The 57,671-nt window shown below is 71.1% G+C and carries 46 protein-coding genes and 2 pseudogenes (1 of these 48 running past the window's edge); 27 read left to right on the top strand and 21 right to left on the bottom strand.

Going from position 1 to position 57,671, the window contains the following annotated elements; all coding sequences use genetic code 11:
- Positions 1–1,602: the 5' portion of a serine/threonine-protein kinase gene (locus tag ACFVVO_RS26370; protein WP_390058070.1), read on the bottom strand. The gene continues 417 nt to the left of window position 1, outside the view; 1,602 of the gene's 2,019 nt are visible here — the first part of the coding sequence; it begins with the start codon at positions 1,600–1,602; its stop codon lies beyond the left edge, outside the window.
- A 324-nt stretch (positions 1,603–1,926) separates the two neighbouring features.
- Here ACFVVO_RS26370 and ACFVVO_RS26365 point away from each other — a divergent pair, with 324 nt between their 5' ends.
- The 3 genes from ACFVVO_RS26365 to ACFVVO_RS26355 all read left to right on the top strand — a co-directional run bounded on the left by ACFVVO_RS26365 (position 1,927) and on the right by ACFVVO_RS26355 (position 7,293).
- Positions 1,927–3,501 (top strand): hypothetical protein, encoded by a 1,575-nt coding sequence (locus ACFVVO_RS26365; protein ID WP_390058069.1) that lies wholly within the window; start codon positions 1,927–1,929, stop codon positions 3,499–3,501.
- A gap of 502 nt (positions 3,502–4,003) precedes the next feature.
- Positions 4,004–6,061 carry an elongation factor G gene (fusA, locus tag ACFVVO_RS26360; RefSeq protein WP_390058068.1) on the top strand — a complete coding sequence of 686 codons (2,058 nt, stop codon included), beginning with the start codon at positions 4,004–4,006 and terminating at the stop codon, positions 6,059–6,061.
- Positions 6,062–6,459: 398 nt separating this feature from the next.
- The gene (locus tag ACFVVO_RS26355) at positions 6,460–7,293 is read left to right on the top strand and encodes a class II glutamine amidotransferase (protein ID WP_390058067.1); all 834 of its coding nucleotides are present in this window, start codon (positions 6,460–6,462) and stop codon (positions 7,291–7,293) included.
- A gap of 81 nt (positions 7,294–7,374) precedes the next feature.
- On the opposite strand, the gene ACFVVO_RS26350 is transcribed toward ACFVVO_RS26355, so the two are convergent.
- Positions 7,375–8,664: an ROK family protein gene (locus tag ACFVVO_RS26350; protein ID WP_390058066.1), complete on the bottom strand. Its 1,290-nt coding sequence runs from the start codon at positions 8,662–8,664 to the stop codon at positions 7,375–7,377.
- 195 nt (positions 8,665–8,859) lie between these two features.
- Between ACFVVO_RS26350 and ACFVVO_RS26345 the strand changes: the two genes are divergently transcribed.
- The 5 genes from ACFVVO_RS26345 (at position 8,860) to ACFVVO_RS26325 (ending at position 15,514) form a co-directional block, all read left to right on the top strand.
- Complete coding sequence (locus ACFVVO_RS26345; RefSeq protein WP_390058065.1) at positions 8,860–10,176, top strand: ABC transporter substrate-binding protein; 1,317 nt, start codon at positions 8,860–8,862, stop codon at positions 10,174–10,176.
- 6 nt (positions 10,177–10,182) lie between these two features.
- Entirely contained in the window at positions 10,183–11,169 is a 987-nt protein-coding gene (locus tag ACFVVO_RS26340; protein ID WP_390058064.1) for a carbohydrate ABC transporter permease, read from the top strand.
- 28 nt (positions 11,170–11,197) lie between these two features.
- Positions 11,198–12,037, top strand: a complete 840-nt coding sequence (locus ACFVVO_RS26335; RefSeq protein ID WP_390058063.1) for a carbohydrate ABC transporter permease — start codon at positions 11,198–11,200, stop codon at positions 12,035–12,037.
- Positions 12,034–13,431: a GH1 family beta-glucosidase gene (locus ACFVVO_RS26330; protein WP_390058062.1), complete on the top strand. Its 1,398-nt coding sequence runs from the start codon at positions 12,034–12,036 to the stop codon at positions 13,429–13,431. Before ACFVVO_RS26335 ends, ACFVVO_RS26330 begins: the two co-directional genes overlap by 4 nt.
- Before the next feature lie 208 nt (positions 13,432–13,639).
- A complete protein-coding gene (locus ACFVVO_RS26325) occupies positions 13,640–15,514 on the top strand; it encodes a discoidin domain-containing protein (protein WP_390058061.1) in 1,875 nt (624 codons plus the stop codon).
- Positions 15,515–15,601: 87 nt separating this feature from the next.
- On the opposite strand, the gene ACFVVO_RS26320 is transcribed toward ACFVVO_RS26325, so the two are convergent.
- Positions 15,602–16,138: a phospholipase D-like domain-containing protein gene (locus ACFVVO_RS26320; protein ID WP_390058060.1), complete on the bottom strand. Its 537-nt coding sequence runs from the start codon at positions 16,136–16,138 to the stop codon at positions 15,602–15,604.
- Positions 16,139–16,772: 634 nt separating this feature from the next.
- Here ACFVVO_RS26320 and ACFVVO_RS26315 point away from each other — a divergent pair.
- The 6 genes from ACFVVO_RS26315 (at position 16,773) to ACFVVO_RS26290 (ending at position 24,212) form a co-directional block, all read left to right on the top strand.
- Positions 16,773–18,041, top strand: coding sequence for an Ig-like domain-containing protein (locus ACFVVO_RS26315; protein WP_390058059.1), 1,269 nt, complete (start codon positions 16,773–16,775; stop codon positions 18,039–18,041).
- A gap of 294 nt (positions 18,042–18,335) precedes the next feature.
- Positions 18,336–18,809, top strand: coding sequence for a hypothetical protein (locus ACFVVO_RS26310; protein ID WP_390058058.1), 474 nt, complete (start codon positions 18,336–18,338; stop codon positions 18,807–18,809).
- Positions 18,809–21,118, top strand: coding sequence for a hypothetical protein (locus tag ACFVVO_RS26305; RefSeq protein ID WP_390058057.1), 2,310 nt, complete (start codon positions 18,809–18,811; stop codon positions 21,116–21,118). Before ACFVVO_RS26310 ends, ACFVVO_RS26305 begins: the two co-directional genes overlap by 1 nt.
- On the top strand, positions 21,115–21,648 hold the full coding sequence (locus ACFVVO_RS26300) for a hypothetical protein (RefSeq protein ID WP_390058056.1): 534 nt from the start codon (positions 21,115–21,117) through the stop codon (positions 21,646–21,648). The genes ACFVVO_RS26305 and ACFVVO_RS26300 overlap by 4 nt, the downstream gene beginning before the upstream one ends.
- A gap of 255 nt (positions 21,649–21,903) precedes the next feature.
- On the top strand, positions 21,904–22,047 hold the full coding sequence (locus ACFVVO_RS26295) for a hypothetical protein (protein ID WP_390058055.1): 144 nt from the start codon (positions 21,904–21,906) through the stop codon (positions 22,045–22,047).
- A 272-nt stretch (positions 22,048–22,319) separates the two neighbouring features.
- Entirely contained in the window at positions 22,320–24,212 is a 1,893-nt protein-coding gene (locus ACFVVO_RS26290) for a DNA/RNA helicase domain-containing protein (RefSeq protein WP_390058054.1), read from the top strand.
- A gap of 191 nt (positions 24,213–24,403) precedes the next feature.
- On the opposite strand, the gene ACFVVO_RS26285 is transcribed toward ACFVVO_RS26290, so the two are convergent.
- From ACFVVO_RS26285 to ACFVVO_RS26270, 4 genes are all read right to left on the bottom strand, one after another.
- Entirely contained in the window at positions 24,404–24,799 is a 396-nt protein-coding gene (locus tag ACFVVO_RS26285) for a hypothetical protein (RefSeq protein ID WP_390058053.1), read from the bottom strand.
- 739 nt (positions 24,800–25,538) lie between these two features.
- The gene (locus ACFVVO_RS26280) at positions 25,539–26,453 is read right to left on the bottom strand and encodes a YceI family protein (RefSeq protein WP_390058052.1); all 915 of its coding nucleotides are present in this window, start codon (positions 26,451–26,453) and stop codon (positions 25,539–25,541) included.
- A 400-nt stretch (positions 26,454–26,853) separates the two neighbouring features.
- Entirely contained in the window at positions 26,854–29,274 is a 2,421-nt protein-coding gene (locus ACFVVO_RS26275) for a hypothetical protein (RefSeq protein WP_390058051.1), read from the bottom strand.
- Positions 29,275–29,868: 594 nt separating this feature from the next.
- Complete coding sequence (locus ACFVVO_RS26270; protein ID WP_390058050.1) at positions 29,869–31,353, bottom strand: hypothetical protein; 1,485 nt, start codon at positions 31,351–31,353, stop codon at positions 29,869–29,871.
- Between the two features lie 396 nt (positions 31,354–31,749).
- Between ACFVVO_RS26270 and ACFVVO_RS26265 the strand changes: the two genes are divergently transcribed.
- Positions 31,750–32,475 carry a YcnI family protein gene (locus tag ACFVVO_RS26265; RefSeq protein ID WP_390058272.1) on the top strand — a complete coding sequence of 242 codons (726 nt, stop codon included), beginning with the start codon at positions 31,750–31,752 and terminating at the stop codon, positions 32,473–32,475.
- A 10-nt stretch (positions 32,476–32,485) separates the two neighbouring features.
- Here the strand turns inward: ACFVVO_RS26265 and ACFVVO_RS26260 are convergent, their stop codons facing one another.
- Together ACFVVO_RS26260 and ACFVVO_RS26255 are read right to left on the bottom strand one after the other, a co-directional pair.
- Entirely contained in the window at positions 32,486–33,148 is a 663-nt protein-coding gene (locus ACFVVO_RS26260; protein WP_390058049.1) for a response regulator, read from the bottom strand.
- A 92-nt stretch (positions 33,149–33,240) separates the two neighbouring features.
- The gene (locus ACFVVO_RS26255; protein ID WP_390058048.1) at positions 33,241–34,479 is read right to left on the bottom strand and encodes a sensor histidine kinase; all 1,239 of its coding nucleotides are present in this window, start codon (positions 34,477–34,479) and stop codon (positions 33,241–33,243) included.
- Positions 34,480–34,721: 242 nt separating this feature from the next.
- On the opposite strand from ACFVVO_RS26255, the gene ACFVVO_RS26250 reads away from it, so the two are divergent.
- Together ACFVVO_RS26250 and ACFVVO_RS26245 are read left to right on the top strand one after the other, a co-directional pair.
- Positions 34,722–35,810 (top strand): ABC transporter permease, encoded by a 1,089-nt coding sequence (locus ACFVVO_RS26250; RefSeq protein ID WP_390058047.1) that lies wholly within the window; start codon positions 34,722–34,724, stop codon positions 35,808–35,810.
- Positions 35,807–36,490, top strand: a complete 684-nt coding sequence (locus ACFVVO_RS26245) for an ABC transporter ATP-binding protein (RefSeq protein ID WP_390058046.1) — start codon at positions 35,807–35,809, stop codon at positions 36,488–36,490. Before ACFVVO_RS26250 ends, ACFVVO_RS26245 begins: the two co-directional genes overlap by 4 nt.
- Before the next feature lie 187 nt (positions 36,491–36,677).
- On the opposite strand, the gene ACFVVO_RS26240 is transcribed toward ACFVVO_RS26245, so the two are convergent.
- Positions 36,678–37,463 carry a CDP-alcohol phosphatidyltransferase family protein gene (locus ACFVVO_RS26240; protein WP_390058045.1) on the bottom strand — a complete coding sequence of 262 codons (786 nt, stop codon included), beginning with the start codon at positions 37,461–37,463 and terminating at the stop codon, positions 36,678–36,680.
- 107 nt (positions 37,464–37,570) lie between these two features.
- Here ACFVVO_RS26240 and ACFVVO_RS26235 point away from each other — a divergent pair, with 107 nt between their 5' ends.
- From ACFVVO_RS26235 to ACFVVO_RS26215, 5 genes and pseudogenes are all read left to right on the top strand, one after another.
- Positions 37,571–38,563: a dehydrogenase gene (locus ACFVVO_RS26235; RefSeq protein WP_390058044.1), complete on the top strand. Its 993-nt coding sequence runs from the start codon at positions 37,571–37,573 to the stop codon at positions 38,561–38,563.
- A 160-nt stretch (positions 38,564–38,723) separates the two neighbouring features.
- On the top strand, positions 38,724–39,122 hold the full coding sequence (locus ACFVVO_RS26230; protein WP_390058043.1) for a 6-pyruvoyl tetrahydropterin synthase family protein: 399 nt from the start codon (positions 38,724–38,726) through the stop codon (positions 39,120–39,122).
- Between the two features lie 65 nt (positions 39,123–39,187).
- Positions 39,188–40,330, top strand: a complete 1,143-nt coding sequence (locus tag ACFVVO_RS26225; RefSeq protein ID WP_390058271.1) for a glycosyltransferase family 4 protein — start codon at positions 39,188–39,190, stop codon at positions 40,328–40,330.
- The gene (locus ACFVVO_RS26220; protein ID WP_390058042.1) at positions 40,327–41,364 is read left to right on the top strand and encodes a class I SAM-dependent methyltransferase; all 1,038 of its coding nucleotides are present in this window, start codon (positions 40,327–40,329) and stop codon (positions 41,362–41,364) included. Before ACFVVO_RS26225 ends, ACFVVO_RS26220 begins: the two co-directional genes overlap by 4 nt.
- A pseudogene (locus ACFVVO_RS26215) lies at positions 41,361–42,434 on the top strand (YbhN family protein); the annotation flags it as partial. The gene ACFVVO_RS26220 and the pseudogene ACFVVO_RS26215, both read left to right, overlap by 4 nt.
- Positions 42,435–42,487: 53 nt before the next feature.
- On the opposite strand, the gene ACFVVO_RS26210 reads toward ACFVVO_RS26215, so the two are convergent.
- Positions 42,488–43,264 (bottom strand): creatininase family protein, encoded by a 777-nt coding sequence (locus tag ACFVVO_RS26210; RefSeq protein ID WP_390058041.1) that lies wholly within the window; start codon positions 43,262–43,264, stop codon positions 42,488–42,490.
- Positions 43,265–43,301: 37 nt separating this feature from the next.
- Between ACFVVO_RS26210 and ribA the strand changes: the two genes are divergently transcribed.
- On the top strand, positions 43,302–43,961 hold the full coding sequence (ribA, locus tag ACFVVO_RS26205) for a GTP cyclohydrolase II (protein WP_390058040.1): 660 nt from the start codon (positions 43,302–43,304) through the stop codon (positions 43,959–43,961).
- Between the two features lie 106 nt (positions 43,962–44,067).
- Here ribA and ACFVVO_RS26200 read toward each other — a convergent pair whose 3' ends face one another.
- The 5 genes from ACFVVO_RS26200 to ACFVVO_RS26180 form a co-directional block, all read right to left on the bottom strand.
- The gene (locus ACFVVO_RS26200; RefSeq protein WP_390058039.1) at positions 44,068–45,006 is read right to left on the bottom strand and encodes a CU044_5270 family protein; all 939 of its coding nucleotides are present in this window, start codon (positions 45,004–45,006) and stop codon (positions 44,068–44,070) included.
- Positions 44,999–45,649 (bottom strand): RNA polymerase sigma factor, encoded by a 651-nt coding sequence (locus ACFVVO_RS26195; protein WP_390058038.1) that lies wholly within the window; start codon positions 45,647–45,649, stop codon positions 44,999–45,001. The genes ACFVVO_RS26200 and ACFVVO_RS26195 overlap by 8 nt, the downstream gene beginning before the upstream one ends.
- A gap of 194 nt (positions 45,650–45,843) precedes the next feature.
- Positions 45,844–47,067 (bottom strand): serine hydrolase domain-containing protein, encoded by a 1,224-nt coding sequence (locus ACFVVO_RS26190; RefSeq protein ID WP_390058037.1) that lies wholly within the window; start codon positions 47,065–47,067, stop codon positions 45,844–45,846.
- A gap of 69 nt (positions 47,068–47,136) precedes the next feature.
- On the bottom strand, positions 47,137–48,498 hold the full coding sequence (locus tag ACFVVO_RS26185) for an MFS transporter (protein ID WP_390058036.1): 1,362 nt from the start codon (positions 48,496–48,498) through the stop codon (positions 47,137–47,139).
- The gene (locus ACFVVO_RS26180; RefSeq protein WP_390058035.1) at positions 48,495–49,079 is read right to left on the bottom strand and encodes a TetR/AcrR family transcriptional regulator; all 585 of its coding nucleotides are present in this window, start codon (positions 49,077–49,079) and stop codon (positions 48,495–48,497) included. The genes ACFVVO_RS26185 and ACFVVO_RS26180 overlap by 4 nt, the downstream gene beginning before the upstream one ends.
- Positions 49,080–49,178: 99 nt before the next feature.
- On the opposite strand from ACFVVO_RS26180, the gene ACFVVO_RS26175 reads away from it, so the two are divergent.
- Positions 49,179–49,619, top strand: coding sequence for a PPOX class F420-dependent oxidoreductase (locus ACFVVO_RS26175; RefSeq protein WP_390058034.1), 441 nt, complete (start codon positions 49,179–49,181; stop codon positions 49,617–49,619).
- Positions 49,620–49,621: 2 nt separating this feature from the next.
- On the opposite strand, the gene ACFVVO_RS26170 is transcribed toward ACFVVO_RS26175, so the two are convergent.
- Positions 49,622–50,536 carry an NAD(P)-dependent oxidoreductase gene (locus tag ACFVVO_RS26170; protein ID WP_390058033.1) on the bottom strand — a complete coding sequence of 305 codons (915 nt, stop codon included), beginning with the start codon at positions 50,534–50,536 and terminating at the stop codon, positions 49,622–49,624.
- A 96-nt stretch (positions 50,537–50,632) separates the two neighbouring features.
- Between ACFVVO_RS26170 and ACFVVO_RS26165 the strand changes: the two genes are divergently transcribed.
- Positions 50,633–51,229 (top strand): TetR family transcriptional regulator C-terminal domain-containing protein, encoded by a 597-nt coding sequence (locus ACFVVO_RS26165; protein ID WP_390058032.1) that lies wholly within the window; start codon positions 50,633–50,635, stop codon positions 51,227–51,229.
- 165 nt (positions 51,230–51,394) lie between these two features.
- On the opposite strand, the gene ACFVVO_RS26160 is transcribed toward ACFVVO_RS26165, so the two are convergent.
- Both ACFVVO_RS26160 and ACFVVO_RS26155 read right to left on the bottom strand, forming a co-directional pair.
- The gene (locus ACFVVO_RS26160; protein ID WP_390058031.1) at positions 51,395–52,750 is read right to left on the bottom strand and encodes an MFS transporter; all 1,356 of its coding nucleotides are present in this window, start codon (positions 52,748–52,750) and stop codon (positions 51,395–51,397) included.
- Positions 52,751–52,972: 222 nt separating this feature from the next.
- On the bottom strand, positions 52,973–53,638 hold the full coding sequence (locus tag ACFVVO_RS26155) for a TetR/AcrR family transcriptional regulator (protein ID WP_390058030.1): 666 nt from the start codon (positions 53,636–53,638) through the stop codon (positions 52,973–52,975).
- 142 nt (positions 53,639–53,780) lie between these two features.
- Here ACFVVO_RS26155 and ACFVVO_RS26150 point away from each other — a divergent pair, with 142 nt between their 5' ends.
- Together ACFVVO_RS26150 and ACFVVO_RS26145 are read left to right on the top strand one after the other, a co-directional pair.
- Complete coding sequence (locus ACFVVO_RS26150; RefSeq protein WP_390058029.1) at positions 53,781–54,659, top strand: shikimate dehydrogenase; 879 nt, start codon at positions 53,781–53,783, stop codon at positions 54,657–54,659.
- A gap of 65 nt (positions 54,660–54,724) precedes the next feature.
- A complete protein-coding gene (locus ACFVVO_RS26145; protein ID WP_390058028.1) occupies positions 54,725–56,518 on the top strand; it encodes a bifunctional sugar phosphate isomerase/epimerase/4-hydroxyphenylpyruvate dioxygenase family protein in 1,794 nt (597 codons plus the stop codon).
- Positions 56,519–56,590: 72 nt separating this feature from the next.
- On the opposite strand, the gene gnd is transcribed toward ACFVVO_RS26145, so the two are convergent.
- On the bottom strand, positions 56,591–57,475 hold the full coding sequence (gene gnd / locus ACFVVO_RS26140) for a phosphogluconate dehydrogenase (NAD(+)-dependent, decarboxylating) (protein ID WP_390058027.1): 885 nt from the start codon (positions 57,473–57,475) through the stop codon (positions 56,591–56,593).
- Positions 57,476–57,482: 7 nt separating this feature from the next.
- A pseudogene (locus ACFVVO_RS26135) lies at positions 57,483–57,671 on the bottom strand (glucose-6-phosphate isomerase); the annotation flags it as partial.

Below are 57,671 nucleotides of genomic sequence, written 5' to 3'. Positions count from 1 at the left end.
GGTGGTGCCGTCCGGGTCCTGCCCGGTGTCGTCGTCGGCGGCCGACCGGCACTCGGAGTTGGTGATGAAGTCGTCCTCCCAAGTGACCTCGGCGTCACGGGCGTCCGCCTCCTTCACCAGGACGTACTTGCGGTACGTCAGGTCCGGGTGCAGACGCAGGACGATGTCCCTCATCGTGAGGCACATGTTCTTGGCGATCTCCGTCTCCGCGTACATCACGCCCTGCTCGTCGGAGCTGAGCTTGTACGAGAGGTAGACCTCCCGGCGCGAGGTGTGGAACCGCACGGCTTCCGGCGTGAAGTCGACGCCCTCGCCCAGCTCCTGGGCAGCCACACCCTCGTCGTGCAGGACCGCGCGGGCCACCTCGTGCTCGCCGGCACCCTGTGCCGCTCGCGTCGCCCTCCAGGTATCCGCGGTCGCCGAACCACCGCTCGCGGTCTGCTGTCGTGCCGCCGTGTCGCCCTTCGCGGTACTGGCGGAAGGCTGCCGGGAACCGGTCGCGGAAGGAGGTGAGGCAGCCGCCGTGGGCGACGCCGCGTGCGTGTGCTTCCCGCTGTCACCGGGAAGCAGCGCCGCCGCTCCGCCGGCCAGGCCGCCGATGACGCCCGCCGCGAGGACCACCGCGCCGACCAGTCGCTTCTTCGAACGGCCCCGGTCCGGGGGCACGTGCCAGGCCGGATCGGTTCCGGCGGGCACGTCCCAGGTGGCCGCGACCATGTCCACGGCCGTCGCCGGCGTGGCACCGGCGCCGACCACCTGGGTGACCTGGGAGGCCAGCAGGACCGTGCACTCATGAGCGGCCTGGGCGGCCGACGGCCGGTCGCCCGGCTCTTGGACCAGAGCCTTCTCGACGATGCCGCGCAACGGTGCGGGGACGCCGTCCAGATCCGCCTCGCCCGACATCACGCGGAAGGCCACCACATCGGGAGCGCCGGCTCCGAACGGCAGCCGTCCGGTGGCGGCGTAGGCCACGAGCGCCCCCCACGCGAACACGTCGCCCGCCGGGCCCGCGGTGCCCGCGCGGTACTGCTCGGGGCTTATCCAGCCAGGGGTGCCGGTCATCACCCCGGTACGGGTGACGCTGGTGCCGTCGGCGGCGTGCGCGATGCCGAAGTCCAGCACGCGGGGGCCGGCGGGGGTGAGGAGGACGTTCTGCGGTTTCACGTCGCGGTGCACTACCCCGGCGGCGTGGATCGCGGCCAGCGCCTGTGCCGTGGCGGCCGCGAAGGCGTACAGGCTCCCCTCCGCGAGCGGTCCGTGCGTCGTCACGTGCTGGTTCAGCGTCGGCCCCGGAACATAGGCGGTGGCCAGCCACGGGGTGTCCGCCTCCGGATCGGCGGCGAGCACCGGGACGAGGTGCGGTCCGGTGACGCGGGACGACAGCTCGACCTCGCGCCTGAAACGCGCCCGGAATTCCGGCTCCTGCGCCTGCTCGTAGTGGATCACCTTTATTGCCACGCGCATGCCGTCGGAGGCGACTCCGGCATGAACCGTGCCCATGCCTCCGGCACCGAGGCGGCCGATGACCCGGTACGGGCCGATGCGGGAGGGGTCGCCGGGGCGCGCCGGCCGGACTCTGCCGGCGGGGCCGTTCTCGCTCACGAATGCTTCCTCGAACGTGCTAAGGCCTGAGCAGGGCTCAGAGGCTGGACGGGCTGGTCAGGGTCGGGAGTCAGGAGCCCGAGCCGGACCCGCGGGTGGTGCGTCAGCGGCCGGCGCAGCGCCTCCGGAGAGTCCTCAACTCCTCAACTCATCTAATCCTCTCTGCGCGTCAATGGACAGCCTGAGCGGCGATCTTGTAGCAATTCGTTGTGAACTCAGTACATGGACCTCATACTGGCAGGGTCCACGAACGGCTGACTCAGGGGCGGTCGAGGGCGGAGCATCCGGCGACCGAACGGGCCGTCACCAATGGGAGAGCTGGAGATGGTGGGCGTGTATGACGACGACGCGGCCAGAGCGAGATTCCTTGAGTTGGGGTGCGCCCCCGAAGAGGCCGACGTTCTGGTTCACGCGGGTATCGACCCTGACATCGTCGGCACCCGTGCCCGCGACGCCGTGGGGTTCGCCTCCGCCGCCGCGTTTCACGATCTGGCCGACCCCAACGGCTGTCTGGAGGCCGCGGGCGGCGATGCGGAGGAGGCGTGGATCGTCTGGTCGAGGAACTCCGTGGAGAGCCCGTTCTACGAAGGGAACGACTACGAGGGGAATGACGAGGGTGACGGAGGCGGCGACGACGAGGAGGCCGATGGCGACGGGTACGCCGGAGGCGATGGCGACGACGAGGGCGACGGCGGCTGCCGCGTCCATGGCCGGGTGAGTGCCTGCATCGGCACCGTGGGCCCTGGCGAGTACACCATCGACCTGTACGACGATCTGGGGCTGCCGGGCAACGCCTCCTTCGTGGACACTCTCACCTTCTCTCTGTCCGCACCGGCCGCAGCCGGTTCTCCGGGGGAGCAGGACGACCGCGTCATCAAGGCGGCCACCGAGGCGCTCGCCGCCTACGGGTGCGTCCCGGGATCCGAATTCCTCGGCGGTGGCGGCAGCTTCAGCGTCCAGGTGCAGGCCGGCGATCGCGCCGCGGAGTGGCTCGACGAGGACCAACGGTCGGTGGCGGCGAAGCTCGACCTGCTGCTCGCCGGGCTGCACGGCCCGCTGGACAGTTCGGCGGCTGTCCACGCAGGTCTGGACCGACCCCGCGTCGACGTCATACCGGAACCGCGTCCAGGCCGGCCGGGCCCGGACCCGGAAGGCGCCGCCACCTCGATCGTGGACTGGGACGACCGCGAAGCCTTCCTGCGGGAGGTCACCGCACAACAGCCGGACCATGTCGTGATCGAGCGGTATCAGGGCGGTTGGGCTGAGCGTCTTGACGGAGCGGAGGACGTGAAGCATCCCACTCTGCGTGGTCTGAGGCGTGCGCGGGCGCAAGCGGCGCGGTGCGATGACGAACTGAGCGGCTTCACCGCGGTGTTCCGCTCCGGCGAAGAGGCGCACCGTTACTCGGTCCAGGCCGACTGGGCGGAGGAACAGGACCGCCGCCTGAGGGGGTGGGAGCGTGACGTCCGGGCCGCGCGGGAGGAACAGGCTTCCTTTCCCCACCTCAAGCGGTGGGCAAAGGAGCTGCGCGAGGCTCTGCTGAACGACGAGCAGTACCTGGCGGCTCAGACGCCCTCGACTCAGGACCTTCGGGGCGCGGAACTCGCCCGCAGCATGTTCGGCTCCGACTGCCCGGTGCGGTCCGTCTACATCCGGCGCGCCCTCGTCAAGGCGCGGGCCGGGCGGGCCGACCTGCTCCTCGACAGGCAGCGGGAGCAGTGGAAGACCGCCATTCCGGCCTGGGCGGCACGGCTGGCCGCCACGGCGGACTTCCAGCAAGGCACGACCGCGGAACGCGCCATGCTCGCCAGCAACCTCCTGTACACGCACAACCCCGCGGCCGACACTCCCGAACTCGTCCGCCTGCTGCGCACCGAGGCTGCCGCTCTCCTGCTCTGAGCCGACACGAGTACCGCCGGGAGGTCCGCGCCTGCTGGTCACCGGCCGGGTAGCGGGCCCACCCCGTACGGGTCCCAGCCGTGCTGTGTTCGTCGCTGCCCAATCGGTCTTCTCCGGCCGTTCCGGCACCGCGGCGCGGTGCCGCGGCCGCGTCGAATATTCACTACGCACCGCCCGCTGCCGTCCCTAGACTCGGCATTCACCGCGCGCCCCACCGACACATCGGCGGCGTGCGCAGTGCGTCCACTGAACCGTGACCACCGAGGGGAGCCCGGCCGTGCGTGACCGTACCGCCGTCGTCGTTCCCCCGTCGCGGTCCGAGGTGATCCTGGTGTCCTCGTCCGTCCGGTGCCCGCTGCGCGGCCGGCACCGGATGCCCGCGACGACCCACTGACCCGGTTCATCAACCCGTAGGCCGCGAAGGCCGTTTCAGGGTTCCCCGTGTCACCTCGTCCGGGAGATCGCGCTGCCCCTTTCCTGATCCGCAGAAAGGCCACGGGCCGTGCGCACCAACCTCAGTACCCTCGCCGTCGTCCGCAACCTCGGCATCCTCGCCCACGTCGACGCCGGCAAGACCACCGTCACTGAGCGCATCCTGTATGCGACGGGCACCACCCACAAGCGCGGCGAGGTGCACGACGGCACCACCGTCACCGACTTCGACCCGCAGGAACGCGACCGTGGCATCACCATCTTCGCCGCCGCCGTGAGCTGTGCCTGGGACGGTCACCGCGTCAACCTCATAGACACCCCCGGCCACGTCGACTTCGCCGACGAGGTCGAGCGTTCGCTGCGTGTCCTCGACGGGGCGATCGCCGTGTTCGACGCCGTCGCCGGGGTCGAGCCGCAGAGCGAGTCGGTGTGGCGGCAGGCCGACCGGCACGGCGTCCCGAGGATCGCCTTCGTCAACAAGCTGGACCGCGCGGGCGCCGACCTCGACCGGGCCGTCGACTCGATCCGGGAACGGCTGCATCCGGCCCCGCTGGTCGTCCAGTTGCCGATCGGCGCCGAGGACGGCTTCACCGGCGTGGTGGACCTGGTGCGAATGCGCTCCCTGGTCTGGGCCGACGGCGAGAGTACGGCGATGGAGGGGCCGGTGCCGGAAGCGCTGCGCGAGGAGGTGCTGCGACGGCGCCGGGCGCTGGAGGAGGCGGTCGCGGAACTGCACCCCGCCGCCCTGGAGGAGTTCTGCGACCACGAGACCCTCTCCGCCGGCACCCTCGCCACCACGCTGCGCGACCTCACCCGCACCGGCGACGGCGTGGTCGTCCTGTGCGGCTCCGCCTACCGCAACCGCGGCATCGAACCGCTGCTGGACGCGGTGGTGGCCTACCTGCCGTCACCGCTGGACGTGCCCGCCGTGCGCGGTGTGCGCGAGGACACCGAGCAGCGGCCGGCCGCCGACCCCGAAGCGCCCTTCGCCGCCCTCGCGTTCAAGGTGAACGCGGGCAGCACCGGACGCCTCACCTATGTGCGCGTCTACTCGGGCGCCATCGAGAAGGGAGACACCGTGTGGGACCCGGGCACCGGCCGCACCGAGCGGGTGGCCCGGATCCTCAGGGTCATGGCGGACCGGCACGCCCAGCTGGACCGGGCGGTCGCCGGTGACATCGTCGCGCTGGCGGGCCTGAAGTCGGCGCGGCCCGGTTCGACCCTGTGCGATCCCGGCGCCCCGCTGTTGCTGGAACCGCCCGTGGCCGCCGAGCCCGTGGTGTCCGTGGCCGTGGAGGCACGGCTCGCCACGGACACCGGGAAGCTGGCGACGGCGCTGGCGCGGCTGGCGGAGGAGGATCCTTCGCTGGTGGTGCGCACCGACGGCGAGACCGGGCAGACGGTGCTGTCCGGGATGGGGGAACTGCACCTGGAGGTGGCGGTGGAGAAGATCCGGCAAGACGGCGGACCCGGGGTCACGGTGGGCCGTCCGAGGGTCGCCCACCGGGAGACCGTCGTGCGCGGCGTGAGCGGTCATGTCCACCGGCACGTCAAACAGGACGGTGGCGCGGGCCAGTTCGCCCATGTCGTCCTGGACGTCGAGCCTCTCGGGACCGAAGTCGGCACCACGGGATTCGAGTTCCGGTCCGTCGTGGTCGGCGGGCGGGTGCCGCGGGAGTACGTGCGCGCGGTCGAGGCCGGCTGCCGGGACGCCCTGACCGAGGGGCCGCTCGGCGGTCACCCGGTGACGGGGCTGCGGGTCACGTTGACCGACGGCTCCACCCATGTGAAGGACTCCTCCGAGATGGCGTTCCGCACTGCCGGCCGGCTGGGACTGCGCGGGGTGCTGGGCGCCTGCGCGATGGCCCTGCTGGAGCCGGTCGCCGAGGTCACGGTCACCGTGCCGGAGGACGCGGTCGGCGGCGTCCTCGGCGACCTCGCGGCCCGGCGTGGCCGGGTCACCGGCTCCGGGACGCGGGGCGGCGCGGCGGTGCTGACGGCCACCGTGCCGCTGGCCGAACTGTTCGGCTACGCGACACGCCTGCGCAGCCGCACCCAGGGGCGGGGCACCTTCACCACGCGGGCGGCCGGATACGCGCCGGCGCCGGTGAAGACCCTTGTTCGGTAAAGGCGCCCGGGCGGTCCGGTGCCAGAGCCACGCGCGGACGGCACGCAGGCCGCGCGTAGGCCACGCGTAGACCGCATGCGGGCCGCACCACGCACGAGCGCAAGGCGTGGTGCGGCCCGCACCCGTCCGGCAGCGCGGCAAACGGCCTGTTCAGGGAGCTGGTAGAGCAGAAAATCACCCTTGCCGGGCGATGCGGCCGGCCTCCGTGTCGGATGAGGTGGACGACGGACACCCCTGGCCCGGCTGCCCGGATGGGAAGGCGTGAGACGAGGATGACCGAGGACACCAACCGAGGTACGACACAAGGCACGGCACGAGGCGTGACCCGTGTCATGACACAAGGCACGGCACGAGCCATGCCGCGTCATGGCCGCGACCCCGTACGGAGGGCATGAGCCATGTGCCGCTGGCTTGCCTATTCGGGAACGCCCCTGGTCCTGGAAGAGGTCCTGTACCGGCCGAAACACTCGCTGATCGACCAGAGTCTGCACGCCAAGATGGGCGTCGAGACGACCAACGGCGACGGCTTCGGCATCGGCTGGTACGAGGAGCACGCGCGCACGCCGGCCGTGTTCCACGACGTCGGCCCGGCCTGGAGCAACCGGAACCTGAGGGAGATCGCGGGGCACGTCCGCGCACCCCTGTTCTTCGCCCATGTCCGGGCCTCCACCGGAACGGCCGTCCAGCAGACCAACTGCCACCCGTTCCGTCACGACCGCTGGATCTGGATGCACAACGGCGCGATCGCCGGCTTCCCCGTACTGCGCCGAGCCCTCCTCCTCGCCGTCGACCCGGCGCTCTTCCCGTCGATCGAGGGCAGCACGGACTCGGAGGTGATGTTCTACCTGGCCCTCACGTTCGGTCTGGCCGACGACCCGGCCGGTGGTGTCGCCCGTATGGTCGGCTTCGTCGAACAGCTCGCCCGGGAACACGATCTGGCGCCGCCGCTGCAGATGACGATCGCGGTCGCCGACGGGGAACAGCTCCTGGCCTTCAGGTATGCCAGCGCGGGCACTCCCAGGTCGCTCTACTACAGCAGCAGGGTGGAGGACATGCGGGCGCTGCACCCGGACACCGACTTCCTTCGAGGTGTGTCCGACGAGACCCGCCTGGTGGTGTCGGAACCCCTGGGCGATCTGCCCGGCGCCTGGAACGAGGTACCGGCGAACAGCTACGGAGTCGTCCAGGAGGGCCACGACCGCCTCCGCGACTTCCGGCCCGAGATGCCCTGACGGCCGCCTCCACAGGTATGACGCACGTCGTCCCACCAGCCGTCCGTCCCCTCCCACCAGCCGCCCGACCAGCCGCCCGTCTCAAACCAGCCGCCCGTCCAGCGCCACCCGCCAAGCCGGTGACGGCACAGGCCGCCCGGCGGGCCGTGGCCGCTGGCCGCCGCGGGTGAAGAACGCGGCCAGCGGAAGGACCGCGGCGCCCACGGTGACCGCGTCCGGGCCGAGCAGGCCGAGTTCTATGCCGACCCGGCCCGCCGGAAACCGCAGGGCCTGCGCGAGGGCGTGCTCGCGGACCTGGTCCAGGAACGCGCCGCCCAGTTGCAGTCCCGCCCAGCCGCCGATCAGCAGACGCTCGGGCTGGAAGAGGTTGATCAGATCGGACAGGCCGGCGCCCAGGTACTCGGCGGTCTCGGCGAGTACGGCCACCGCCACCGGGTCGGGTGCACGGCCGTCGGCGGGACGGGCCGCGGTGAGCAGTTCGGTCAGCGCCGTCTCCTCGTCCGCGCCGGCCGAGGGGCGTCCGCCCGCCTCCCGCCACCGTGCCACCAGCGCCTCCGCGCCCGCGTACGCCTCCAGGCAGCCCCGGGCGCCGCACCGGCACCGGCGCCCGCCGACGCGTACCGTCAGATGCCCCCACTCCACGGCCCGTCCCTGGGCCGCCTCCTCCGTGACGACGCACGCACCGACGCCCGAGCCGAACAGCACCACCACGGCGTTACGGGCCCCGCGCCCGGCGCCGAACCACATCTCGGCCTGCCCCAGGGTCTTCGCGCCGTTGTCGACGAAGTACGGCACCTCCGGCGGGAGTTGCCCGGCCACGGACCGCCGCAGCAGCCGCTCCAGCGGAACGGCGTCCCAGCCGATCGTCTGTCCGTGGACGACCGCGCCCTTCGCCTCCTCGATGATGCCGGGCACGCCGATGCCCACGCCGAGCAGGTCGCCGGTGACCGGACGGCCCGCGCCGAGCACCTCGGTGATGCCCTCGTGGACATGGCCGACGACGGCGTCGACGTCGTAGCCGCGCGGCCCCAACGGCCGCTCAGCCCGCGCAAGTTCACGCAGCCCCAGGTCGAACAGCTCCACCCGTACTCGCGTCTCGCCGACGTCGACCCCGATGAGGCACCCGCTGTCCGGCCGTATCCGCAGCAGCCGGCGCGGCCGGCCCGCCTCGGAGCCGACGCTGCCCGCCTCCTCGACCAGGCCGTCGGCCAGCAGTTCGGCCACGACGTTGCTGACGGAGCCCGAACTCAGCCCGGTCGCCGGGACCAGCGCCTGCCGGTTCATCGGCCCATCGAAATACAACCGTTGCAGAACGGCGCCCCGGCTCTCCCGCCGCAGGTCACGCACCGTACGGCCGCCCAGCCCTGCCACTCGACCTCCCTGGTTCGCGCACATTTCCGGCCCGCCGGACCGGATACCGCTGCCGGATCCCTTGACGAGCGTTTCTCTTGAGGTTTAACTCACATCCTAAATTAAGCCATGAGGGGCTTCGGAAGCCGAACGGGGTGTCGGCCTTCACGACCAGCCCCGAGGGGTATCGACTCCCGGAAAGGGACACCAGGAGCCATGCGCAGCATCCGAGCCGCGGCCGTAGGCGCCGTCACCATGTCTCTCGCCCTCGCGGCCACGGCCTGCGGAGGCGGTTCGTCGAGCGGCGGCGGGTCCAACGACTCGCCGAAGACGCTCACTTACTGGGCCTCCAACCAGGGCGCCAGCATCGCGGTCGACAAGAAGGTCCTGCAGCCCGAACTCGACAAGTTCCAGAAGCAGACCGGCATCAAGGTGAAGCTGGAGGTCGTGCCCTGGTCCGACCTGCTCAACCGGATCCTCACCGCCACCACCTCCGGCCAGGGCCCGGACGTGCTGAACATCGGCAACACCTGGAGCGCCTCCCTGCAGGCGACCGGCGCGCTGCTGCCGTGGGACGCGGAGAACTTCGGCAAGATCGGCGGCAAGGACCGGTTCGTCGACTCCGCGCTCGGCTCGACCGGCGTCCAGGACAAGGACCCGGCCGCGGTGCCCCTCTACTCGATGGCCTACGCGCTCTACTACAACAAGCAGATCCTCGCCGACGCCGGCATCTCCAAGCCCCCGGCCACCTGGGACGAGCTGATCGCCGACGGCAAGAAGATCAAGGCGAAGGGCAAGTCCGTGCTGGGCGCCGAGGGCGCCAACGTCTCGGAGAACATCCACCACGTCTTCGTCTTCGCCAAGCAGCACGGCGCCGACTTCTTCACCGCCGACGGCAAGCCCGACTTCACCAACCCCAAGGTGGTCGAGGCGGTCAAGCAGTACGTCGACCTGATGGCGAAGGACAAGGTCATCCCGACCGGCGACGCCGAGTACGCCCAGAACCAGTCCGTCAGCGACTTCGCCAAGGGCAAGCAGGCCATGCTGCTGTGGCAGTCCGCCGCCGCCAACCTCAAGTCACAGGGCATGAGCGAGGACGCCTACGGCATCGCCCCGGTGCCCGTGCGGTCCGGCACGCCCGGGACCGGTGCGCAGACCAACTCCATGGTCGCCGGCATCAACATCGCCGTGTTCAAGAACAGCCACAACCTCGACGGCGCCACGAAGTTCGTGAAGTTCATGACCAGCGACGACGAGCAGAAGATCCTCAACAAGGCCTACACCTCCATCCCGCCGGTCAAGGGCGCCCAGGCGGACACGGCCTTCAACTCGCCGTCCAACGCGGTACTCAAGAGCACCCTCGGCACCAGCGCGGCGGCGCTGCCGCAGGTCGCCTCGGAGTCGCAGTTCGAGACGACGGTCGGTACGGCCGTGAAGGACCTGTTCGCCGACGTCGCCGCCGGACGCGCGGTGACCACCGACTCCGTCAAGGCCAAGCTGGAGAAGGCCCAGCAGCAGATGCCGGCGGCGTGACCCGATATGACCTCCACCGCTCTGAAGGAGCCGGTGCGTCGGACGTCCCCCGGTGCGGCGCGCGAACCCCGCCGCCGCACCGGGCGGATCCGCCGCATCGGACTGCCGTACCTGCTGCTCCTGCCCGCCCTGCTGCTCGAACTCCTCGTCCACCTGGTGCCGATGGTCATCGGCATCGTGATGAGCTTCAAGGAACTCACCCAGTTCTACATCCGCGACTGGGGCAGCGCCCCCTGGTCCGGCCTCGGCAACTACAAGGTGTCGGTCGACTTCGACGCGCCCGTCGGCGAGGCACTGCTGCACTCGTTCTTCGTCACCATCGGCTTCACCCTGGCCTCGGTCGGCCTGTGCTGGCTGATCGGCACCGCCGCCGCGATCTTCATGCAGGACACCTTCCGCGGCCGCGGACTGCTGCGCGCCCTGTTCCTGGTGCCGTACGCGCTGCCCGTCTACGCGGCCGTCATCACCTGGGTGTTCATGTTCCAGCACGACAACGGCCTGGTGAACCACGTGCTGCACGACCAGCTCCACCTCACCGAGAAGCCGTCGTTCTGGCTCATCGGCGACAACAGCTTCTACGCCCTGCTCACCGTCTCGGTGTGGAAGGGCTGGCCGTTCGCCTTCCTCATCGTGATGGCCGGCCTGCAGAACATCCCCAAGGAGCTGTACGAGGCGGCCGCGCTGGACGGCGCCGGGATGTGGCAGCAGATCCGCCGCATCACCCTCCCGTCGCTGCGGCCGGTCAACCAGGTGCTGGTCCTGGTGCTGTTCCTGTGGACGTTCAACGACTTCAACACGCCGTACGTGCTGTTCGGCAAGGCCGCCCCGGAGGCCGCCGACCTGATCTCCGTCCACATCTACCAGGCCTCGTTCGTCACCTGGAACTTCGGCACCGGCTCCGCCATGTCCGTCCTGCTGCTGCTCTTCCTGCTGGTCGTGACCGGCGTGTACCTGCTGTTCACCTCACGCGGACGGAGGGCCGCCGATGTCTAGTCCCGGCACCCCGATACCCAACTCGCCGATGGCACCGCCCCGTTCCTTCCTGTGGACGCGGCGGATCTTCCTCACCCTGCTCACCGGCTTCGTCCTGGTGCCGGTGTACGTGATGGTCTCCAGCTCGCTGAAGCCGCTCGCCGACGTCACCGGCAAGTTCCGCTGGCTACCCAGCGGGCTGACCATCCGCCCGTACATCGACATCTGGTCCACGGTCCCGCTCGCGAAGTACTTCGTGAACTCCCTGATCGTGGCGGGCGCGGCGACCATCTGCTCGGTGGTCATCGCGGTGTTCGCGGCCTACGCGGTCAGCCGCTACGAATTCCGCGGCAAGCGCGTCTTCACGGTCACCGTCCTGTCGACGCAGATGTTCCCCGGCATCCTCTTCCTCCTCCCGCTGTTCCTGATCTACGTCAACATCGGCAACGCCACCGGCATCGCCCTGTTCGGCTCCCGCGGCGGCCTCATCCTCACGTACCTCACCTTCTCCCTGCCGTTCTCCATCTGGATGCTGATCGGGTACTTCGACTCGGTGCCGCGCGAGCTTGACGAGGCTGCGCTGGTCGACGGCTGCGGCCCGCTGAAGGCGCTGCTCAGGATCGTGGTGCCGGCCGCCATCCCCGGCATCGTCGCGGTCGCCGTCTACGCGTTCATGACCGCGTGGGGAGAGGTCCTCTTCGCGTCCGTCATGACCAACGACGCCACCCGCACCCTCGCCGTCGGCCTCCAGGGCTACTCCACCCTCAACGACGTCTACTGGAACCAGATCATGGCCGCCTCACTGGTCGTCAGCGTGCCCGTGGTGGCCGGCTTCCTCCTCCTGCAGCGCTATCTCGTCACCGGTCTGACGGCGGGCGCCGTCAAATGACCACCCTCCCGTATCACGAAGGGACTTCCGTGTCCGACCGCATCGACCTCGCCGCACTCCCGCACGACTTCCTGTGGGGCACGGCCACAGCGGCCTACCAGATCGAGGGGGCCGTCGACGAGGACGGCCGTTCACCCTCCATCTGGGACACCTTCTCGCACACCCCCGGGAAGATCGCGAACGACGACAACGGCGACGTCGCGTGCGACCACTACCACCGCTGGCGCGAGGACATCGGCCTGATGCGCCAACTCGGCACCAACGCCTACCGGTTGTCCATCGCCTGGCCCCGGGTGACCCCCGACGGGGCGGGCGCCGTGAACCCCAAGGGCCTCGCCTTCTACGACGAGTTGGTGGACGCCCTGCTGGAGGCGGGCATCACCCCGGCCGTCACCCTCTACCACTGGGACCTGCCCCAGGCGCTCCAGGACCGCGGCGGCTGGCCGGAACGCGCCACCGCCCTGGCGTTCGCCGAGTACGCCTCGACCGTCGCCGAACGCCTCGGCGACCGCGTCAAACTCTGGGCCACTCTCAACGAGCCCTCCTGCTCGGCCTGGATCGGACACCTGGAGGGCGCCATGGCCCCCGGCTGGACCGACCTGACCGCCGCCGTCCGCGCCTCCTACCACCTGCTCCTCGGCCACGGCCTCGCCACCCGGGCGATCCGCGCCGCCGTCCCCGACGCGCAGGTCGGCATCGTCAACAACCTCTCCACCGTCTTCCCCGCCACCGACAGCCCCGAGGACCTCGCGGCCGCCCGCCGTCACGACGGCCACGTCAACCGCTGGTGGCTCGACCCGGTGCACGGCCGCGGCTTCCCCGCCGACATGCTCGAGACCTACGGTGTCGAACTCCCGGAACAACCGGGAGACTTGGAAACGATCGCGGCACCGCTGGACTGGCTGGGCCTGAACTACTACTTCCCGGCCTACGTCGCCGACGACCCCGCCGGCCCGGCGCCACACGTCCGTTCGGTCCGCCGCCCCGACGTCCCGCGCACCGGCATGGACTGGGAGATCGACGCGAGCGGTATCGAGACCCTGCTGCTGCGCCTCACGGAGGAGTACGGCGCCCGGAAGATCTACGTCACCGAGAACGGCTCGGCCTACCCGGACGTGGTCCGCCCCGACGGCACCGTGGACGACCCGGAGCGCCAGGAGTACCTGGAGCGGCACCTCGCCGCCTGCGCCTCCGCCGCCCGCAAGGGCGCCCCGCTGGCCGGCTACTTCGCCTGGTCGCTGCTGGACAACTTCGAGTGGGCGTACGGCTACGACAAGCGCTTCGGCCTGGTCCACGTCGACTACCGCACCCAGGTGCGCACGATCAAGGGCAGCGGACACCGGTACGCGGACATCGTCCGCGTCCACCGCGGCCAGAACCGCCGGGCCGCCTGAGGCCCCCTGAGGCCGCCTGCTACGCCGGGCCGACTCAGGCCCCCTTGATGCGCCGGGCCGCCTGAGTCCGGCCCGGACGACCGGTGGGCGCGGGTGCGGGAACCCGCGCCCACCGGTTCCGCACCACTCGTTTCCCTGAACCGACTGGACTGTCATGCACGCGCCATAAACCGCACTGCCGGATCCCCACCCCACTGAGGAGAGCCGCATGCCATCCCGAATCCCGCGCACCCTGCTCGCCGCCGCCCTGTCCACCATGGCCCTGCTGACCTCCGGCCCGCTCCTGGCCGCCCCCGCGCACGCCGCCCCGGCCGCCGCCTGGGACACCGACCGCGCGGCCGCCGCGTACGCCGTGAACCCCGCCGCCGTCACCGCCTCCGGCAGCGAGAACGCCGGCACCGCCGCCGGTCTCGCCTTCGACGGCAACGGCGCCACCCGCTGGTCCAGCAACTTCGCCGACGACGCCTGGCTCCGCGTCGACCTCGGCACCACCATCCGCGTCGACAGCGTCGTCCTGGACTGGGAGGCCGCCTACGGCAAGCGCTACGTCCTGGAGGTCTCCGGGAACGGCACCGACTGGACGCCCTTCTACACGGAGACCGATGGCACGGGAGGCTCCGTCACGGCCCACACCTACCCGCAGGAGGTCACCGGCCGCTACGTCCGCCTGCGCGGCCTGCAGCGCGCCACGACCTACGGCTACTCCCTCTGGAACTTCAAGATCTACGGCGGCGAACCGACCCCCGCCTCGACGACCCGCACCAACCTCGCCCTGAACCACCCGGCGTACTCCAACTACTACCAGCACGCGGGAAACTCACCGGCGTTCGTCACGGACGGCGGCTGGCCGGCCGACCTGAAATCCGACAGCACCCGCTGGTCCAGCGACTGGAACGCGGACCGCTGGGTGTCGGTGGACCTCGGCGCACAGTCGACGATCGACACGGTGGACCTGTACTGGGAGTCCGCGTACGCGGTCGACTACCTGCTCCAGGTCTCGGACGACAACCGCACCTGGCGCACGGTCTACGAACCGTCCGCCGCGGACATCGCCGCACGCCGGGCCAACGTGAAGTCGCCCTCCGACGCGACGGGCCTGCACGACACGGTGAGACTGCCGTCCCCGGCCACCGGCCGCTACGTCCGCATGCTCGGCAAGGAGCGCCGCTCCTTCTACAACCCGGCCCCCGCGACGGCCCAGTTCGGTTATTCCCTCTACGAGTTCCAGGTCTGGGGCACCGGCGGCTCCGCCTCCGCCGCCTACCCGTCGCTCCCGGCCGAACAGCAGGGCAGTTACCGCACCACCTTCTTCGACGACTTCACCGGCGCCGCACTCGACCGCGCCAAGTGGCGCGTCGTGCGCACGGGCACGGAAATGGGCCCGGTGAACGGGGAGTCCCAGGCCTACGTCGACTCCTCGGACAACATCCAGACCCGCGACGGCAGCCTGATCCTCATGGCCAAGTACTGCAAGGGCTGCACGAAGGCGGGCGGCGGCACCTACGACTTCACCTCGGGCCGCATCGACACCAACACCCACTTCGACTTCACGTACGGCAAGGTCAGCGCCCGAATGAAGCTCCCGGTGGGTGACGGCTTCTGGCCCGCCTTCTGGCTGCTCGGCAGCAACGTCGACAACCCGTCCGTCTCCTGGCCGGCCTCCGGCGAGACCGACATCATGGAGAACATCGGCTACGGCGACTGGACCAGTTCGGCCCTGCACGGCCCCGGTTACTCGGCGGACGGCAACATCGGCGCCCGCCAGACCTACCCGAACGGCGGCACCGCCGACCAGTGGCACACCTACGCCGTCGAATGGACCCCGACAGCCATGCGCTTCCACGTCGACGACCGCCTGGTCCAGGAGACGACCCGCAACAAGCTGGAGTCGACCCGGGGCCAGTGGGTCTACGACCACGACCAGTACATCATCCTCAACCTCGCCCTGGGCGGCGCCTACCCGGCCGGCTGGAACAAGGTGACCAGCCCCTACTGGGGCCTGCCGCAGTCCAGCGTGGACCGGATCGCGAGCGGGGGAGCGCAGGCCGAGGTGGACTGGGTGCGGGTGGAACAGAAGGGGTGACCTGGTCCCGCGTGCCGCGGTGCCCTGGCCGCCGATGCCCGCAAGCGGTGGGCGGGGCACCGGCGGCCGGGGGTCACCGGTGTCCGGTTACGCCGGAGCGCCGCCGGCGTAGTCACTGTTGAAGGTGGTCTCGACCGTGGTGGCCGTCGGCTGGGCGACGCCCGTGCCGGTGAGGATGATTCCCAGTTCCCAGTTGTTGTTCAGTGAGTTGCTGCTGAGGTTCATGGAGCCGGCTTCCACCTGCTGGGTGGACAGACCGTAATCGGCCACCATCGCCTTGGCGTGGATGTAGAAGCCGTTGGGGTTGGAGTACCCGACGACCTTTCCGCCCGCGGTCTTGATCGAGGACACCTGGCTGGCGTAGTTGGCGGGGTTCTCCAGCACGACCCGCACGGCGACGCCCGCCTTCGCCCGCGCCACGATGGCGTTGACCACCGTACTGTCGCTGAACTCCAGTTCCTCGACGTCGAGTTTCGTGGTGGCGCCGTTGATCACGGACAGCAGGCGGTTGCGGGAGTCGGTGGGGGACCAGAGCAGGTGGTCGCCGTCGGTCGGGGTGATCGAGGTGCCGCCGTAGTCGGCGTTGAAGACCTTCTCGATCGAGGCGACGTCCCGGGTGGGCAAAGGCTTCCTATCGCCTCTCCCGGCGGCCTTCGTGAGGGGCCCGCGGCCCGACATCAGCCCGTGGCTCGGCATCAGACCGGCCAGGACCCGACCGCGCCATCGTGATCAAGGCATGCCGCGCTCGGGCCTGCTGATCATGGGAGACCGGCCCGATGCGGCGGCTCGGACCGCCGGTGCGGATCTGCGGCTGCTGGCCGCGTCGTCTCCCCCCATGCGGCGGGCGGCAAGGTGTGGCGGAGCGGTGCCGCCGTTCGAGACGGCCTGGCATGGACATGTGCCCGGTGTGGCGGACGTGCGGATGTACGCTCCGCTCCGCACGGCCGGCGCCAAGCGGAGCTTCCGGTGAGCCGCCTGGTGAGGGTCCTGAGGGGTGAACGAGGGGTGCCCCTGTCGTGACTGGCGCCGGACGCCGAGAGTAGGCAGCTGCGCACTGTCCGACCTGCGAACCGTCCGAACTGCGCGCCCTGCGACCTGCGCGTCGCCCGGCCTTCGGATGACGCCCTCGGCGACTGGTGGCCTTCAACACAATTCACCCATTTGGGGTGGGTGAATGTGTATAAGTGGTTCAAAGGGTGGTTGTGCTCCTTAGGCAGTCAACCCGGAGAATCTGAGACCAACGGCATGGGAGAAGAGTTTGACCGCGGTACGGATACGACGCACCAGGCTGGTGGCTGCGGCCGGCGTACTCGGCGGCGTGCTCGCAGTTACGGCCCTGGGCGGCACCAGTAGCGCCGCCACCGGCGGCAATGACGCCGGAAGCCAGACGCAGGCTCCGGTGGATCAGACCGGAAGCCAGACGCAGGCTCCGGTGGATCAGGCGACCCCCCAGGACGCTTCCGATGCCCACATAACGATCACGCCCGGGCAAGGTGCCCACAACGTCGGGATCAACGACCCCGTGAAGGTCACCGTCAGTGACGGCAAGCTCACCAAGGTGACCATGACCGCCGTCGCGACCGGCGCCGAGATTCGGGGCACCCTCTCCTCGGACGGCACGTCCTGGAAGCCGGACAGCCCGCTGAAGCAGGCCACCAAGTACCAGATCGCCGCCGAGGGCCAGGACGCCGAGGGCCGCTCCGCCAGCGAGAACGCCACGATCGCCACGGTCTCCCCGGCCAACGACTTCATCGGGCACCTCTCTCCCCAGAACGGCTCGACCGTCGGCGTGGGCATGCCGGTGACCTTCACCTTCGACAAGGCGATCACCGACAAGGCCGCCGTGCAGTCGGAGATCCAGGTCAGCTCCAGCAGCGGCCAGCAGGTCGTCGGCCACTGGCTCAACGACGGGCGCCTGGACTTCCGCCCCGAGAACTACTGGAAGCCGGGCTCCACCGTCACCGTCGACATGAACCTCGGCGGCGTCCAGAAGACGGTCACCTTCAAGATCGGCCGGAGTCAGGTCAGCACGGTCGACGCCAGGACCAAGCAGATGACCGTCGTACAGAACGGCAAGAAGATCAAGACCATCCCGATCTCGTCCGGCAGCCCCGAGCACCCGACGTACAACGGTCAGATGGTCATCTCCGAGAAGTTCCGGCACATCCGTATGAACGCCGCGAGCGTCAACCTCACGGAGAAGGACGGCAAGCCCTCGTACGACATCGCGGCCGTGCCGCACGCCATGCGCCTGTCCGACTCGGGCACGTTCATCCACGGCAACTACTGGGGTGCCGACTCGGTCTTCGGCAAGGTCAACACCAGCCACGGCTGCGTGGGCCTGAAGGACGTCAAGGGCGGCGGCGACGCCAAGAAGCCCGCCGCCTGGTTCTTCGACCACTCGCTGATCGGTGACGTCGTGATCGTCAAGAACTCCGACGACAAGACCACGCTGGCCCCGGACAACGGCCTCAGCGACTGGAACGTGCCGTGGAGCGAGTGGGCCGCGGGCAGCGCGACCCACTGATGCGAGGGCGTATTCCACACGCCTGAACGTGACCGGCGCGCGGCACTGCCCTCGCGCCGGTCAGGCTGCGACCGGCGGCCGGACCCTGATCGGCTCCCCCTCAGGAACGGGCTCGGCTCCCGGTGCCAGATGCCGGCGCCGTTCGCTGCCGCTCGGCCTGGCGCTGTGGCGGCCCGCCGGAAATCTTCACAGGCGACGAGTGGTGCACAACGGACGTAGCGCGGATTCGCCTCGGCTGAGATTGGTATTTTGACCAGGCACCGGATCGTCCGCAGTGGGGAAGGGGATCCTGCCATGGCATGGGACGAGTGGGAGCAGCTCAAGGCCCAGGCGGCCGGGCGGGGGCAGACCCACATGCAGCTCAACCACGTGCCGCCGGACGGAGGTGGCGGCGGAGGCTCCGGGGACCTGGTGGTGTACCAGGACGATCTGGGTGCAGTGGGCCACGAGGCCGACATCCTGTACGACGACGTGAAGAGCCAGGCCGACATCGCCGGGACCGGCAACGGCTCGACGGCACAGGCCGCCGCCACCTTGAAGTCGCACGGCTTTCAGACCGGCGGTGCTCTGGAGACGACCGTCGAGATGTGGACCTCGCAGGTCAAGGCTGTGCTGCAGGCTTGCGCCCACATCTCCGACCACCTGGACTACACCCAGAAGCGGCACACGGAAGACGACGCCAAGATCGGTACCGTGCTCCGTGGCAGTGACGGCTCAGCCACGTCCGTGTCCCAGCTCAACGAGTACTTCAAGTACGGGGACCGCTGATGGCTCTCACCTTCTCTGACCTCGTCGAGGTCGACCTCGGCAAACTCGCGAATGCAGTGTTGGACTGGAAGAAGGCCGTCGACGGCCTCAAGAAGTCGGCGGAGAACGCTCGTACGGGGCTGCAGGGCAAGTCGGATTCCGCGCGGTGGGCCGGTGTGAACGCCACGGTGACGAGGGGGTTCGTGGCCAAGACGGCCAAGGAGATCTCCGACCTCCACACCGAGGCCAACAGCATCTACCAGGTTCTCGAGGACGGGCACACCGAGCTCGAGTCGCTGCAGAAGCAGATGAAGAGCGCCGTCCATGACGATGCCGCGAAGCTCGGGATCCGTGTCGAGGACATCGGCGGCGGCAGGGTCCGCTGCTTCTTCCCGCACGTGCGCGGTGACACCGACGAGCGCACCCAGGACCAGCTCGACCAGCGGCAGGAGCTGGAGGACCGGATCAACCGGATCCTCGCCCATGCCGCCGAGATCGATGCTTCGGTCGCTCGCGCACTCGCCAACAGCCATGGCGGCGATCCCTACAACGCGGGCCACAGCAAGTACGAGTCCCTCAACGACGCCGAGGTCGAGCGCGCCGTCGAACTGGCTCGCAAGGGCGCCAAGATGTCCGACGCGGAGCTGCACGAGCTCAACGAGCTCCTGCGTTTCAACTCCGCCGAGAAGGATGGCGAGTTCGCCACCGAGTTCTACGAGGGACTCGGCGGGCCGGAGAAGACCCTCCAGTTCTACGCCGCGATGTCGATCGACGGCACCGGCGGCGACGCGAGCAAGACCCGGCTCGACGCGGTACAGGACCTGCAGAAGGTCATGGGTTACACGCTCGCCAACGCCACGGACCCCGACCACAAGCAACACCTGTCTGACGACTGGGGCGCGCAGTTCCGGCGCCTGGGCACCCAGCAGATCGGCTGGGAACGGGGCCAGTGGAACAAGCCCTACGGCTACCAGGTCCTCGGCGGCCTGCTGCGCTACGGCAACTACGACCCCCGCTTCATCAATCCCATCGCGGAGCACATCACCCAGCTCCACAAGAAGGACCCGTACTTCTTCCTGTCCAACAAGCCTGCAGGCAGCCCGGACACGTACGGATTCAATCCCTCCGGCAGGCTGGGCTCGGGCAACGACCCGTTGAACAGTGTCCTGGAGTCGCTGGGCCACAGTCCGGAGGCCGCGGAGAAGTTCTTCACCGGAACGCCGACTGCGTACAACGAAGACGGGACGGTGAAGAAGGGCGGTGACCCCGGCTTCACCTCGTACCTCGACGTCTTCACCGACAAGGACTTCGAGTGGACGGTCGATACGAACGCCACGAACGTCCTGGCCGACGAGGACAAGACCAAGGCGGCCCTGACCTTCGGTCCTGAGGCCCTCGGCCAGGCACTGGAGGCGGCGACCACCGGCCGGCCGTACGACAGCGACGCCTCTGCCGATGCAGTTCAGCACACCGAGGCGCAAGCGCATCTGGTCAGCGACATCGTCAACAAGTTCGGAGGCGACCCGGAACTCATCCGGCACAACGAGAACGGGGATCTGGACGGAGAGGAGACCGGTCCGCTGTACGGGCTGCGCGGAAGCCTCGGCGACATCACCGCCGAGTACATGGGCGACTTCCAGCGAGCCATGTACGACGAGGACCCCAGCAGCGACCTGTTCCCCTCGTTCGGCGCCTCGGCCGATCTCGATGCGAACAACGTCGCCCGCTTCCTGGGTGAGGTGGGTCAGGACCCCGACGCCTATTCCGCCATCACCACCGCACAGCAGACGTACACGACCGATGTCGTGGACCACGTCATCAACGACCCCACCCACTCGACGGCGTCGCTGGACGGGCGCGTGGGTGCCGCGGTCGCCCCCGGTTCGGCGATCGCCGGCATCATGAGCGATGCCCGGGCTCATGCGATCTACGAGTACCACACTGCTTCCGACACGGAGTTCAACGAGGCTGCGGCCGAGAAGCAGAAGTGGGTGAACCGCATCCTGGGCATGGGTCTGGAGAAGGTCGGAGAACGCGTCCCCGTCGCCGGCGCTCCTCTCGAATGGGCCTCGGAGGACATCCAGGAATCCATCATGAAGAGCATCGAGCAGGACACCTCGAACGAGGCGGAGACCGAAGCCGGCGCGGAATACACGAACGGCCGTGCGGCAGCTCTGGATTCCGCCCGGTCCGCCGTGGATCACGCTCTGCTGAACAACAACACCATCGACCCCGACACCGCCGACGATCTCAGGAGAGCCGCGCGCACATCGGCCGGTCACAGCCACTCCGACGGCGCCCAGTGGAAATCGGAGAGTAGCAAGCATTGAGATCCTCATCGCATGTCTCGCTCGGCAGCCTGATCCTCGTCGCCGTCACGATGGTGGGCTGCACTTCGGAAACGCACGAGCAGGAGTTCACCGTTCCGAAGACCCTCTGCGGGGTATCCGTCCCGACCCATGCGCTTGCACAGCTCCTGCCCGAGTCGGGTGAGCGGCTCACTGTGGAGCGTCGTGGAAGTCTCGACGACGGCTCCGCGCTGTGCGGTGTCAAGGTCGACGAGGACACGGTGCTGCAAGTGAGCGGAGAACGTATCGACGCCGGTGACTCGGCGCGGCACATCCTGCGTAGCCGACTCTCGATCCCGGAGCAGAAGTCCGCGGAGGGCGACTCGATCGCGTACGCCGATCACGCCGCTGTGTCGCTGATCAAATGCCGTGGTGCTGATGTCCAGGAAGACGTCAGCACCCTCGTCAAGGTGCTGAAGCCCGCCCGTCCGGATGAGTCTTCGATGAAGGAGCTGATCCAGGGATACACGGCTTCGCTGAAGAAGCAGCAAGTGTGCAAGCGGGCCTCTTGAACGGCGACCACGGCGGCCGGGCCGGAGATCGGGGAAACGCGGCAGCCGGTTCGGATCTTGGTCGGCGCTGGCCGCCGTCGTAGTTATCGCCGTGGCCGGCGTGGTGGCATGGCAGGTGTGGCCGTCCGAGGATTCCGCCGTCGCGGTGCCGGCGCGCGTCTGCGACGACGCCCTTCCCGGAGCCGATGTCGCGGCCCTCCTGTCGCCGACTGTTCTTCCCAGCAGGACGCGGTCAAGGCGCTGGTAGAAGTGGACGTGACGTACGAGAAGACAACCGACCGGGCAGTGATCCAGAAGATGGCCGCACTCGCGGCGGACACGCTGCGGCTCGAGGCTCGGAAGCTGTGGGCCTGTGGCGGTGCAGAGCACCTTCCGAACGGCACTCCGCGCGTCGGCTGAGTGCCAGGAAGTACCTCCGGTGTGCCCCGGTGCACCCTGCCAAGATCGCGTCGGCTTACCCCAGCCTTGCTTGCCGCTTCCGGCTGCGGTGGGGTCTCACCTGGGCGGTATATCGATCGACCGCCCCGGGCCCCAAGACCAGTGTCTGCACCACCGGGTAATCTCTGTTCCGTCGTCATTGCGGCCCGACGGGCTTCCGCTCCACTGAGGTGGAGTCTCGAAGGACATGCCCCCACCCGCACGAGTCATTTCGTGCTGCCTGGGGGAAGCCCTTGCTGTTCCGTGAGTCCGCGCAAACGATCGCCGAGAGGGCACTCGACAGTTCGCTCTACCTCCACCTCACCGAGCAGTTCGCGCACATGCACGGCTACCGGCCCAGCGCCGCTGAGGTCCGCTCCTGGGAGCGGAGCATCCCCGCATTCGCCGCCGCACTCAACGACGCCGGTCTCGGCGAAGTCGAGATCATGCTGGAGTACGCCCTTCCGCTGAACAGCAAGCGCGCCGACGCAGTCCTCGCCGGAGTGCATCCCGTCACGGGGGAGCCGTCGTACGTCGTCGTAGAACTGAAGCAGTGGAGCCAGGCGGAACCGGACGAGGACGATCCGGCGCTGTGCCGGATAGATGCCTACGCTCACCCCGTCCTCAACCCCATAGAGCAGGTACGCCGCTACTGCGAGTACCTCGTCAACTTCAACGGGGCCGTGGCCGAGCACCCGGGCCGAGTCAGTGGTGTGGCGTACCTGCACAACGCCACCGAGTTCGGCGTGGCTGGCCTCCGCGCCATCGAACTTGACGACTGCGGGCAGTTGTTCACCGGCGAAAGGCGCGGCGAGTTCATCGACCACCTCCGCGCCAAGCTCAGCGACAAGGTTCCCGGCGCCCGCGCGGCCGACGAACTCCGGGCGGGTAAGACGGTCCCGTCAAAGCAACTGATGTCGGTCGCGGCCCAGGAGGTACGCGAGCGCGAGCAGTTCGTGCTCCTGGACGAGCAGCAGGTGGCCTACCGCATGGTGCTCAACGCGGTACGCAAGGCCAAGCAGTCCGATCACAAGGAGATAGTGGTCATCACCGGTGGCCCCGGCACCGGCAAAAGCGTCATCGCGCTCTCCTTGCTCGGCGAGCTGTACCGGCAAGGCGTCCCGGCCCTGCACGCGACCGGTTCCCAGTCCTTCACCAAGACGATGCGCAAGGTGGCCGGCACCCGCAAGCGCGAGGTGCAGGACCTCTTCAAGTACTTCAACAGCTTCATGACCGCCGAGAAGAACACCCTCGACGTACTGATCTGCGACGAGGCCCACCGCATCCGCGAGACCTCTGCCAACCGCTTCACCTCGGCGACCCACCGCACCGGCAAGCGGCAGATCGACGAACTTATCGACGTCGCCCGTGTCCCCGTCTTCCTGCTCGACGAACACCAGGTGGTGCGCCCCGGCGAGATGGGCACGGTCGAGGACATCAAAGCGGCCGCTGCGGCCAAGGGCCTCGATTGTCATGTCGTGCCGCTGGAAAGTCAGTTCCGCTGTGGCGGCAGCGATGCGTACCTGCGCTGGGTGGTTCGCCTCCTCGGGCTTCAGTCCGGCGGTGCCGTTGTCTGGGAGCCCGACGACCGTATGCAGTTGCTGGTCGCCGACAGCCCCGGTGAACTGGAGGCGTTCCTCGAGAGCCGCCGGGCCCAGGGCTACGGCGCCCGTATGTCCGCGGGCTACTGCTGGCGCTGGTCCCCGGAACCCAAGCCCGGCGCTCCCCTCCCTGCCGACGTCGTCATCGGTGAATGGGCCAGGCCCTGGAACCTCCGCGGCGACCGTTCCGTCTCCGGTGCGCCGCCGTCCGCGCTCTGGGCCACCGACCCGGCCGGCTTCGGCCAGGTCGGTTGCGTCTACACCGCCCAGGGCTTCGAGTACGACTGGTCCGGCGTGATCATCGGCCCCGACCTGGTCTGGCGCGGCGACCGCTGGATCACGGACCGCACACAGTCCAAGGACCCGGTCTTCAAAAGGTCCACCTCCGACGCCGACGTCGACCGCTTGATCCGCAACACCTACAAGGTGCTGCTGACCCGGGGCATGATCGGCACGATCGTCTATTCGACGGACCCGGAGACCAGGGAGAAGCTACGGGAGTTGGTGGGAGGAGTAGTTCGGAAGGCGGTGCCGGTTTGGAAATAGGGCGTTCTGTGGATCCACCGCAGGGGCAGCCCGCGCCTCAGATCTGCCCAGCACCACCCGCAAGGGGTGGGTCATCCATCTCATCCCGTTTCGCGAACGCGGAGGTCCGCACTGATACCGGCACGTGAGGCCGACCGAGCGGGCGCGGGTGGGCGAGCAGCGCACCGAGACAATGGTTGGCCGCGGTGGGCTCAGACGTCACTGAGGCGCTGCATCGCCGCCTTGATCGCACTGATTTCGCCCATCAGCCGGTCGACGGCGGCGTCCAGGATGAGTACTTGATCGTGGGCGGACCAAAATCGGATGACCTCGCTCAACTCCTCTTCCCAGTATGCGTCCGGATCTCTTACTGGGAGTTCGAGATGCCGGGCCAGCTCGACGAAGCCCGGACCAGGTACCCGGGTTTCCTGTGCCACCACCAGTGCGGAAAGCATCGGCCGGCCGTGTAGCACCTCGTACCTGCTGACGTTGCCGAGCAACGGGAACAACGTGCGGAAGGGCGGTCGGCTCATCCCCGGGTTCCGGCCCTTCGGGTCGATCAGCAACCCCAGTTCCTTGTACGTCAGGCACGCGTCGCGCGGCTTCACCGGATCGGTCTCTCGCGCACGGTTGCTGAGGACCCGCTGGATGTCGCGCTCTGCTGGCGTCAGGGTGTCACGTCTAGGCTCCAGAGGTCGGAACGGTCCCGGACTGGCCCGTGATGCGGTACACGGGGGACCGCAGGGAGCGGCAACTTTAGAGCACCTCGTATACCTGCGGAAGTGGATCCCTTCGAGGAGACGCTTCAGACCACGCCCGCACCTGTGCTGCCGGTCCCTGCAACTCCGACACCCGCCCTTCACGGCTCCCCGCCCACCGCCCGGCTCCCTCGAAGAGTGATGCCAGAAACCTGTGGTAATCCACGAAATCCGATGCTCGCACCGCCCTCCTGAAGACCAGAGAGAACTCCTCGTGATGGTCGACCATGACACGCCGGCGGACGAGCCGCCGCTGTCCACGCTGTCAACGGTGCGGAACTGTCACCGCATGGCCTCCATCCCTACATCCGCCACAGCCTGGGCCGGAGGCGCGTACCGGATGCATCCCTCGAGATGCACCGGAGCATGGACGTTTTCCGCGGCGCATGCCCGGTCATTCCGACATCGTGATGATGTGGTGTGCTACCTCGCCACCACCGTCCGGGCCCATGGATCGCGGAGGTCAATGCCAGGGAGTCCGGCGTCCGTGCAGGGCCGTTTTGGTGGCGGGCTGGAACCCGCCCTGATGGGACCGCCACCCCGGTGGTGAGAGGGAGCCGCCGCGCGGCACCGAGTAGCCCGCGCCGGCCTACTCCGGAGGCGTCGGGGTCTCGGCCGTGCGGTACATCGCCTGGACGTCCAGCTCCAGTTGTACGGTCGGGCCGACGACCGCGATGCCGCGGGCCAGCATGGAGCGCCAGTTGAGGGTGAAGTCCTCGCGGTGCAGCTCCGCCTTCGCCAGGGCCGCGCAGCGCAGCTCCTGATCGTAACCGCCGTTCACCGTACCGAGGTACGTCGTGTCCAGGCCCACGGAGCGGCTGGTGCCGTGCATGGTGAGCGTGCCGTTCAGGGTCCACCTGGAGCCGCCCCGGTAGACGAACCGGTTGCTGGTGAAGTCGATGTACGGGTAGCGCTCGACGTCCAGGAAGTCGGCGGAACGCAGGTGGTTGTCGCGGGTCTTGTTGCCCGTGGCGATGCTGGCGGCGTCGATGCGCACCGAGACCTGGGATTCGCCCATGTCCGGGGCGATGCGGATGCCGCCGTTGAAACGGGTGAAGCGGCCGTGGACGTGGGCCATGCCCACATGCTTGGCGATGAACCGGATCGCGGTGTGCGGCGGGTCGAACAACCAGGTGCCGGGCGGCGGCAGTTCCAGCTGACGGGCGGGCAGCAGCGCGATGCGGGCCAGGGGGAGGGCGGCGCCCTCGGGTATGCCGACGTTGCTGCGGGCCGGGGTGAGGCCCTCCGCCGTGGCCATCACGCTGTAGGTGCCGGGCGGAAGTGCCGCCATGAACAGGCCGTACGGGTCGGTCGTGCCGCGCGCGACGACGCGGTGGCTGTCCAGCGCGGTCACCGTGATCTCGGCGCCGGGCATGGGCTGCCCCATGGGATCGACGACCTCGCAGCCGTACGCGCCCGCGCCGGCCGGCAGGGGCACCGACAGGCCCGGCGCGGCACCGGAAGCGTCGCGGGAACGCCGACGCCGGAGCAGTCCGAGGGCCATGCTGTTCACCTTTCCTCGCACGTGTGACCACCGTGGGACCGCGCCTGCGCCGGCGTCCCACGGTCACCAAAATGCGCCTCAGGGTGGTTGCAGGCGCGATGATGTCAACTGTTCAACGATCATAGGCGGACGGTGTGGGGTGGTTCGCTGCCGGGGAGGATTGCGGAAAGGCCTCTCGGCGTGCCGAATCACCGGGAAACTCCGTGATTACGGGCTGTGTGGTCATGGCCGACTCTCGATGCTTTGCATCGGTGCTGTGGCGAAGGCCACCCGGAAGCGTGCGATGTTCACGGGTGCCTCGCTGATCCATCACGGGGTCCACACGTGCCGTGGCTGCCTGTCCCGACAGCGGAACGGCCCGCCGGAGGAGCCGGCGGGCCGTTGCCTGAGAGGGCATGGACTAGTAGCTGTCGAGGGTGACCGTCGGCGTCTCGCCTGAGAGGTCGGCCGACCCCGTGAAGGTGTAGCTGTCCGACTGCTTCTGGTCGGACTTCGAGTCGTCTATCGAGTCGGTGACGGTGTACGTGACCTTGGCGTCGAAGGAGCCTTCCACGGTGACGTCGCCCGTCTCGTCGTCCACCTGGACGCTGACATCCGGCTCCGAGCCGAGGTCCCACTTCGCGTCCGACACCGTGCCCAGGTACTCGGAGGCGTAGACGGGGCAGTCCTCGGGCTCCAGGTCGGTCGCCGCGGAGAGGCACGACGTCAGGGCATCCCGCGTGGCCTGCCGCACGGCGTCCTCTCCGGCGGCGGTGAGCGTGAGGGTGAGGCTCGCCGAAGCCCCCGCGTCCTCCCCGGGCTCGACGGTGAGGTGGGTGTCGCCGCCCACCTCCAGGAGGGAGGAGTCGGCGGCGCCGCCGGTGGTCACGGCGCCCGGGAACACGGCGAGTTCACCGGTCGTGCCCTCGGCCTCCACGGCCACCTGCTTGCCGTTCACCCGTACGCCGGGCAGGGAGGAAGGCGCCGTCACCTCGATGTGCGCCAGGCCGTCCGAGACCTTCCACCGCGGCCACAGCCCGAAGTGCTTGTCCTTGTCGTCCGCGACCATGCTCAGGTCTGCCGTCCGCTTGTGGCCGCCGACGCTGTAGCTGACGGACACGCTGGCGTAGTCGTCGTCGCCGTCGACGTGTTCGACCTTCACATTGCCCAGCGGCGCCGCCTTCAACTGGGCGGCGAGAGCGGCGTCGCTCAGCAGCGGGTCGGACGACGGCCGGGCCGCGAGCCGGGCCAGAGCGTCGGCCGCGTGCCCCTCGGAGACGGCGTCCAGGTAGTCCTCGGCGGCGTTCTCCGGGCTGTACACCTGCGAGGCGATCAGCTTGTCGGCCGCGTAGCCTCCCGCGCCGAGCAGCACGACGATTCCGAGGGCCGTCGTGATCATCCGGGTGCGGCGACGGCTGACGGAGAGCGGAGGGTTCGTCAACGGCTCGGTCAGGGACGGAGAGAGGTACGCGGGCGCCTGGCGGCCGGTGCGGCCCAGGGCCTCCGCGAGGAGCGCCGCCCACTGGGGGTGCACCGTCTGGCCCGGCAGGCGGGTCAGCCATGCCGCCAACCGGGGGAAGGTTCCGGCCAGGGGCCGGGTCAGGAATCGCGCGGCCAGGGCTATCAGCGCACCCCAGGCGAGGGCGACGAGGATCGAGCTGGGCTCGAGCAGGCCGGCGGACACGTCGATGTGGGCGTCGCCGGACGCGGAGAGCAGCACCGACAGACGCAGGCTGCCCGACGTGCTCGCGCTGACGGTCACCAGCCATGCCAGCACCAGCCACAGCGGCGCCATGACGACGCCGATGCGCAGCGCCTTCCAGTTCCGCTCCCGCGGGTCGCGGCCGAACGCGTGGCGCATGGCGAACGGGAGGAACACCAGGACGGTGACCAGCAGGAGAAGGTACGCGGAGGCGGGCAGTCCGCCGTGCAGCAGACCGGCTTCCTCGCTGTGGTGCACGGCGGGCGAGTTGGACCCCGCCCAGCCGACCTGCGTGGACGCGGCACCCTCCGCCGAACTGCCGAGGGTCGCGCCCATCAGCCAGCCGCCGGCCAGGATCGCCACGTTGGGCGCACCGGACAGGAGGATGACCAGCGCCTTGCCGAAGCCGAGGTCGCCGGTGTCGCCGACGACGACGTAGACGAGCGAGGCGACGAACGCGGCGGCGAGCAGGCCGGCGGTGGCGGACACGGCGGTCACCGCCGCGGCCCACCAGTCCGACCAGCGCGCGGAGGCCCGCTGAACGGCCTGACGCACCCGGTGACGGCTCCGCGTACCGCAGTCGACCAGGAACACCAGCACCAACGCGTAGAACAGCGTCGGCCAGACGTCGACACCCAGGTCGACGGAGATCGGGAGGTCTTCGTCCGCCTCCAGCCCGTAGCCGGAGCCCGCGTGCGTCACGGCCAGGAGCAGGCTCATCGCGGCCGCGTAGACCAGCGCCGCCGCCGCCGAACGGCCCACGGCCCGGGCCATGGTGGGCGCCGGTGCCACGGCCTCACGGCGGCGCGCGAACCACCACACCGCCAGCAGCGCGGTGCAGGTCAGCAGGAGCGGCTGGAGGGTGAGGGCCAGGTCGCCCGCCCCACCGAAGCCGCTGTCGACGCCGTAGTCACCGGACCCGAACGGGTCGGAGCCGGTGGATCCCGCCGCCGAGAGGGACAGGGTTCCGCGCAGGGCCAGTCCGGCGAAGTAGGCGGCGGCGCGGAGCCAGTCGACGAAATCGCCGTGATGGCCGTCCGGGAGGAAGCAGACGCCGACCATCACCAGCATCAGAATCAGGGCGAATTGGGAACCGAGGGCGGCCAGGGCGTCGAGAGCGACGGCTTTCGCGGACGGCAAGTCCGGCTGGGCTGACCGCAACCAGGCCGCGAGCCGACCCGAGGGCGACGGCGGCACCTGGCTAGGGGGCGGCGCGAAAGGCGGCCGGCCGGGGGGAACGGCGGAGAACGGCTCAGCCGTGGCGGCGGTCGCGGTCGCGGCTGTAGCCGTGGCGGTGGCCGTGATCGGGGAGCCCGGAGGCGTAGGCGGGGCGAGCGGAAGCGGCGGGGCCGACGGCGGCGAGGTGGGAGCGTCGGCGGAGGATCCGCAGCTTCCGCAGAATCTCTGACCCTCGGGCAGGTCGGAGGCGCAGGACGAGCAGGTAGGCAAGGGGTTTCCTAAAAAGGCGGTGGAACCAGTGGGGACGAACAGCGAAGTGCTTCAGTGCCGCTCACGAAGCGGGGCTCATCTCCGAACGGCCGCTACAAGCAGGGAGTGCCGGCGGTTGCCCGCCATGGACGACTGGGATCGCTCGCGGGGCTGCAGGCCGTCCACGAGCAAGACATGAACATCTTGTGGATGTTGTGTGCAACGATCGGAGAGTATGGATATCACGTGAAGATCATCCATGCCAAGCCCTCCCCCATGCCGCACGCCGGTGGGGAAGTCGCCAGGTCAGAAGGGGTGCGGGTGAGCGGTGCGCGATAGACGGAGGCCGGTTCCGGCGAGAAGCAACAAAACCGCGAGGCCGGAAAACGCGCACGCCGCCGCGAAGACGTCCGACTTCTCGTCCTCGAACATGCCGACGGCGGTGAGCGCGAGGAATACGCCGGCGGTCTGGAAGCCGGTTCCCTTCGGCATGCGGTCCGCTGTCCGTCGGCGTCTGCGCGGGACCCAGAGGCGCAGAAGTTCCGCCGTCGCGGCGAGGGCGAAGATCCGTGAAGCGAACCTCACCCACAGGTGCGCCGTATTGTCTCCAAGTTCGCCCACGCCGACCAGTGTCGTCAGGCTGAAGTAGAGGATCGGCAGCAACCAGCCGAGGCTGGCGCGAAGTCCGGGCTGCGGCTGCGGCTGCGGCTGCGGCTGCGGCTGCGGTGGGTCTGTGACCTTGGCGAGACTGATCTTGGGGCGGGCCGCGCCGTTGACGGACGGTTCGGGGTCCGACGGGATGCGCGGCGACGGGATGCCCGGCAGGGGCGGTGCGTCCGGCAGTGCGCGCAGGGCGCGGGTCTGAGCGCGGCGGACCCGCCGCCCTACGTCGCCGTACTGGTCGATGTGGGCCGACAGTTGGGTCTGGAGGTCGAGCAACTGCTCAGCCATGGCGTCGAACTCGGCTCGGCGTTCGGCGGCGCGCTCCGCTGCCTCGCGATGGTCGGCGGTGAGGCCAGCCAGGGCGTCGCCGTGCAGGCGGCCGGCTTCTGCGCGGGCCTTTTCGGCGGCTATCGGTGCCTCCTTCAGCTCCTGCTGAAGACGCTTGCGCTCGGCTTCGATGATCTCGGCGATGCGGTGCCGTTCGTTCGGCGGCAGCTCGCGCGGGGCGCGGGCCTCGGCGCGGGCGATCGCGGAGTCGCGCCATGTGATGAGCGGACGGCCACGGTGTTCGCCGATACCGTTGATGTGGACCTTGCCGCCCCTGGTGCGGTGGATGTAGAGGACGTCGCCGCCCTTGCCATTGGGCGCCTTCCCCCAGCTGACACGCTTGAAATCCGCGGCTGTGCGTATGCCCTGCGCGGCGAGGTCGCGGATCAGTCCCTTGCCGATTCCGTTCACCTCGCTCGAGTTGAGGTACGTGCTGCTGAGTGTGCGCTCGATGGATTCGCGGCGCAGCACGGCCAGAGCCTGCTTCTCCTGGATGTCGCGCTTGCCGTCGAGTCCGTTCAGCCGGCGGGTGATCGAGGCCTCCTGGCGCACCTGACGCTCGTGGATGCGCTGCAGGGCCTTGCCGTTCGCCGCCTCGGCGCGGCCCTGGTCCCGTGCTTCGCGGTTCAGGCGCCGCTGATCGGCGAGCTCGAAAGTGCGTCGTTTGTCGAGGAGGCGGCGGAGGGCGCGGATCGACTCGATGAGCCGGCGGCGTTCTGCGCGTGCCTCGGAGGGAGAAGGGGCGGCGCTGCGCGGGGCGGGGGCGGACCCGTCCCGCTGCGTGGTCGTGCTGTCGATCAACGGAGTTCTCTCAGTGGGCCGAGCGGAAACGGGTGCGGGGTGAGTTAGTCAGGCCGGGTGGGCTTGTCCTGCCTGGCCAGAAGAGCGTGGTGCTTACACACGTCGACATTCCAGATGTGCGAAAGGTTGCACGGAGGTGTGAAGAGGATGTGCCCTTCTTGATGGCGGCCGGGTCCTGGCAGGGGGCTGCGGCGCTGCGTGGGCAACGCGGGGGGCGAACTAACGCGTTCGAGTGACGTTCTGCTGGGCGTGGGACATGCGGAGGCTCGCGGAGGTGCGCCGGGATCACTGTCTCCCAGTCGCCGAATGAACCGCATTGCGATGCCGTACGTACCTCCCGGCGTGGAAGGATCGTTCACCGTGAGCGCTACGGAGATCCACTCAGCCATGTCCGCCATGTCCGCGAACCGCACCGTCCTGCGCCGGGCCGGAGCCGTCGTCGCCCTCAGTGCTGTCGGTGTTCTCGCCGCGGCCGGTGTCGCGTCCGGGCATGTCACCGTCCACCCGGAGAGCTACGCCAAGGGAGCCACGGACGGAGTGCTGACCTTCCGGGTGCCCAACGAGGAGGACGGTGCCTCCACCAGCAAGGTGCAGGTCTTTCTGCCGACCGACCATCCTGTCCTCGGTGTTCTCGTTCACCCGCGGGACGGGTGGACGCCGAAGGTGACCACCACCAAGCTGAAGACACCGGTGAAGACCGATGACGGGACCATCACCGAGGCCGTCTCCCAGATCACCTGGACCGGCGGGAAGATCGGGGCGGGGGAGTACCAGGACTTCGATGTCGCCTTCGGAGAACTGCCGGACAACACTGGGCAGTTGATGTTCAAGACGCTGCAGACCTACTCCGACGGCAAGGTCGTCCGGTGGATCGAGGCGCCCAGTGGTGGGGAGGAGGCGGAGGATCCGGCGCCCACGCTCAAGCTGACGGCGGGTGGAGGGGATGCCGCCGCTCCCGCGGCTGCGAAGAGCGGGGACGCCGGCAGCGTGAAGGCGGCCGACGGGAGTGACGGCACCGCTCGGGGGCTGGGCATCGGTGGACTCCTCGTAGGAGTGCTGGGGCTGGCCGCGGCCGCCTTCGCCATCGTGCGGGGCGGGCGGCCCCCGAAGACGGACGCGTAGCCGGTCCGGGTCAGCGGCGGATCAGGCCCAGGTCCGTCGCCGTGGCCACGGCGGCCGTGCGGGAGTCGACGCCGAGTTTGGTGTAGGTACGGGCCAGGTGAGACTTGACGGTGCCCTCGGTGAGGTGGAGCCGTTGGCCGATCGCCTGGTTGGAGAGGCCCTGCGCGACCAGGGTCAGGACCTCCGTCTCGCGCCGGGTCAGGGCTACGGCCGGGGTGCGGAGGCGGTTCATCAGGCGGTCGGCGACGGTCGGGGCCAGCGCGGTGCGGCCGGCGGCGGCCGTGCGTACCGCCGCCGCCAGCTCCTCGGGGTGGGCGTCCTTGAGGAGGTAGCCGGTGGCGCCCGCCTCGATGGCGGGCAGCGTGTCCGCGTCGGAGTCGTAGGTGGTGACGATCAGGACCCGTGGGGCGCCGGGGCGGGCGGTGATGCGGGCGGTGGCCTCGGCGCCGCCCATGCCCCCGCCGAACCGCAGGTCCATCAGGACGACATCGATGTCGCCCTCGGCGGCCCGGGTGACCGCGTCCTCGGCGGTGGCGGCCTCGGCCATGACGACGATGCCGGGCTCGGTCTCCAGCACGGCGCGCAGCCCTGCCCGTACCACCGGGTGGTCGTCGGCCAGCAGCAGGCGGATGGGGCCGCTGCCGGACGTGACTCGACTGGGGTCGTTGGGCATGGCAGAGCTGTGCTTGCCGGGCACGGCAGAGCTGGGCTTGCCGGACACAGCCGGGCTTGGGTTGCCCGGTGCGGCCGGGCTGGGGCTGTCGGTCATGGGTGGGCCTCGGGTTCGCCGGCTTCGGGCGCGGGTGCGCGCGGGGTCAGGGGGAGTCGGGCGGACAGGGAGGTGCCCCGGCCGGGGGAGGGGTCGATGGTGAGGGTGCCGCCCAGCCCGCTCATCCGGGCGCGCATCGCGGCGAGGCCGAAGCCGCCGTCGTCCGGGTCGGGGGGCGGTAGCAGGACTGGGTCGAATCCGGTGCCGTCGTCGGCGATGTCCACGGCGACCTGGTCGTCGAGGTGGGTGAGGGTGACGTCCGCGGTGGTGGCGCCGGCGTGGCGGACGGTGTTGGCCAGGGCGGACTGGGTGATCCGCAGGAGGGCCACCTCGTGCGCGGTGGGCAGGGCGACCGGGGTGCCCTTGAGGTGGAAGCGGACGGTGAGGGGGTGGCGGGTGGAGGCCGTGGCGCACAGGCGTTCCAGCGCGCCGGCCAGCGTGGTGCCCTCGAGAGCCGGCGGGGTGAGGGCGGCGACAAAGCGGCGGGCCTCGGCAAGGTTGTCCACGGCCGCCTGACGGGCCTGGTCCACATGGCGGGCGGCGGCCTCGGGCCGCTCCGGCAGGGCGCGTTCGGCGGCGCGCAGCAGGAGCTGGATGCTGGACAGTCCCTGGGCGAGGGTGTCGTGGATCTCGCGGGCCAGGCGTTCGCGTTCGGCGAGCACCCCGGCGGTGTGCTGGGCCCGGGCCAGGTCGGCGCGGGTGGCGGTCAGTTCCTCGATCAGCCGGCGGCGCTGCTCGCTCTCCCGGTACAGGGCCTGGTACCCCCACACCACCGCGACGGCCACGGCGGCGCCCAGCGCCGGGCCGATCGCCATGGCGACGCTGAAGGCGTGCTGATGGGCGGCGAAGGCGGTGATCGCCGCGAGCGCGGTCGCCACGACCGCCACCAGAGCGGTCCGGCGCGGCAACAGGTGGAGCTGCAGGAAGTACAGCGGGAAGGCCAGCCAGACGCCGTCGGCGGACAGGGCCAGCAGCACCAGCCAGGCGGCGCCGAGGCAGGCCAGCCATACCGTCGCCGACCGGCGTGACCCACGTACACCGGGCAGCAGCGGGCCGGCCGCGTACACCAGGCCGCAGGCCGCGCCGGCGGCGACGGTCGCCCCCGGGCGCGGACCGCCGTCGGTCAGGGCCCGCCCCGCGGCCAGCGCGAGCAGGCCGGCGATCAGCAGGTGCAGACACCAGGCCAGGACCCGGCTGGTCGGGATCGGGGTGGGGGCGGGGGGAGAGGAGTTCACAGTGCGTCCAGGCTACGGAGGCGGACCCCCGAGGGGCCTCCATCGAAAGTTACAACCCGGATGCCGCCTTTCCGGCCCGTGAAGTGCGGTCCCTTGCCAGATGCCCGGCTGGGCGGCCGTCGGCGACGGTAGGGACCTACCCGTTCGACCAGCCGTCGACAACCTCGTCGACCCTCTGTCGACCGCCCGTCGACCCCCGTCGGCCACCGATGTCGACGCCGACCGAGAGGACAGGCCACCCCGTGTTCGTCGCCTGGAGAGACCTGAGGTTCGCCAAGGGGCGCTTCGCCCTGATGGGAACCGTCATCGTGCTGATCACCCTGCTGGTCGGGCTGCTGTCCGGGCTGACGGCCGGGCTCGGCAGGCAGAACGTCTCCGCGATCACCGGGCTGCCGGCGGACCGGATCGCCTTCCAGGCCCCCACCGGCGGACAGGGCCCGTCCTACTCCGACTCCACCGTCACCGCACGCCAGTGGCGGCAGTGGGCCGAGGCGCCGGGCGTCGAGCGTGCCGAACCGCTGGGGATCACCACGACCAGGGCCACCGCCGGGGACCGGAGTACCGCGGTCTCCGCGTTCGGCGTCGAGCCCGGCTCCTCGCTCGCCCCGGACGGCGGACGGATCGACGACCGGTCCGCGGTGCTGTCCACCACGGCCGCCGGCGACCTCGATCTCGCCCCCGGCGGCTCCCTCACCCTGGCCGGGCACCGGCTGACCGTCGCCGCCGTCCGGGGCGACGCCTCCTTCAGCCACACCCCGGTGATCTGGACCAGCCTGGACACCTGGCGGCGGACCGCGCCGCCCACGGACACGGCCCACGGCCCCACCGCCACCGTCATCGCCCTGCGCACCACCTCCGGGGCGGAGATCACGGCCACCGACCGGCGGACCGGCACCAGGACGGTCACCACCGGGGACTCGCTCTCCGCGATCGGCTCCTACACCTCGGAGAACGGCTCCCTGCAGCTGATGCGCGCATTTCTGTTCGCCATCTCGGCCCTGGTCATCGGCGCCTTCTTCACCGTGTGGACCATCCAGCGCAGCGGCGACGTCGCCGTCCTCAAGGCGCTCGGCGCCTCCACCGCGAGCCTGCTCAAGGACGCCCTCGGCCAGGCCGTCGTCCTGCTCGTCGGCGGCACCCTGGCCGGCACCGGCATCGCCGCCGCCGTCGGCGCCCTCGCGGCCGGGTCGGACGTACCGTTCCTGCTCAGCCCCGGCACGGTACTGCTGCCCGCCGCGGTGATGGTCCTGCTCGGCACCCTCGGCGCCGGCCTGTCCATCCGCCGGATCACCTCCGTCGACCCGCTGACCGCCCTGGGGAGCGCCCGATGAGCCTCGAACTGACCGACATCACTCTCACCTACCCGGACGGCGGGACCCGGCTGACCGCCCTCGACCGAGTCACGCTCCAGGTCCCCAAGGGCAGCCTCACCGCCGTCGTCGGCCCCTCCGGCTCCGGCAAGTCCAGCCTGCTGGCCGTCGCCGCCACCCTGATCACCCCCGACGCCGGCACCGTCACCATCGACGGCACCCCCACCACCGGCCTGAGCCGCGGCGAACTCACCGAGCTGCGCCGCCACCGGATCGGCATCGTCTTCCAGCAGCCCAACCTGCTCCCCTCCCTCACCGCCGCCGAACAGCTCCAGGTCATGGCCCGGATCGACGGCCGCGACCCCGGCAGGACCCGCGGCCGGGCCCTCGAACTCCTCGACGCGGTGGGCCTCGCGGACCAGGCCCACCGCCGGCCCCACCAGCTTTCCGGCGGGCAGCGCCAGCGCGTCAACATCGCACGCGCCCTGATGAACGACCCCACCGTGCTGCTGGTCGACGAACCCACCAGCGCCCTCGACCACGAACGCGGCGCCGCCGTCATCGAGCTGATCACCCGGCTCACCCACCAGCGGGCCACCGCCACCGTCCTGGTCACCCACGACCGCGCCCACCTGACCGCCGCCGACCGGATAGCCGAGGTCCACGACGGACGCCTCCGCCGCCCCGCACCGACCGGCTGACGGTGCGAAACGGCGGAGGCGTCCCCGGCACGCAGCCACTGGCCTCCAGCACCCGACCTCCGGCACCCGGCCATTGGCCTCCGGCACCCGGCGACTGGCCTCCGGCACCCGGCCACTGGCCTCCAGCACCCGGCCTCCGGCACCCCGGCCTCCGGCCTCCGGGAGGCCAGTGGCCTCCCGGAGGCCCTCAGCGCGTCGCCAGCTCCAGCTCCCGCACCAGCGGCTCGCCGACCGCCCCCTGGGGGGCCGTCCGCCCCTCGTCCGTACGGGAGTCGCGCCACAGCCACCGCACGTCCCGGCCGAACGACCACACCAGCGAGCCCAGCGACAGCACCACGATCGCCAGGTTCGCCGGGTGCGGCAGCAACTCGGCGCCGGCCAGCAGCAGGCAGATGCCCTGGAGCGCGGCGACCGTCTTGCGGGCGAAGGACGACGGCAGCGGGGCGTTCAGCCAGGGGGCGAAACGGGCCGCCGCGACGAACACGTACCGCATTCCGCCGATCAGCAGCACCCAAGGGCCCTGCTGCGTCGCCACGTACACGCTCAGCACCAGGATCAGGAACGCGTCGACCTCCATGTCGAAGCGGGCGCCGAGCGCGGTGGAGGTGCCGGTGTGGCGTGCCACCTTGCCGTCCACGCCGTCCAGCAGCAGCGCCACGGCGGTCAGGCCGACCAGCAGCGTCACCGGCGGCGCGCTCTCGAAGGAGTCCGCGACCAGCGCGGTCACCCCGCCGACCAGGGTGGCCCGGCCGAGGGTCACCCGGTTGGCGGGGCCGAAGGAGCTGAGCCGGGAGCGGTGCAGGGCGCGCGAGAGGACCGCCCAGGTGGCGAACGCGAAGGCCAGCCCCGTCAGCCAGCCGGCCGGCCCCATGCCGATCGCCGAGCCGAGCAGGGCGAGCAGCAGGAGCTGTATGCCCGCTCCGACAGCGGTCTCCTGCTGGAGCCTCGCGTCATACGTGTTGTTCAGGGCCACCGCACACCCTCCGGCCGAGTGACAGAGTCGATCAACGCCGCGTACTCTGCGCGGCCTGTGCACATCTCGGTACGTGAACAACTTCCCGATCGTTCAGGAGGATGCCGATGAACCGGTCGGCCCGCGCGTTCTGGCTGCGCTCCCCGGGGGCCGGTGAGCTGCGCGACGTCACCCTCGCGGAGCCGGCCGAGGGCGAGGTCCTGGTCCGCACGCTGTACTCCGGAGTGAGCCGCGGCACGGAGACGCTGGTCTTCCGCGGCGGCGTGCCGGAGTCCCAACACGCCGTGATGCGGGCGCCGTTCCAGGAGGGCGACTTCCCCGCGCCGGTGAAGTACGGCTACCTGAACGTCGGCGTCGTCGAGGAGGGCCCGCGAGAGCTGATCGGCCGTACGGTCTTCTGTCTGTATCCGCATCAGTCCCGTTACGTCGTTCCGGTGAACGCCGTGACCGTGGTGCCCGACCGGGTGCCCGCCGAGCGCGCCGTGCTCGCCGGGACCGTGGAGACCGCCGTGAACGCACTGTGGGACGCGGCGCCCCTGATCGGCGACCGGATCGCGGTGGTCGGCGGCGGCATGGTCGGCTGCTCGGTCGCCGCCCTGCTCGCCCGTTTCCCCGGCGTACGGTTGCAGCTCGTCGACGCCGACCCGGCCCGCGCCAGGACCGCCGAGGCGCTCGGCGCCGACTTCGCCACCCCCGACACCGCCCTCGGCGAGTGCGACCTCGTGGTGCACGCCAGCGCCACCGAACAGGGCCTCACCCGTTCCCTGGAACTCCTCGCCCCCGAGGGCACGGTCGTCGAACTGAGCTGGTACGGCGACCGACGCGTCGCCCTGCCGCTCGGCGAGGCCTTCCACTCCCGCCGGCTCACCCTGCGCAGCAGCCAGGTCGGCACCGTCTCCCCGGCCGCCCGCCCCGGCCGCGGCTATGCCGAACGGCTGGCGCTCGCCCTCGACCTGCTCGCCGACCCGGCCCTCGACGCCCTCATCACCGGCGAGAGCGCCTTCGAGGAGCTGCCGGAGCTGATGCCCAGGCTCGCCTCCGGCGAGATCCCGGCCCTGTGCCACCGCATCACCTACCCCGGCAGCGGCCCGACCCGATGAGGACGGCAGTGGCCCGACCCGAAAAAGACAAGAGCGGTCTGACCTGAGAAAAGAGTGAGAGGAGGCTGAACACGGGGAAGCGAGGAGCCGTACTACACGGCAATCCCCCGGCAGGTGACCGCCGGGGGCATCAGACGCGCCGCACCTGGAGGGTCGTCCGTTGTTCAGCATCACCGTCCGCGATCACATCATGATCGCCCACAGCTTCCGCGGCGAGGTTTTCGGCCCCGCGCAGCGCCTGCACGGCGCCACATTCCTGGTGGACGCCACGTTCCGCCGCGAACAGCTGGACGAGGACAACATCGTCGTCGACATCGGTTTGGCCACCCAGGAACTGGGCGCCGTCGTCGCCGAGCTGAACTACCGCAACCTCGACAACGAGCCGGAGTTCGCCGGAATCAACACGTCCACCGAGTTCCTGGCCAAGCTCATCGCCGACCGGCTCGCCGACCGCGTCCACAAGGGCGCCCTCGGCGAAGGGGCCAGGGGTCTGGCCGGACTCACCGTCACCCTGCACGAGTCGCACATCGCCTGGGCGAGTTACGAGCGTGCCCTGTGACCGAGACGACCGTGGAGGCCACCAGGACGACCGTGGAGACCACGCAGAAGGCGCGGCTCGCCTTCATGCCCGCGCAGCCCACCGCCCTCGAGAACGTCGGGATCATCCCCATGTCCCTGCGCACCGTGCACTTCGTCATGCCGGGCGGTGTCGACGACCCGGCCGCGCCGAGCGGCGGCAACGCCTATGACCGCCGGGTCTGCCTGGACCTGCCGGGCTTCGGCTGGCAGGCCGTGCGGCACCCCGTGCCCGGCAGTTGGCCGCGCCCCGGCCGCGCCGACCGTGACGTGCTCGCCCGCACCCTGCGGGAACTCCCGGACGACACCGTCGTCCTGCTCGACGGCCTGGTCGCCTGCGGGGTGCCGGAGATCGTCGTCCCCGAGGCGGAGCGGCTGCGCCTCGCGGTGCTGGTGCATCTGCCACTCGGCGACGAGACCGGCCTGGACCCGGCCGTGGCCGCCGCCCTTGACGCCCGCGAGCGCGTGGTGCTGCGGGCGGCGGGCGCGGTGATCGCCACCAGCGACTGGGCCGTCCGCCGGGTCGTCTCCCATCACGGCCTCGCCCCGCGGCGGGTACACGTCGCCGCCCCCGGCGCCGACATCGCCCCTCTCGCCCCGGGCACCGACGGCGTATCCCGGCTGCTCTGCGTCGCCGCCGTGACCCCGCGCAAGGGCCAGCACCGGCTGGTGGAGGCGCTGGCCGGGGTGACCGACCTGCCGTGGAGCTGCGTGTGCGTCGGCGGGCTCACCCAGGACCCGGAGTACGTCGACCGGTTGCGTGGCCTGATCCGCGAACGCGGCCTCGAGGACCGGCTGTTGCTTGCCGGACCCCGGGCCGGCGCCGAACTCGACGCGGAGTACGCGTCGGCCGACCTGATGGTCCTCACCTCGTACGCGGAGACCTACGGCATGGCCATCACCGAGGCGCTCGCCCGCGGGGTCCCGGTGCTGGCGACAGACGTCGGCGGGGTGTCCGAGGCGGTCGGCCGCGCCCCCGACGGCGGCGTCCCCGGCATCCTCGTCCCGCCGGAGGACCCGGCGGCGCTCGCCGCCGAACTGCGCGGCTGGTTCGGGGAACCCGATGTGCGCCGCCGGCTGAAGGCCGCGGCCCGCGGCCGCCGTGCGGCACTCGACGGCTGGGCGACGACCGCCCGCAGTCTGGCCGGAGTCCTCGGCCGGCTCCCCGAGGCACCGAGGAGGGCGGCATGACGGACACACGGACGGTGACCGGGGGCATCCCGGCCCAACCGCAAGCCGGTGAAGCCGGGTTCGTACCGGAAGGCGAGGAGGCCGCGATGGATACCGGTGCCCGCGAGAGCGACCCGGCCGGTGTGATCGCCGGTGCCGGGCCCGTCACCGGCCCCGGCGAACTGGCCACCGTACGGCTGCGGGACGAGGAACCGCAGGAGCCGCCGCGGTACGCGCCCGAGTGGCTGCGGCTACGGGAACCGGCCGACGCGGCGGCGCGGGCCGAGGAGTTGCTGGACCCGCTGCGGATCCGGCTGGCCGACCGGCCCGGCGGGGCGGGCGGGTCGGCCGTGCACGACCTGGGCTGCGGCACCGGCTCGATGGGCCGCTGGCTCGCGCCGCGCCTGGACGGCGCCCAGCACTGGGTCCTGCACGACCGCGACCCGTACCTGCTGCACTTCGCCGCCGTGGGCTCCCCGCGCGCCGCCGCCGACGGCAGCCGGGTCACGGTCGAGACCCGGCGCGGCGACGTCGGCCGGCTCACCCCGGACGCGCTGACCGGGGCCGGACTGGTCACCGCCTCCGCGCTGCTGGACGTCCTCACCCGCGAGGAGATCGACACCCTCGCCGCCGCCTGCACCGGCGCCGGCTGCCCGGCCCTGCTCACCCTGTCGGTCGCCGGCCGGGTCGAACTCACCCCCTCCGACCCGCTGGACGCCGAGATCGCCGAGGCGTTCGACGCCCACCAGCGGCGCGACGGGCTGCTCGGGCCGGACGCGGTCACCGTCGCCTGCGAGGCGTTCGCCGAACGCGGGGCGACCGTACGGGTGCACCCGAGCCCGTGGCGGCTCGGCCCCGAGGAGTCCGCGCTGACCGCGCAGTGGCTGCGGGGCTGGGTGGGCGCGGCCGTCGAGCAGCGGCCCGAGCTGTCCGAGCGCGCCAAGCGCTATCTGCGCGAGCGGCTGGCCGCCTGCGAGGCCGGCGAGTTGCGGGTCGTGGTCCACCACAGCGACCTGCTCGCGCTGCCCAAGCCGGCGGGCGGGGCGTCGTCATGAGCGGACAGGCGGTGGAGACCGACGCGAGGCCCCGCCGGGGGAGCGCGGCGAAACCCCGTCTGGCGCGGGTGATCCCGCATGCGCGGATCGGGGGCGTGCGGGGCGGTGCCACGGCTCCGGCGGTGAGCGCGGTGACGGCACCGCCGGAGCCGTCCGTCCCCGGCGCCGCCCGGCGTGACGGCCCCCACCGCCTGTTCCGGAGGATCAACACCCGAGCCATCCGCACCCACTTCGGCACGGTCGCCGGTGTGGCCATCATCGCCGGGCTGCTGTGGCGGCTCGGTACCGGTGTGCTCCTCGACGGGCTGCGGCGGATCGACTCGGCGTCGCTGCTGCTGGCCCTGGGCATCGGCGTGATCACCACCGTGTTCAGCGCGTGGCGCTGGCAGTTGGTGTCCCGGGGCCTGCGCCTCCGGCTGCCGTTCGGACCGGCGGTGGCCGACTACTACCGGGCGCTGTTCCTCAACGCGGCCCTGCCCGGCGGGGTGCTGGGCGATGTGCACCGGGCGGTCCGGCACGGGCAGAGCGCCGGTGACGTCCGGCGCGGGGTGAAGGCGGTCGTGCTCGAGCGGGTCGCCGGGCAGGTCGCGCTGGCCGTGTTCGGCGCGGTCGTGCTGGTGGCCCTGCCGTCGCCGGTCCGGGACGAAGTACGAGGCTTCGCGGCGCCGGTGGCGCTGGCCGCCGCGGGCGCGCTCGCCGTCGTCCTCGCCGTCCGGCTGAACCGCGCACCCTCGCGCCGCGGCGGCGCCCTGCGCTCCGCGCTCGGCGAGGCCCGCCGGGGCCTGTTGTCACGCGAGGCCGGGCCCGGAGTCGCGCTGTCCTCCGCCGTCGTCCTGGCCGGGCACGTCGCGATGTTCGTCGCGGCGGCCCGGATCGCCGGATCGGCCGCGTCCGTACCGGTGCTGCTGCCGATCGCGGTGCTTGCCCTGGTCGCGATGGGGCTCCCGCTGAACGTCGGCGGTTTCGGCCCCCGCGAGGGCGTCACCGCCTGGGCGTTCGGCGCCGCCGGGCTCGGCGCGAGCAGCGGGGTGGCCGTCGCCGTGGTGTACGGGGTGCTGAGCTTCGTCGCGAGCCTGCCCGGCGCCGCCGTCCTCGTCGCCCGCTGGTACACCGGGCTGCGCGGCTACCGCCGTACCGCCGCCGGACCGGAGTCCGAGGTGAGCAGGTCGAAAAGCGCGCCGAACGAGTCCACCAGGCCGGCGAGCAGTTCCTTCCCCTTTTCCGCGGACCCCAGGGAAGGGCGGCCGATGACACCTGATTCGGTGTAGGCGGACATTCCCGCGGTGAGGAGATGACGACGGTCGTCAGCGGTGAAATCGGCGGACTCGTAACCAGGGCGGACGAATTCGGGATGAGCGTGCAGCAGAATGGAGGTCTCGATCTCGCCCGCGTGCATGTCGGTGAGCAGGGAGGTGAGCACCCCGGACCGCTGCCGCGCCGCCTCCCAGTCCTCGGCGGCCGGGAACAGCGCCATCCGCTCCCCGCGCGCCGATGCCTCCTGAACGACGTTGCCCAGCACGTAGTTGCCGCCGTGGCCGTTCACCACGACCAGCGCCTCGACGCCCGAGCGGCGCAGCGAGTCCGCGACGTCCCGGACTACCGCGTGCAGGGTCACCGAGGAGATGCTGACGGTTCCCGGCCAGTCCGCGTGCTCGTGCGAACAGCCGATCGTCACCGGCGGAAGGAGATGCACCGGATACGCGCCGGCGATCTCCCGGGCCACGGCACAGGCGACGAGCGTGTCGGTCGCCAGCGGAAGGAAGGGGCCATGCTGTTCGAAGCTGCCGACGGGAAGGACGGCGACCTGTGTTGAAACGCCCGCCCCCCGCATCCGTACGTCTTCCGTAGTGTCCGCCGGTACCACCCCGAAGCCGGCCGTACGCGCGCCCGAACCACTCATCTTTCCCGGCCCTTCGTCTCTGCTTAGGAATCAGATCATGACAGAAAACCTCGGTGTCCTCGGCGAGAAGTCCTCGCGGCGCTCGGGCGCGGAACGCGTCGTGAATGCGCCGCTGCCCACTGTGTACGGGAAATTCCAGGCGATCGGCTACCTGGACCACGACCGCGGTGACGAACAAGTCGCCCTCGTGTACGGGGAGATCGGGACCGAGAACGTGCTGACCCGGCTGCACTCGGAGTGCCTGACCGGGGACGCGTTCGGCTCCCGGCACTGCGAGTGCGGCGACCAACTGGCCTCGGCGCTGCGGGCGGTGGCCGCCGAGGGCAGCGGCATCGTCGTCTACTTGAGGGGACACGAGGGCCGGGGCATCGGCCTGCTGGCCAAGTTGCGCGCGATGGCCCTGCAGGCGGAGGGCCTGGACACGGTGGAGGCGAACCTGGCACTCGGCCTGCCAGTCGACGCCCGCGACTACGGCGTCGCCGCCGAGATCCTGCACGACCTCGGGGTGCGCTCGGTCCGGCTGATGTCCAACAACCCGCGCAAGCGGGAGGCGCTGGTACGGCACGGCGTCCAGGTCGCCGAGCAGGTACCGCTGCTGATCGAGCCGTGCGAGAGCAACATCACCTACCTGCGGACCAAGCGCGAGCGTCTGGACCACATCCTGCCCCACCTGGACGCGGTCGCCCACGGGTCCTGAGCCGTTGGGCTTCTGATCGACGGGAAACGGGAGACAGGGGGCGGGGGCGGGGGACCGACGATGATGTCCCGGCCCCCTGGCCCCCCGCCCTCCCCGGTCTCGCTGGTCAGCCGTGCTGCCCGATGCGGTCGACCACTCGGATGTCCTTGAGGGTCCTGGTCTCGTAGTAGTAGTCGGTCTGCTTCCACTCGCCGTGCACCTTCTTCGGCGAGCTGCCCTTGGTGCGCAGGCCCAGGTAGTCGTAGGTCCTGCGATCGAAGAGGAAGGTGAACGACGCCTGGGGGTGCGAGACTCCGACGGCCCTGCGGCCGGCGACGTCCGCGTCGTCGTAGTCGAGCCGGATGCGGGGAAGTTTCGACAGCGCCTCGAAGGCGCCGGCCTGCAGGCCGGGGGGCATGACACGCGGTCCCATCAGCAGCATGCATCCCTCGAAGAAGGCCATCATGTCGGTGTTGGGTCCGCTCTCATTGCCTCTGAACCGGGCCAGGAGCTTGTCGGGGTCCGTCGGCATCGCCTGGAGTTCGGAGTAGACGGTGGGCGGCCATCTCACCTCGTGCTTGCCGAGCGGAGGGTCGTGGTGGACCTTCCCGTACTCCTGGCGCAGGGACGGCTTCGAGCCGTCCACCGACATCCAGCTCTCGTCGGTCCACGTCCTGGTCCGCCCGCCCTTCACCGGTACCCGGGTGATGTAGGTCCGGGTGTAGAAGTACTGGTCGTCGCGCGGCACGGGCAGGCCGCTGCCCGCGGCGCGTGATCTGTCGGCGGCCCTTCGCAGCACCTCCGCCGCACTGACCGCGCCCAGACGCGGCGCGCGGTCGTCTCCGCCGTCGAGTGCCACGACCACGGCGCCCGCGGCCGCGGCCGTCATGCCGGCGAACGCGGTGCGGAGCACGATCCGCCGGCTCAGCCGGCCCGCCCGGGGCGCGACGTCGCCCGACTCCTTCGCCATGGCGGCTCGCAGGCGTGCCCGGGCGGCGGTGCGGGCCTGGTCGGACGGCCCCTGTCGGCCGGTGTCCCACGCGCGCACCGTCGTCAGTTCATCCATGATCGGTCCCCTTCTGAGGTGCGGTCGAGGTGGTCGGCGCCGGGCCGCCCAGTGCCCGGCGCAGCTTGGTGCGGGCCCGGTGGAGGCGGGAGCGTACCGTGCCGACGGGCAGGCCCAACGCCTGTGCGGCCTCCGCGTAGTCGAGCTCTCCCCAGGCGATCACCAGCAGCACGTCCCGGTACCGGGCGGGCAGTTCGGCGAGGGCGCCGGCCAGGGTGCCGTTCGCCTCCACGGTGCCGAGCCCGCCTGTGACCCCGTCCTCCGGACCGGCTTGCTCTTCGCGCCCCTCCGACAGCGACGCCATCCGTGACAGCGCCCGCAGCCGGCGGGCCTCGTCCCGGCGGTGACGGCCGATCAGGTTGGTGGCGATCCCGTACAGCCAGGGCCGTGCGTGCGGGTGGGACAGGTCGTAGCGCCGTCGACGCTGAAAGGCGATCACGAAGGTCTCCGCCATCAGGTCGTCGGCGGTGTCGGAGCCCAGGCGACGTGCGATGTAGCGGTGGATGTCGTCGGCGTAGCGGTCGAAGATCTCGGCGAACGCGTCGGGTGTCTCCCAGGACCGTTCGATGACCGAGCCGTCGGAGGTGCCGCTCGCGTCCGCCGCCAGGGCGAACGTGGCACCGGTGGCGGGCAGGAGGGTCACGTTCCACCTCTGCGATTCATGTCGCGTCCTTGGGGCTCGGAGTCATGGTCACCTGCTGTTCGCCGTTGCCCGTCGGCGAGTTCCAGCCCGGGGAGTGACGTGCGTCACAGGACATGGGTGACTGTCACGGCAGCCGTGCGCGCCATGCGGATCCGATGGTGTGGAAGAAGGTGGCGCAGGACCGTAGCCGGGGGTCAGTCGAGCAGGGCCTCGTGCACCAGGCGGCGCAGGTCCGGGAAGACCTTCAGTTTCTTCGGGCGGACCTGGGTCATGAACTGGACGGTCAGGTCGTGGGCCGGGGCGATCCAGAAGGCGGTGGTGGCGACGCCGGTCCAGCCGTAGGTGCCGGAGGTCGTCGGGGCGAGGGTGCGGGTCGGGTCGACGACGACGGAGACGTTGAAGCCGAAGCCGAGGCCCGCGTTGGAGCGCTCCTGGTGGACGGGGGCGCCGAAGGCGTCGAGTTGCGCGTCGCCGGGCAGTTGGTTGCGGGTCATCAGCGCGACCGTCTCGGGGGACAGCAGGCGGGTGCCGTCCAGCTCGCCTCCCCGGCGCAGCATCTCCATGAACCGGTGGAAGTCCCCGGCGGACGCGACCAGGCCGCCGCTGCCGGACAGGAAGCGTGGCCGGACCCGTACCGGCAGTCCCGGGATCGGTGTGATGCCGCCGTGCTCCGTCTCGCCGTACAACTCGGCGAGTCTGTCGGCCTGTTCGTCGTTGATGTGGAAACCGGCGTCGGTCATGCCGAGCGGGCGGAGGATCCGCTCGGCGAAGAACTCGTCCAGGGGCTGCCCGGAGACCACCTCGATCACCCGGCCCAGCACATTGGAGGCGACGGAGTAGTTCCACTGCGTGCCGGGCTCGAACTGCAACGGCATGCGCGCGTACACCTCGACGGTCTCGGCGAGGTCCTTGCCCGGCGGCACCGAGTATTCGAGGCCCGCCGCGCGGTACAGCGCGTCGACGGGGTGCTGGTAGTAGAAGCCGAAGGTCAGGCCCGCCGTGTGGGTGAGCAGATGGCGTATCAGGATGGGGCCGCGGGCCGGGCGGGTGCGCAGGTCGGCAGCTGAGCCGCCCTCGTGGACCCGCGGGCCCGCGAACGCGGGCAGGTGCCGTTCGAGCGGGTCGTCGAGGGACAGGCGGCCCTCCTCCACCAGCATCAGCACCGCGACGGCGGTGACCGGCTTGGTCATGGAGTAGATCCGCCACAGGGTGTCCGCCCCGACCGGCAGCCCGGCCGCGCGGTCCCGGTGGCCGTACGTGGTGAGGTGGGCGACGCGGCCGGCGCGCGCAACGGAGACCAGGTAGCCGGGCAGCCGCCCCTCGTCGACGAGGCGGGCGAAGTGCTGGTCCAGGCGGTCGAGCGCCTTCGGGTCCAGCCCGGCCTCACCCGGGTCGGCTTCCTGTCGCAACTCTGCCATCGCTCTCCTCCGGTGACGTCGTACCCCGCGCGGCACGACCCCCATTCCCGCCGGAACGGCCGCACGGTCTCATCGTCGCGCAGGAACGCCGGGACGGACCCCGTCCGCCGAGGTATGTGTGATCGACACGACGTCCCGCCCCGGCAGCGCGCAGGCCACCGGCACGGCGGCCGCGGCCACCACGGCGAGCACCAGCAGCGCCGTCCCCTCTCCCGCGCCCATCAGCGCGGTGCCCGCGGCCACCCCCACCACGGGCCCGACGTTCAGCGCCGTCTGCTGCAGCCCGCCCGCCACCCCGGCCACTGCCACGTCCGCACGCCGTACGACGACATGGGTGGCCGCCACCATCACCGTGCCGAACCCGGCGCCCAGCAGTGCGAAGGCACCGCCCTGGGCGAGCGCGCCGGTGGCCCGGGACAGGACGAGCACGCCCACGGCGAGCACCGCCGTCGCCGTGGCCACCGCGCACCGCGCGCCCACCCGGCGCAGCAGCGGCGGGCACAGTGGGGCGGACACCACCATCAGCACCGCCAGCGGCACACCGCGCAGGGCACTGTCGAACGGATCGAGACCGAGCCGGCGCTGCAGGACGTACGTCTCGACGAACAGGGTGCCGAACAGGGAGGCCGACACGGCGACGAGAACACCGAGCGCCGCGCCGACCGCCGGTGAGCCGATCACCCCGGGCGGCAGCAGCGGACTCGCCGCCCGCCGTTCGTGCCGGACGAACGCGGCACCGGAGAGCGCGGCGCCCCCCAGCCCGGCCGCCGTGGCCGTCGTCGCGGCGGGCAGCGCGACCAGGGTGTGCACGAGACAGGCCAGGGACACGCCCAGGAGCAGGGCGCCCGGTACATCGAGCGGGGCGCTGCTCGCCGCCGGCCGCTCCGGTCCCGACCGGAGCAGGGCCGTCAGCCCGAAACCCAGCGCGGGCGGCACGCTCAGGAAGAACACCGCCCGCCAGCCGAGACAGCTCACCAGTGCCCCGCCCAGCAGCGGGCCGACGGCGGCCGCCAGACCGATCGCGCTGGTGCGCACCGCGAGCGGCATCGCCAGCCGGTCCGGCGGGAAGGCGGCGCGCAGCATGCCGAGCGTGGCGGGCTGCAGCAGCGCCCCGAACACCCCCTGCGCCGCCCGCAGTCCGATCACCCAGCCGATCCCGGGCGCCAGACCGATGGCCGCCGACACCACGCCGAACCCCAGCATGCCGAGGGCGAACATCCGCCGCTGTCCGTACCGGTCGCCGAGCCGCCCGGCGAACACCAGCAGGCTCGCCACCGCCACGAGATACGCGGTACTGGTCCACTGCACCTGCGCGTACGACGCGTGCAGCGCCCGTTGCAGGGAGGGCTGTGCGACGGTGAGGACTGTGCCGTCCAGGGCGACGAGCACGGCGCCCGCCGCACTGCTCGCCAGCGTCGTCCGGCGGTTCACCGGGCGTCCGCCGGGCCCAGATGGGCGAGCAGCGCCGCGTCCAGCAGGGGCGCGAAGTCGTCGACGCCGGTGGCGAGTCGCAGGCTTCCCCAGCGCCACAGCTGGGCGATGCCGTGCAGATTCGCCCACAGGGCACCCGCCACTCGCCGGGCGTCCGCCTCCGGCCTGATCAGACCGGTCAGCTCCGCGAGCAGCCCGAAGAGGGGCAGGCTGGTGTCACGGAGACCCAACTGGCCGCTTTCCAGCAGATCATGACGGAACATCAGCTCGTACATCCCGGCGTTGTCCAGGGCGAACGCCAGATAGGTCCGGGCCAGTGCCGCCACCTGCCCGCGCGGGTCGGGCCCCACGCCGTCGAGGGCCGCCCGTACCCGGTCGCCCAGGTCGGCGAAGCCGCGGCGGGCGATCGCCGACAGCAGTTCGAGGTGAGTGGGGAAGTAGCGCCGGGGTGCCCCGTGCGACACCCCGGCCCGGCGGGCGATCTCCCGCAGCGTCAGCGCCTGGGCCCCCTCGGCGGCCACCAGTGCCACGCCGGCGTCGATCAGGCGGGCCCGCAGACCCGAGTCGGGATCAGTTGTCATAGACACTGTCTACCAAGCATTCGTAGACAGTGTCTACTCGTCCTCGATTCCGTGGCCCGATCGGGAATGCGCGGCCCGCCCCGCCGAGTTGACGCAGGTATGACTCAGGACGCCACGCAGGACGACGCACTGCTGAAGCTGCTCGGCGAGGGAAACGGCGGGGTGCTGGTCACCCTCAAGAAGGACGGCCGGCCCCAGCTGTCCAACGTCACCCACGTCTACTATCCGGACGAGCGGATCATCCGGGTCTCGCTCACCGACGACCGCGCCAAGACCCGTAACCTGCGCCGCGACCCCCGCGCGTCGTACCACGTCACCACCGCCGACCGGTGGGCCTACGCGGTCGCCGAGGGCACGGCCGACCTCTCGCCGGTCGCCCGGGACCCGCACGACGAGACCGTCGAGGAACTCGTCCGGCTCTACCGTGACGTCTCCGGTGAACACCCGGACTGGGACGACTACCGGGCCGCCATGGTCCGCGACCGCCGGCTGGTGCTGCGGTTGCGCGTCGAGCGGGCGTACGGCATCCCGAAGCGCTGAGGCTACGGCGCCGTCGCGGCGGTCCGTGCCTCGATCGCCCGCAGCACCGCCACCATGTCCTCGCCGCCGTGCCCCAGGGACACCGTCTCCTCGAACAGGGCGTGACAGGCGTCCAGCAGCGGCGAGGCCAGGTGCGCCCCGCGGGCCGCCTCGGCGATGAGGCGGTTGTTCTTCAGTACGTCCAGGGCGGCCGCCTGCACCGCGAAGTCCCGCTCGCGCAGCTTGGGTGCCTTCATCCTCGACACCCCGCTGGCCATGGGGCCCGCGTCCAGCACGTCCAGGAACAGCCGACGGTCGAGCCCCTGCCGCTCGGCGAAGTGGAACGCCTCGGTCAGCCCGGTCACCTGAGTGATCAGGAAGAGGTTCACGGACAGCTTCATCAGCAGCGCGTTCGGCGCCGCACCGCACACGAACGTCTCGCGGCACAGGGGCGCGAGCAACGGTCGTACGACGTCCACGGCGGACTCCTCGCCCGCCAGCATCGCCACCAGCCTGCCCTGCTCCGCCGGGACGCGGGAACCCGAGACGGGCGCCTCGACATACCGGCCGCCGGCCGCCCGGACGTCGGTCTGCAGGGCATGGGAGTACTCGGGGGAGGTCGTGCCCATGTGGACGACGACGCGCCCGGCGACCCGCGCGGCGAAGCCGGGGGTGCCGCGGCCGAGGACGGTGTCGACCGCGGCCTCGTCGGAGAGCATCAGCAGCACCGCCTCGGCCCGCGCGAACACCTCGGCGGCGTCCGCCGCGACCGCGGCGCCCGCCGCACACAACGGCTCGGCCCGCCGGGGCGTCCGGTTCCACACCACGAGCGGCGTGCCGGAGGCCGCCAGCCGCAGCGCCATGGGCTGACCCATCACTCCGAGACCGATGAAACCGACGTTCATGGGGGCGCCCCTCGCTCCGGGGGAGGTCCGCATGCGGGACCTCCGGGGTCAACCTATGACCGTCGTCATAGTAGCGGGTGTTATGACGTCGGTCATAGAGTGAGGAGTGAGAGCGATCGGAGGTCCGTCATGGCGGAGTCGCGGTACGGACCGCGCGAGCGGATGGTGTTCAGCGCGGCCCAGCTGATCCGGCGGGACGGGGTCGCCGCGACCGGTATGCGGGACGTCGCCGCCCTTGCCGGGGCACCGCGCGGCTCGCTCCAGCACTACTTCCCGGGCGGCAAGGAGCAACTGGTCAACGAGGCGGTGGCGTGGGCCGGCGGCTACGCCGGCAAGCGCGTCGCCCGTTTCCTCGCGGGCCTGGACGAGGCGACGCCGAGCGGGCTGTTCGCGGCGATGGCCGCGCAGTGGACGGACGAGTACCGGATGGACGGCTTCGCCGCCGGCTGCCCGGTCGCCGCCGCGACCGTGGACCGCGCCTCGTCGGGCGACTCCACCCGCGAGGCGGCGGCGGGCGCGTTCGCGGCCTGGAGCGGCCCGGTCGCCGAGGCGCTGACCGGCATGGGGGTCCCGGCGGCCCGCGCGGACTCCCTCGCCACCTTGATGATCAGCACCCTGGAGGGCGCGATCCTGATGGCCCGGGCCGAGCGGGACGTCCGTCCGCTGGACACCGCGGTCCGCGAACTGGGGCCCCTGCTCGACGCGGCGGCGGGCCACTCTTCGTGAGGCCGCTCTCCTGGCGAGATCGCAGCCCGCTCCGCATACGACCCCGGCCCCTCCTCGAAAGGCCGCAGCCCCCTGCCCGCGCGGCGCCCTTCGGCGAGAGATCGCCGCGCTGACGCGGCCGCGCCCCGGAGCCCGTCGGCGTCCGGGGCCCTGGCCTGGGTCGATTCAGGCCGACACCGTCGCCGGGTGCGGCTCCTCGCCGGCCGCTCGCTCGCCCAGCAGGTCCGACGGGACCTTGTGGGTCTCGCGGGCGGAGAGCGCCGCGAGGGTCGGCGGAACGCACAGCAGCGCGGTGAACAGGGCCACGGCCGACCAGTCGGCACCGTCGGGACCGGCGATCTCGGCGGCGAAGGTGACCGCGAAACCGGCCACCGCGAAGCCGATCTGGGTGCCGATCGCCATGCCGGACAGCCGGACCCGGGTCGCGAACATCTCGCCGTAGAACGCGGGCCACACCCCGTTCGCGGCGCTGTAGACGATGCCGAACGCGACGATCCCGAGGACGAGGGTCAGCGGGTAGGAGCCGGTGGAGATCGCCCACAGGTAGCCGACCATCGCCGCCGCGCTGCCCACCGTGCCGATCAGGTACACCGGACGGCGTCCGATCCGGTCGGACAGCGTCGCCCACAGCGGGATCGCGGCCAGGGCCACGACGTTGGCCAGCGCCCCCACCCACAGCATCGACGTACGGGACATGCCGACCGCGTCGCTGGTCGCGTACGCCAGCGCCCACACCGTGAAGATCGTGCTCACCGAGGCGACCAGCGCGCCCGCGATCACCCGCAGCACGTCCGCCCAGTGCTCGCGCAGCAGCACCGCCAGCGGCAGCCGGGCCACGCCCCCGGTCGCCGCCTGCCTGGCGAAGGCCGGGGTCTCCTCCAGCCGGCGCCGGATGCCGTAGCCGACGACCGCGACCGCCACGCTCAGCCAGAACGGAACCCGCCAGCCCCACGACAGCAGTTGGTCCTCGGGGAGTTGGGCGATCGGGATGAACACCAGGGTGGCGATGAGCTGGCCGCCCTGTGTGCCGCTGAGCGTGAAGCTGGTGAAGAAGCCCCGCCGGCCGGGCGGCGCGTGCTCGAGGCTCATGGAACTGGCGCCGGCCTGCTCGCCGGCCGCCGAGATCCCCTGCAGGATCCGGCACAGCACCAGCAGGACCGGGGCGAGTGAGCCGACCTGGGCGCGGCTGGGCAGACAGCCGATCAGGAACGTCGACAGGCCCATCAGGAGCAGTGTGAAGACCATGATCTTCTTGCGGCCGAGACGGTCGCCGAAGTGCCCGAGGAACAGCGCGCCGACGGGCCGCGCGGCGTAGGCGACGCCGAACGTGGCCAGCGACAGGAGGGTCGCGGTGGCCGGGTCGGTGGCGTCGAAGAACACCTTCGGGAAGATCAGCGCGGCGGCGCTGCCGTAGATGAAGAAGTCGTAGTACTCGAGCGCGCTGCCGATCCAGGCGGCCAGGGCGGCCTTCCTGGGCTGGCCGGGCGGGGCCTCGGCGGAGGCGGGGGCGGGGACGGACACGGCGGTGCTCCTTCGGGGAGACTCCACCCTACGGACGGCAGGGGGAGTGAGCGGCGGGGCGAAGGGCCGGATCACGGCTGCTAATTAACCCACTGGATAGTTAGTCGTGGTGGGTGGGATGTTGCGCCCGTGTTTCCCCACTGTCAAGGGGCCGTGCGCGACCCCGGTCGCCGCATCCGGCGGGCGAATGCGACTCGGGGGCGCCGCCCCGGGAGCCGCGGCTCAGTCCGCGGCCCGCTCCGCCGTGAGGTAGGCGATCACCATGTCGCCGAGCATGGCGCGGTAGTGCTCGCGCTGCGCCGGGTCGACGAGGTCGCGGCCGAACAGCGCGCCGAAGGTGTGCCGGTTGGCGACCCGGAAGAAACAGAACGAGCTGATCATCGCGTGCAGGTCGACGGCGTCCACGTCGGCCGTGAACAGCCCCGACTCCTGCCCGGCGGCCAGGATCCGGCGGATCACCTCGAGGGCCGGGGAGCCGATCCGCCCGAGCTTCTCGGAGGCGGCGATGTGCTCGGCGCCATGGATGTTCTCGATGCTGACCAGGCGGATGAAGTCCGGGTGCTGTTCGTGGTGGTCGAAGGTCACCTCGGCCAGCCGCCGGATCGCCGCGACCGGGTCCAGGTGGTCGACGTCCAGTTGCTGCTCGGCCTCGCGGATCACGCCGTAGGCCCGTTCCAGCACGGCCGTGAAGAGCTGTTCCTTGCCGCCGAAGTAGTAGTAGATCATCCGCTTGGTGGTGCGCGTGCGGGCCGCGATCTCGTCCACCCGGGCGCCGTCGTAGCCGGCCCGGGCGAACTCCTGGGTCGCCACGTCGAGGATCTCGGCCTGGGTGCGGGCGGCGTCCCGCGTCCGCCCTCCGGGACGTACCGGTTCGTCGACGCTGGTCATCGGGTTCCTTCGGGCGTAGGGCCAGTGCCGGTGATTGTAGAAGCAGGGGTGGCGCGGGCTGTACGGGTCTTCCCGAAGACGGCCACTGCTGATATAGCTAACGTACTAGTTCGTACATTAGGCAGCGCGCCAGGAGGTCCCCGTGGCCAAGGACTCGTATCTCGTCGGGCTGATCGGTTCCGGCATCGGCCCGTCGCTCAGTCCGGCCCTGCACGAACGGGAGGCCGACCGCCAAGGGCTGCGCTACCTGTACCGGACCATCGACATCGACACCCTCGGCGTCCCGCCGGAGGCGGTGGGCGACCTCGTCCGGGCCGCCCGCGACCTGGGATACGACGGGCTCAACATCACCCACCCGTGCAAGCAGCTCGTCATCCCGCACTTGGACGGGCTCGCCCCGCAGGCCCGTGCCCTCGGCGCGGTCAACACGGTCGTCTTCGGCGAGGACGGCCGCGCGGTCGGCCACAACACCGATGTCACCGGGTTCGCAGCCTCCTTCGCGCGCGGCCTGCCGGACGTGTCCCTGGAACGGGTCGTGCAGCTCGGCGCGGGCGGCGCGGGCGCGGCGGTCGCCCACGCCACCCTCACGCTCGGCGCCGGGCGGGTCACCGTCGTCGACGCCCTCCCGGAGCGGGCCGCCGCCCTCGCCGGGTCCCTGAACCGGCACTTCGGCGACGGCCGGGCGGCCCCGGCCACCCACGACCGCCTGGCGCAGCTGCTGACCGACGCCGACGGCATCGTGCACGCCACCCCCACCGGCATGGCCGCCCACCCGGGCCTGCCGCTGCCCGCCGAGCTGCTGCGTCCGCGGCTGTGGGTCGCGGAGGTCGTCTACCGCCCGCTGGAGACCGGGCTGCTGCGCACCGCCCGGGCGGCCGGCTGCGCCACCCTCGACGGCGGCGGCATGGCCGCTTTCCAGGCCGCCGACGCGTTCCGGCTCTTCACCGGCCGGGAACCCGACAGCGCGCGGATGCTCGCGGACCTCACCGAGCTGGCCGACGCCGTGACCGCGCCGAAGTAGCGCCGAACGGCCCAGTCGCCGCCCATGCAGCGCCCGACGCAGTCCCGACGCAGAGAGGCACCCGGATGCGTACGTCCATCGCCACCGTCTCACTGAGCGGCTCGCTCACCGAGAAGCTCACCGCCGCCGCCCGGGCCGGTTTCGACGGTGTGGAGATCTTCGAGAACGACCTGCTCGCCAGCCCGCTCACCCCCGAGGAGATCCGGGCCCGCTGCGCCGACCTCGGCCTCACCATCGACCTCTACCAGCCGATGCGCGACATCGAGGCGGTGCCGGAGGCCGAGTTCGGCCGCAACCTGCGCCGCGCCCGGCACAAGTTCGAGCTGATGAACCGGCTCGGCGCGGACACCGTCCTGGTCTGCTCCAGCGTCTCCCCGCACGCCGTGGACGACGACTCGCTCGCCGCCGGCCAGCTCAGCCGACTCGCCGACCTGGCCGGGGAGTTCGGCATCCGGGTCGCCTACGAGGCGCTCGCCTGGGGGCGGCACGTCAACACCTACGAGCACGCCTGGCGCATCGTCGACACGGCCGGCCACCCGGCGCTCGGCACCTGCCTGGACAGCTTCCACATCCTCTCCCGCGGCTCCGAACCCAAGGACCTCGAAGGCATCGCGGGCATCCCCGGCGAGAAGATCTTCTTCCTCCAGCTGGCCGACGCCCCGCTGCTCGCCATGGACGTGCTGCAGTGGAGCCGGCACTACCGCTGCTTCCCCGGCCAGGGCGGCTTCGACCTGGCGAACCTGCTCGGCCACGTGCTGCGCACCGGATACTCCGGCCCGCTCTCGCTGGAGGTCTTCAACGACGTCTTCCGGCAGGCCGACGCCGGCCCGACCGCAGTGGACGCCCACCGCTCCCTGCTGCTCCTGCGGGAGGCCGCGGGCGCGGCGGAACTGCCCGCACCCGTGGTGCCCACCGGGATCGCCTTCGCCGAACTGCTCACCGCGGACGCCGGACCGGTCACCGCCGTCCTCGCCGCCCTCGGCTTCACCCGCGTCGCCCGTCACCGCGGCAAGCCCGTCGACCTGTGGCAGTCCGGCCGGGCGCGCGTCCTCGTCAACACCGGCCCGGCCGCGCGCCGGGACGGCACCCGGCTCGCCGCGATCGGCCTGGAGTCCCCGGACCCGGCCGCCGCCGCGCGCCGCGCCGAGGCCCTGCTCGCGCCCGTCCTGCCCCGCCGCCGCGCCCCCGGGGACGCCCCGCTGGAGGCGGTGGCCGCCCCCGACGGCACCGAGTTGTTCTTCTGCGCCACCGGAAGGGACCGACTCCCCGACTGGCGTGCCGACTTCGAGGACCTGCCGGACCGCGGAGCCGCCGCGCCCGGCGCCACCCGGGTCGACCACCTCGCCCTCACCCAGCCCTGGCACCACTTCGACGAGGCGGCCCTCTTCCACCGCAGCGTCCTCGGCCTCGACGCCGAGCAGAGCGTCGACCTCGCCGACCCCTACGGCCTGCTGCGCAGCCGCGCCGTCAGCAACGCCGACGGCAGCGTCCGGATCGCCCTGTCCGTCGGCGCCGCGCCCACCGACGACACCGTGCACGCCCAGCACATCGCGCTCGCCACCGACGACGTGGTGGCCGCGGCCCGCGCCTTCCGCGCGGCGGGCGGGCGGCTGCTGCCCGTGCCCGCCAACTACTACGACGACCTGGCCGCCCGGTACGAGTTCGAGGCCGGCGAGCTGGAGACGTACCGGGACCTCGGCATCCTCTACGACCGGGACGCGGGCGGCGCCTTCCGGCACTGCTACACCGTGACCGTGGGCCGGGTCTTCTTCGAACTGGTGCAGCGCGACGCGGGTCACCGGGGCTACGGCGCCGCGAACGCCCCGGTACGGCTGGCCGCGCAGCACGCCCCGCGCTGAACGCACCGCGGCCCGGGTCGCCGGAGACGACCCGGGCCGCGTACCAGGGATGGCGCCGCAGGCGCCCCGCGGTCAGTCCTTCTTCGCCGACTCCACGGCGTGGCCGCCGAACTGGTTGCGCAGCGCGGCGATCATCTTCATCTGCGGGGAGTCGTCCTGCCGGGAGGCGAACCGCGCGAACAGCGAGGCGGTGATGGCGGGCAGCGGCACGGCGTTGTCGATGGCGGCCTCGACGGTCCAGCGGCCCTCGCCGGAGTCCTCCGCGTACCCGCGCAGCTTGCCCAGGTGCTCGTCCTCGTCCAGGGCGTTGACCGCGAGGTCCAGCAGCCAGGACCGGATGACGGTGCCCTCCTGCCAGGAGCGGAACACCTCGCGGACGTTGTCCACCGACTTGACCTTCTCCAGCAGCTCCCAGCCCTCGGCGTAGGCCTGCATCATGGCGTACTCGATGCCGTTGTGGACCATCTTGGAGAAGTGCCCGGCGCCGACCCGGCCCGCGTGGACGTAGCCGTAGGGGCCCTCCGGCTTGAGCGCCTCGAAGAGCGGCTGGAGCCGCTCCACCTGCTCCTTGTCGCCGCCGACCATCAGCGCGTAGCCGTTCTGCAGGCCCCACACGCCGCCGGAGACACCGGCGTCGACGAAGCCGATGCCCTTGACGCCCAGTTCGGCCGCGTGCTTCTCGTCGTCAGTCCAGCGGGAGTTGCCGCCGTCGACCACCGTGTCGCCCTCGGACAGCAGGTCCTTGAGCTCGTCGACGACACCCTGGGTGGCGGTGCCGGCCGGGACCATCACCCAGACCGTGCGCGGTGCGTCCAGCTTCTCGACCAGCTCTTCGAGGCTCTTGACGTCGGAGACTTCGGGGTTGCGGTCGTAGCCGATGACGGTGTGGCCGGCGCGGCGGATCCGCTCGCGCATGTTGCCGCCCATCTTGCCGAGACCGATGAGACCGAGCTGCATGATCTATTCACTTCCTGAGAGAACGGTAGGCGGCGACGAGGGCCGTGGTGGACGGGTCCAGACCGGGCACGGCCGCGCCCTCGGTCAGGGCGGGCTCGATGCGCTTGGCGAGGACCTTGCCCAGCTCCACGCCCCACTGGTCGAATGAGTCGATGTTCCACACCGCGCCCTGCACGAACACCTTGTGTTCGTAGAG

The sequence above is a fragment of the Streptomyces sp. NPDC058145 genome, from assembly GCF_042884245.1.
GTDB lineage: Bacteria > Actinomycetota > Actinomycetes > Streptomycetales > Streptomycetaceae > Streptomyces.
The sequence above is the reverse complement of the archived record's forward strand: the minus strand, read 5'-3'. Positions and strand labels throughout refer to the sequence as shown.

Bases quoted from the DNA above. Each gene is read 5' to 3' on its own strand.
- ACFVVO_RS26345 (WP_390058065.1), top strand. From the start codon at position 8,860: ATGCGCAGCATCCGAGCCGCGGCCGTAGGCGCCGTCACCATGTCTCTC.
- ACFVVO_RS26170 (WP_390058033.1), bottom strand. From the start codon at position 50,536: ATGCGGACCTCCCCCGGAGCGAGGGGCGCCCCCATGAACGTCGGTTTC.
- ACFVVO_RS26245 (WP_390058046.1), top strand. From the start codon at position 35,807: ATGAGCCTCGAACTGACCGACATCACTCTCACCTACCCGGACGGCGGG.
- ACFVVO_RS26155 (WP_390058030.1), bottom strand. From the start codon at position 53,638: ATGACCAGCGTCGACGAACCGGTACGTCCCGGAGGGCGGACGCGGGAC.
- ACFVVO_RS26325 (WP_390058061.1), top strand. From the start codon at position 13,640: ATGCCATCCCGAATCCCGCGCACCCTGCTCGCCGCCGCCCTGTCCACC.
- ACFVVO_RS26175 (WP_390058034.1), top strand. From the start codon at position 49,179: ATGACTCAGGACGCCACGCAGGACGACGCACTGCTGAAGCTGCTCGGC.
- ACFVVO_RS26305 (WP_390058057.1), top strand. From the start codon at position 18,809: ATGGCTCTCACCTTCTCTGACCTCGTCGAGGTCGACCTCGGCAAACTC.
- ACFVVO_RS26335 (WP_390058063.1), top strand. From the start codon at position 11,198: ATGGCACCGCCCCGTTCCTTCCTGTGGACGCGGCGGATCTTCCTCACC.
- ACFVVO_RS26310 (WP_390058058.1), top strand. From the start codon at position 18,336: ATGGCATGGGACGAGTGGGAGCAGCTCAAGGCCCAGGCGGCCGGGCGG.
- ACFVVO_RS26235 (WP_390058044.1), top strand. From the start codon at position 37,571: ATGAACCGGTCGGCCCGCGCGTTCTGGCTGCGCTCCCCGGGGGCCGGT.
- ACFVVO_RS26165 (WP_390058032.1), top strand. From the start codon at position 50,633: ATGGCGGAGTCGCGGTACGGACCGCGCGAGCGGATGGTGTTCAGCGCG.
- ACFVVO_RS26180 (WP_390058035.1), bottom strand. From the start codon at position 49,079: ATGACAACTGATCCCGACTCGGGTCTGCGGGCCCGCCTGATCGACGCC.
- ACFVVO_RS26200 (WP_390058039.1), bottom strand. From the start codon at position 45,006: ATGGATGAACTGACGACGGTGCGCGCGTGGGACACCGGCCGACAGGGG.
- ACFVVO_RS26280 (WP_390058052.1), bottom strand. From the start codon at position 26,453: ATGGCCCTCGGACTGCTCCGGCGTCGGCGTTCCCGCGACGCTTCCGGT.
- ACFVVO_RS26190 (WP_390058037.1), bottom strand. From the start codon at position 47,067: ATGGCAGAGTTGCGACAGGAAGCCGACCCGGGTGAGGCCGGGCTGGAC.
- ACFVVO_RS26355 (WP_390058067.1), top strand. From the start codon at position 6,460: ATGTGCCGCTGGCTTGCCTATTCGGGAACGCCCCTGGTCCTGGAAGAG.
- ACFVVO_RS26220 (WP_390058042.1), top strand. From the start codon at position 40,327: ATGACGGACACACGGACGGTGACCGGGGGCATCCCGGCCCAACCGCAA.
- ACFVVO_RS26265 (WP_390058272.1), top strand. From the start codon at position 31,750: ATGTCCGCGAACCGCACCGTCCTGCGCCGGGCCGGAGCCGTCGTCGCC.
- ACFVVO_RS26340 (WP_390058064.1), top strand. From the start codon at position 10,183: ATGACCTCCACCGCTCTGAAGGAGCCGGTGCGTCGGACGTCCCCCGGT.
- ACFVVO_RS26210 (WP_390058041.1), bottom strand. From the start codon at position 43,264: ATGAGTGGTTCGGGCGCGCGTACGGCCGGCTTCGGGGTGGTACCGGCG.
- ACFVVO_RS26330 (WP_390058062.1), top strand. From the start codon at position 12,034: ATGACCACCCTCCCGTATCACGAAGGGACTTCCGTGTCCGACCGCATC.
- ribA (WP_390058040.1), top strand. From the start codon at position 43,302: ATGACAGAAAACCTCGGTGTCCTCGGCGAGAAGTCCTCGCGGCGCTCG.
- ACFVVO_RS26365 (WP_390058069.1), top strand. From the start codon at position 1,927: ATGGTGGGCGTGTATGACGACGACGCGGCCAGAGCGAGATTCCTTGAG.
- ACFVVO_RS26260 (WP_390058049.1), bottom strand. From the start codon at position 33,148: ATGCCCAACGACCCCAGTCGAGTCACGTCCGGCAGCGGCCCCATCCGC.
- gnd (WP_390058027.1), bottom strand. From the start codon at position 57,475: ATGCAGCTCGGTCTCATCGGTCTCGGCAAGATGGGCGGCAACATGCGC.
- ACFVVO_RS26225 (WP_390058271.1), top strand. From the start codon at position 39,188: ATGCCCGCGCAGCCCACCGCCCTCGAGAACGTCGGGATCATCCCCATG.
- ACFVVO_RS26145 (WP_390058028.1), top strand. From the start codon at position 54,725: ATGCGTACGTCCATCGCCACCGTCTCACTGAGCGGCTCGCTCACCGAG.